Annotated in this window: 58 protein-coding genes (1 of these 58 cut by a window edge); 16 read left to right on the plus strand and 42 right to left on the minus strand. The window is 62.2% G+C overall.

All coding sequences use genetic code 11. From position 1 onward, the window contains the following. Positions 1-171: 171 nt before the first annotated feature. Together BLL38_RS20740 and BLL38_RS20745 are read right to left on the minus strand one after the other, a co-directional pair. The gene (locus BLL38_RS20740; protein WP_076964132.1) at positions 172-1,101 is read right to left on the minus strand and encodes an electron transfer flavoprotein subunit alpha/FixB family protein; all 930 of its coding nucleotides are present in this window, start codon (positions 1,099-1,101) and stop codon (positions 172-174) included. Positions 1,102-1,103: 2 nt separating this feature from the next. Next, entirely contained in the window at positions 1,104-1,853 is a 750-nt protein-coding gene (locus tag BLL38_RS20745; RefSeq protein ID WP_076964133.1) for an electron transfer flavoprotein subunit beta/FixA family protein, read from the minus strand. 557 nt (positions 1,854-2,410) lie between these two features. On the opposite strand from BLL38_RS20745, the gene BLL38_RS20750 reads away from it, so the two are divergent. After that, on the plus strand, positions 2,411-4,075 hold the full coding sequence (locus BLL38_RS20750; RefSeq protein ID WP_076964134.1) for an electron transfer flavoprotein-ubiquinone oxidoreductase: 1,665 nt from the start codon (positions 2,411-2,413) through the stop codon (positions 4,073-4,075). Positions 4,076-4,219: 144 nt separating this feature from the next. Here BLL38_RS20750 and BLL38_RS20755 read toward each other — a convergent pair whose 3' ends face one another. Continuing rightward, positions 4,220-5,113 (minus strand): AraC family transcriptional regulator, encoded by an 894-nt coding sequence (locus tag BLL38_RS20755; RefSeq protein ID WP_076964135.1) that lies wholly within the window; start codon positions 5,111-5,113, stop codon positions 4,220-4,222. 181 nt (positions 5,114-5,294) lie between these two features. Between BLL38_RS20755 and BLL38_RS20760 the strand changes: the two genes are divergently transcribed. Continuing rightward, positions 5,295-6,347, plus strand: coding sequence for an NAD(P)-dependent alcohol dehydrogenase (locus tag BLL38_RS20760; protein WP_076964136.1), 1,053 nt, complete (start codon positions 5,295-5,297; stop codon positions 6,345-6,347). Here BLL38_RS20760 and BLL38_RS20765 read toward each other — a convergent pair whose 3' ends face one another. Both BLL38_RS20765 and BLL38_RS20770 read right to left on the minus strand, forming a co-directional pair. Continuing rightward, a complete protein-coding gene (locus BLL38_RS20765) occupies positions 6,348-7,151 on the minus strand; it encodes an IclR family transcriptional regulator (protein WP_076964137.1) in 804 nt (267 codons plus the stop codon). A gap of 71 nt (positions 7,152-7,222) precedes the next feature. After that, the gene (locus BLL38_RS20770; protein WP_076964138.1) at positions 7,223-7,702 is read right to left on the minus strand and encodes a GNAT family N-acetyltransferase; all 480 of its coding nucleotides are present in this window, start codon (positions 7,700-7,702) and stop codon (positions 7,223-7,225) included. A gap of 187 nt (positions 7,703-7,889) precedes the next feature. Between BLL38_RS20770 and BLL38_RS20775 the strand changes: the two genes are divergently transcribed. After that, the gene (locus BLL38_RS20775) at positions 7,890-8,228 is read left to right on the plus strand and encodes a hypothetical protein (protein ID WP_076964139.1); all 339 of its coding nucleotides are present in this window, start codon (positions 7,890-7,892) and stop codon (positions 8,226-8,228) included. A gap of 43 nt (positions 8,229-8,271) precedes the next feature. Here BLL38_RS20775 and BLL38_RS20780 read toward each other — a convergent pair whose 3' ends face one another. From BLL38_RS20780 to BLL38_RS20855, 16 genes are all read right to left on the minus strand, one after another. Continuing rightward, entirely contained in the window at positions 8,272-8,838 is a 567-nt protein-coding gene (locus tag BLL38_RS20780) for a DUF1285 domain-containing protein (RefSeq protein ID WP_076964140.1), read from the minus strand. A gap of 16 nt (positions 8,839-8,854) precedes the next feature. Beyond that, positions 8,855-9,460, minus strand: coding sequence for a DUF4823 domain-containing protein (locus BLL38_RS20785; protein WP_038442470.1), 606 nt, complete (start codon positions 9,458-9,460; stop codon positions 8,855-8,857). Positions 9,461-9,534: 74 nt separating this feature from the next. Further along, positions 9,535-10,503, minus strand: a complete 969-nt coding sequence (locus tag BLL38_RS20790) for a GTP 3',8-cyclase MoaA (RefSeq protein ID WP_076964141.1) — start codon at positions 10,501-10,503, stop codon at positions 9,535-9,537. Between the two features lie 139 nt (positions 10,504-10,642). Next, complete coding sequence (locus tag BLL38_RS20795) at positions 10,643-11,296, minus strand: TetR/AcrR family transcriptional regulator (protein WP_076964142.1); 654 nt, start codon at positions 11,294-11,296, stop codon at positions 10,643-10,645. Positions 11,297-11,741: 445 nt separating this feature from the next. Beyond that, positions 11,742-12,524, minus strand: coding sequence for a TatD family hydrolase (locus BLL38_RS20800; RefSeq protein WP_076964143.1), 783 nt, complete (start codon positions 12,522-12,524; stop codon positions 11,742-11,744). A gap of 65 nt (positions 12,525-12,589) precedes the next feature. Further along, positions 12,590-13,576, minus strand: coding sequence for a DNA polymerase III subunit delta' (locus tag BLL38_RS20805; RefSeq protein WP_076964144.1), 987 nt, complete (start codon positions 13,574-13,576; stop codon positions 12,590-12,592). Continuing rightward, positions 13,569-14,201: a dTMP kinase gene (gene tmk, locus BLL38_RS20810; RefSeq protein WP_076964145.1), complete on the minus strand. Its 633-nt coding sequence runs from the start codon at positions 14,199-14,201 to the stop codon at positions 13,569-13,571. The genes BLL38_RS20805 and tmk overlap by 8 nt, the downstream gene beginning before the upstream one ends. 19 nt (positions 14,202-14,220) lie before the next feature. Beyond that, positions 14,221-15,315, minus strand: coding sequence for an endolytic transglycosylase MltG (gene mltG, locus BLL38_RS20815; RefSeq protein ID WP_076964186.1), 1,095 nt, complete (start codon positions 15,313-15,315; stop codon positions 14,221-14,223). Position 15,316: 1 nt separating this feature from the next. Further along, positions 15,317-16,132: an aminodeoxychorismate lyase gene (gene pabC / locus BLL38_RS20820; protein ID WP_076964146.1), complete on the minus strand. Its 816-nt coding sequence runs from the start codon at positions 16,130-16,132 to the stop codon at positions 15,317-15,319. After that, complete coding sequence (gene fabF / locus BLL38_RS20825; protein ID WP_076964147.1) at positions 16,132-17,376, minus strand: beta-ketoacyl-ACP synthase II; 1,245 nt, start codon at positions 17,374-17,376, stop codon at positions 16,132-16,134. The genes pabC and fabF overlap by 1 nt, the downstream gene beginning before the upstream one ends. Before the next feature lie 127 nt (positions 17,377-17,503). After that, a complete protein-coding gene (acpP, locus tag BLL38_RS20830) occupies positions 17,504-17,740 on the minus strand; it encodes an acyl carrier protein (RefSeq protein ID WP_076964148.1) in 237 nt (78 codons plus the stop codon). 192 nt (positions 17,741-17,932) lie between these two features. Continuing rightward, positions 17,933-18,676, minus strand: a complete 744-nt coding sequence (fabG, locus tag BLL38_RS20835) for a 3-oxoacyl-ACP reductase FabG (protein ID WP_029299688.1) — start codon at positions 18,674-18,676, stop codon at positions 17,933-17,935. Between the two features lie 18 nt (positions 18,677-18,694). After that, positions 18,695-19,633, minus strand: a complete 939-nt coding sequence (fabD, locus tag BLL38_RS20840; protein ID WP_076964149.1) for an ACP S-malonyltransferase — start codon at positions 19,631-19,633, stop codon at positions 18,695-18,697. Between the two features lie 127 nt (positions 19,634-19,760). Next, entirely contained in the window at positions 19,761-20,771 is a 1,011-nt protein-coding gene (plsX, locus tag BLL38_RS20845; RefSeq protein ID WP_076964150.1) for a phosphate acyltransferase PlsX, read from the minus strand. Between the two features lie 4 nt (positions 20,772-20,775). Then, on the minus strand, positions 20,776-20,958 hold the full coding sequence (rpmF, locus tag BLL38_RS20850; RefSeq protein ID WP_008152339.1) for a 50S ribosomal protein L32: 183 nt from the start codon (positions 20,956-20,958) through the stop codon (positions 20,776-20,778). A 13-nt stretch (positions 20,959-20,971) separates the two neighbouring features. Next, complete coding sequence (locus tag BLL38_RS20855; protein ID WP_057960396.1) at positions 20,972-21,502, minus strand: YceD family protein; 531 nt, start codon at positions 21,500-21,502, stop codon at positions 20,972-20,974. Positions 21,503-21,607: 105 nt separating this feature from the next. Here BLL38_RS20855 and BLL38_RS20860 point away from each other — a divergent pair, with 105 nt between their 5' ends. Further along, positions 21,608-22,186: a Maf family protein gene (locus tag BLL38_RS20860; protein ID WP_076964151.1), complete on the plus strand. Its 579-nt coding sequence runs from the start codon at positions 21,608-21,610 to the stop codon at positions 22,184-22,186. Positions 22,187-22,317: 131 nt separating this feature from the next. On the opposite strand, the gene BLL38_RS20865 is transcribed toward BLL38_RS20860, so the two are convergent. Genes BLL38_RS20865 through rluC form a run of 3 tightly spaced genes read right to left on the minus strand, consistent with a single transcriptional unit; the run spans position 22,318 to position 24,937 of the window. Then, positions 22,318-23,307 (minus strand): S49 family peptidase, encoded by a 990-nt coding sequence (locus BLL38_RS20865; RefSeq protein WP_076964152.1) that lies wholly within the window; start codon positions 23,305-23,307, stop codon positions 22,318-22,320. A 21-nt stretch (positions 23,308-23,328) separates the two neighbouring features. Beyond that, on the minus strand, positions 23,329-23,991 hold the full coding sequence (locus tag BLL38_RS20870; protein WP_076964153.1) for an HAD-IA family hydrolase: 663 nt from the start codon (positions 23,989-23,991) through the stop codon (positions 23,329-23,331). Further along, positions 23,978-24,937 carry a 23S rRNA pseudouridine(955/2504/2580) synthase RluC gene (gene rluC, locus BLL38_RS20875; RefSeq protein WP_005790558.1) on the minus strand — a complete coding sequence of 320 codons (960 nt, stop codon included), beginning with the start codon at positions 24,935-24,937 and terminating at the stop codon, positions 23,978-23,980. The genes BLL38_RS20870 and rluC overlap by 14 nt, the downstream gene beginning before the upstream one ends. A 701-nt stretch (positions 24,938-25,638) precedes the next feature. Between rluC and rne the strand changes: the two genes are divergently transcribed. Beyond that, entirely contained in the window at positions 25,639-28,887 is a 3,249-nt protein-coding gene (gene rne / locus BLL38_RS20880) for a ribonuclease E (protein ID WP_083743090.1), read from the plus strand. Between the two features lie 159 nt (positions 28,888-29,046). Here the strand turns inward: rne and BLL38_RS20885 are convergent, their stop codons facing one another. The 12 genes from BLL38_RS20885 to BLL38_RS20940 all read right to left on the minus strand — a co-directional run bounded on the left by BLL38_RS20885 (position 29,047) and on the right by BLL38_RS20940 (position 40,493). After that, a complete protein-coding gene (locus BLL38_RS20885; protein ID WP_154220601.1) occupies positions 29,047-29,625 on the minus strand; it encodes a nucleotidyltransferase family protein in 579 nt (192 codons plus the stop codon). After that, positions 29,622-30,608, minus strand: a complete 987-nt coding sequence (locus tag BLL38_RS20890; RefSeq protein WP_076964155.1) for an XdhC family protein — start codon at positions 30,606-30,608, stop codon at positions 29,622-29,624. Before BLL38_RS20890 ends, BLL38_RS20885 begins: the two co-directional genes overlap by 4 nt. Next, positions 30,608-32,929: a xanthine dehydrogenase family protein molybdopterin-binding subunit gene (locus BLL38_RS20895; RefSeq protein ID WP_076964156.1), complete on the minus strand. Its 2,322-nt coding sequence runs from the start codon at positions 32,927-32,929 to the stop codon at positions 30,608-30,610. The genes BLL38_RS20890 and BLL38_RS20895 overlap by 1 nt, the downstream gene beginning before the upstream one ends. After that, positions 32,926-33,396, minus strand: coding sequence for a (2Fe-2S)-binding protein (locus BLL38_RS20900; protein ID WP_076964157.1), 471 nt, complete (start codon positions 33,394-33,396; stop codon positions 32,926-32,928). Before BLL38_RS20900 ends, BLL38_RS20895 begins: the two co-directional genes overlap by 4 nt. 244 nt (positions 33,397-33,640) lie before the next feature. Continuing rightward, positions 33,641-34,660: a UDP-N-acetylmuramate dehydrogenase gene (gene murB, locus BLL38_RS20905; RefSeq protein ID WP_076964158.1), complete on the minus strand. Its 1,020-nt coding sequence runs from the start codon at positions 34,658-34,660 to the stop codon at positions 33,641-33,643. Continuing rightward, entirely contained in the window at positions 34,657-35,121 is a 465-nt protein-coding gene (locus BLL38_RS20910; RefSeq protein WP_076964159.1) for a low molecular weight protein-tyrosine-phosphatase, read from the minus strand. Before BLL38_RS20910 ends, murB begins: the two co-directional genes overlap by 4 nt. Next, a complete protein-coding gene (kdsB, locus tag BLL38_RS20915; RefSeq protein WP_076964160.1) occupies positions 35,121-35,885 on the minus strand; it encodes a 3-deoxy-manno-octulosonate cytidylyltransferase in 765 nt (254 codons plus the stop codon). Before kdsB ends, BLL38_RS20910 begins: the two co-directional genes overlap by 1 nt. Continuing rightward, a complete protein-coding gene (locus BLL38_RS20920) occupies positions 35,882-36,067 on the minus strand; it encodes a Trm112 family protein (RefSeq protein ID WP_003174668.1) in 186 nt (61 codons plus the stop codon). Before BLL38_RS20920 ends, kdsB begins: the two co-directional genes overlap by 4 nt. 24 nt (positions 36,068-36,091) lie before the next feature. Then, positions 36,092-37,102, minus strand: coding sequence for a tetraacyldisaccharide 4'-kinase (gene lpxK / locus BLL38_RS20925; RefSeq protein ID WP_076964161.1), 1,011 nt, complete (start codon positions 37,100-37,102; stop codon positions 36,092-36,094). Beyond that, the gene (locus tag BLL38_RS20930) at positions 37,102-37,530 is read right to left on the minus strand and encodes an ExbD/TolR family protein (RefSeq protein ID WP_076964162.1); all 429 of its coding nucleotides are present in this window, start codon (positions 37,528-37,530) and stop codon (positions 37,102-37,104) included. Before BLL38_RS20930 ends, lpxK begins: the two co-directional genes overlap by 1 nt. Then, positions 37,527-38,162 (minus strand): MotA/TolQ/ExbB proton channel family protein, encoded by a 636-nt coding sequence (locus tag BLL38_RS20935; protein ID WP_029299724.1) that lies wholly within the window; start codon positions 38,160-38,162, stop codon positions 37,527-37,529. Before BLL38_RS20935 ends, BLL38_RS20930 begins: the two co-directional genes overlap by 4 nt. A 75-nt stretch (positions 38,163-38,237) precedes the next feature. Continuing rightward, the gene (locus BLL38_RS20940) at positions 38,238-40,493 is read right to left on the minus strand and encodes a DNA internalization-related competence protein ComEC/Rec2 (protein ID WP_242627626.1); all 2,256 of its coding nucleotides are present in this window, start codon (positions 40,491-40,493) and stop codon (positions 38,238-38,240) included. A 136-nt stretch (positions 40,494-40,629) separates the two neighbouring features. Here BLL38_RS20940 and BLL38_RS20945 point away from each other — a divergent pair, with 136 nt between their 5' ends. From BLL38_RS20945 to BLL38_RS20965, 5 genes are all read left to right on the plus strand, one after another. Then, positions 40,630-41,145 (plus strand): DUF2062 domain-containing protein, encoded by a 516-nt coding sequence (locus BLL38_RS20945; RefSeq protein ID WP_076964164.1) that lies wholly within the window; start codon positions 40,630-40,632, stop codon positions 41,143-41,145. Positions 41,146-41,342: 197 nt separating this feature from the next. Continuing rightward, positions 41,343-44,096 (plus strand): response regulator, encoded by a 2,754-nt coding sequence (locus BLL38_RS20950; RefSeq protein WP_076964165.1) that lies wholly within the window; start codon positions 41,343-41,345, stop codon positions 44,094-44,096. A gap of 111 nt (positions 44,097-44,207) precedes the next feature. Further along, positions 44,208-45,197 (plus strand): 2-hydroxyacid dehydrogenase, encoded by a 990-nt coding sequence (locus BLL38_RS20955; RefSeq protein ID WP_076964166.1) that lies wholly within the window; start codon positions 44,208-44,210, stop codon positions 45,195-45,197. Positions 45,198-45,268: 71 nt separating this feature from the next. Beyond that, complete coding sequence (locus tag BLL38_RS20960) at positions 45,269-45,709, plus strand: hypothetical protein (protein ID WP_076964167.1); 441 nt, start codon at positions 45,269-45,271, stop codon at positions 45,707-45,709. Then, entirely contained in the window at positions 45,706-46,110 is a 405-nt protein-coding gene (locus tag BLL38_RS20965) for an META domain-containing protein (RefSeq protein WP_076964168.1), read from the plus strand. Before BLL38_RS20960 ends, BLL38_RS20965 begins: the two co-directional genes overlap by 4 nt. 51 nt (positions 46,111-46,161) lie before the next feature. On the opposite strand, the gene BLL38_RS20970 is transcribed toward BLL38_RS20965, so the two are convergent. Next, a complete protein-coding gene (locus tag BLL38_RS20970) occupies positions 46,162-46,623 on the minus strand; it encodes a TlpA disulfide reductase family protein (RefSeq protein WP_076964169.1) in 462 nt (153 codons plus the stop codon). Positions 46,624-46,738: 115 nt separating this feature from the next. Here BLL38_RS20970 and arsC point away from each other — a divergent pair, with 115 nt between their 5' ends. Genes arsC through BLL38_RS20985 form a run of 3 tightly spaced genes read left to right on the plus strand, consistent with a single transcriptional unit; the run spans position 46,739 to position 48,106 of the window. Beyond that, complete coding sequence (gene arsC, locus BLL38_RS20975) at positions 46,739-47,092, plus strand: arsenate reductase (glutaredoxin) (RefSeq protein ID WP_076964170.1); 354 nt, start codon at positions 46,739-46,741, stop codon at positions 47,090-47,092. After that, on the plus strand, positions 47,089-47,703 hold the full coding sequence (wrbA, locus tag BLL38_RS20980) for an NAD(P)H:quinone oxidoreductase (protein WP_076964171.1): 615 nt from the start codon (positions 47,089-47,091) through the stop codon (positions 47,701-47,703). Before arsC ends, wrbA begins: the two co-directional genes overlap by 4 nt. Beyond that, entirely contained in the window at positions 47,687-48,106 is a 420-nt protein-coding gene (locus tag BLL38_RS20985; protein ID WP_076964172.1) for a DUF2069 domain-containing protein, read from the plus strand. Before wrbA ends, BLL38_RS20985 begins: the two co-directional genes overlap by 17 nt. 106 nt (positions 48,107-48,212) lie before the next feature. Here the strand turns inward: BLL38_RS20985 and BLL38_RS20990 are convergent, their stop codons facing one another. Continuing rightward, the gene (locus tag BLL38_RS20990; protein ID WP_076964173.1) at positions 48,213-48,884 is read right to left on the minus strand and encodes a DNA-3-methyladenine glycosylase I; all 672 of its coding nucleotides are present in this window, start codon (positions 48,882-48,884) and stop codon (positions 48,213-48,215) included. A gap of 67 nt (positions 48,885-48,951) precedes the next feature. Continuing rightward, positions 48,952-49,776, minus strand: a complete 825-nt coding sequence (gene ttcA / locus BLL38_RS20995; RefSeq protein ID WP_076964174.1) for a tRNA 2-thiocytidine(32) synthetase TtcA — start codon at positions 49,774-49,776, stop codon at positions 48,952-48,954. A gap of 379 nt (positions 49,777-50,155) precedes the next feature. Here ttcA and BLL38_RS21000 point away from each other — a divergent pair, with 379 nt between their 5' ends. Together BLL38_RS21000 and BLL38_RS21005 are read left to right on the plus strand one after the other, a co-directional pair. Continuing rightward, positions 50,156-50,758, plus strand: a complete 603-nt coding sequence (locus BLL38_RS21000; protein WP_076964175.1) for a Yip1 family protein — start codon at positions 50,156-50,158, stop codon at positions 50,756-50,758. Between the two features lie 129 nt (positions 50,759-50,887). Beyond that, complete coding sequence (locus BLL38_RS21005; RefSeq protein ID WP_076964188.1) at positions 50,888-51,382, plus strand: SprT family zinc-dependent metalloprotease; 495 nt, start codon at positions 50,888-50,890, stop codon at positions 51,380-51,382. Between the two features lie 114 nt (positions 51,383-51,496). Here BLL38_RS21005 and BLL38_RS21010 read toward each other — a convergent pair whose 3' ends face one another. Further along, positions 51,497-52,678, minus strand: a complete 1,182-nt coding sequence (locus BLL38_RS21010; protein WP_076964176.1) for a CaiB/BaiF CoA transferase family protein — start codon at positions 52,676-52,678, stop codon at positions 51,497-51,499. 151 nt (positions 52,679-52,829) lie between these two features. Continuing rightward, positions 52,830-54,161: a dicarboxylate/amino acid:cation symporter gene (locus BLL38_RS21015; RefSeq protein ID WP_076964177.1), complete on the minus strand. Its 1,332-nt coding sequence runs from the start codon at positions 54,159-54,161 to the stop codon at positions 52,830-52,832. A gap of 334 nt (positions 54,162-54,495) precedes the next feature. On the opposite strand from BLL38_RS21015, the gene BLL38_RS21020 reads away from it, so the two are divergent. Continuing rightward, the gene (locus tag BLL38_RS21020) at positions 54,496-55,494 is read left to right on the plus strand and encodes an AraC family transcriptional regulator (protein WP_076964178.1); all 999 of its coding nucleotides are present in this window, start codon (positions 54,496-54,498) and stop codon (positions 55,492-55,494) included. Between the two features lie 119 nt (positions 55,495-55,613). Here the strand turns inward: BLL38_RS21020 and BLL38_RS21025 are convergent, their stop codons facing one another. Continuing rightward, positions 55,614-56,353, minus strand: the 3' portion of a protein-coding gene (locus BLL38_RS21025) for an ATP-binding protein (RefSeq protein WP_076964179.1). It continues 607 nt past the right edge of the window; the window shows 740 of its 1,347 coding nt (coding positions 608-1,347); the start codon falls outside the window, past its right edge; its stop codon occupies positions 55,614-55,616.

A 56,353-nucleotide genomic window follows, 5' to 3' on the forward strand; every position in this document is an offset into this window, starting at 1 on the left:
GCCTCTGGCTAACACTTCCCCTTGCCGGGTGTGTAGAGGACTTTCACCTCCCAGTCACCAGCGTGGCCACCACAGCCAAGCTGGTTGCGCTTGCGCGCAACGCGCCATGCCTGGCGCACCAAAAAAAAGCCCGGTCATAAGACCGGGCTCTTTATAAGTGAAGCCGCTGGTTTAGACCAGCTTCGAAAGCTCCGGTACGGCTTCAAACAAGTCCGCCACCAGGCCGTAATCGGCCACCTGGAAGATCGGCGCTTCTTCGTCCTTGTTGATCGCAACGATCACCTTGGAGTCTTTCATACCGGCCAAGTGCTGGATCGCGCCGGAGATACCGACGGCGATGTACAGCTGTGGCGCAACGATCTTGCCGGTCTGGCCGACCTGCATATCGTTGGGTACGAAACCTGCGTCGACCGCCGCGCGCGAAGCGCCGACCGCCGCGCCCAGCTTGTCGGCCAGGGCGTACAGGTGCTTGAAGTTGTCACCGTTCTGCATGCCACGCCCGCCGGAAACGACGATCTTGGCCGCGGTCAGCTCTGGACGGTCCGACTTGGCCAGCTCTTCGCCAACAAAGCTGGAAGTGCCAGGATTGTGCACAGCTGCAACGGCTTCAACCGCAGCCGAACCACCCTCGGCGGCAACCGGGTCGAAACCGGTGGCACGCACGGTGATCACTTTGACCGCGGCAGTGGATTGCACGGTAGCAATGGCGTTACCAGCGTAGATCGGGCGCTTGAAGGTGTCGGCGCTTTCCACCGAAACGATCTCGGAGATCTGGTCAACGTCCAACTGCGCAGCAACGCGCGGCAGGATGTTTTTGCCGTTGGAGGTGGCAGCAGCCAGGATATGGCTGTAGCCAGCGCCAAGCTCTGCAACCAGCGGCGCTACGTTTTCCGGCAGTTGATGCGCGTAGGCAGCGTTGTCGGCGGCCAGTACTTTGCTCACGCCAGCGATTTTCGCGGCGGCTTCAGCCACGGCGCCAGCGCCCTGACCTGCTACCAGTACGTGGATATCACCACCGATTTTCGCAGCAGCAGCAACGGTGTTCAGTGTGGCCGGGGCCAGCACCTTGTTATCGTGTTCGGCGATTACGAGGATAGTCATGATCAGATCACCTTCGCTTCGTTTTTCAGTTTCTCGACCAGTTCAGCCACCGACTTGACCTTGATCCCCGCGCTGCGTGCAGCTGGCGCTTCGACTTTGACAGTCTTGTTGGTGGAGGCGGTGGAAACGCCCAAAGCTTCTGGAGTCAGCACTTCAAGCGGCTTCTTCTTGGCTTTCATGATGTTTGGCAGGGACGCATAACGCGGCTCGTTCAAACGCAGGTCGGTGGTGACAATGGCCGGCAGTTTCAGGGAAACGGTCTGCGCGCCGCCATCGATTTCGCGGGTCACGGCAACGCTGTCGCCAGACACTTCGACTTTCGAGGCAAAGGTGCCCTGGCCGTAACCGGTCAGTGCAGCCAGCATCTGGCCAGTCTGGTTGTTGTCGCTGTCGATCGCCTGTTTACCGAGGATCACCAGTTGTGGCTGCTCCTTGTCGACAACGGCCTTGAGCAGCTTGGCCACGGCCAGCGAGGTCAGTTCTTCAGCGGATTCGACGAGCACGGCGCGGTCGGCACCCAGCGCCAGGGCGGTACGCAGCTGCTCTTGAGCAGTGGATGGCCCTACGGAAACGACGACGATTTCAGTCACGATGCCCTTTTCTTTCAGGCGTACGGCTTCTTCCACGGCGATTTCGCAGAAGGGGTTCATCGACATTTTGACGTTAGCCAGATCGACGCCGGAATTGTCCGCCTTGACGCGAACTTTCACGTTGTAATCGACAACGCGTTTGACAGCTACAAGAACCTTCATGGATTCCTCGTTACTCTCCGGTGAAAAGAAAGCCGCCCGGATAAACCTGGCGGTAGATGCTCAACGGCGCACAAGGGCACCTCTAAAAACGCAGGCCGTCATGACAGATAACGTTGCACGTACTCAATAATAAAGACCGTTCGTCAGGGGTGACCGACAAGTCATTCATCGTCGCAACGTGTAAACTGCGCGCCAGCATTACGTGCGCGTCAACCTGTATTGAGCAGTGCCTTGTCTTTGGACGTGGCCTTGAAACCGGCAGTACGCCTACGGGAAGCGCAAAACCGACCGTATATTGACCGGAACGCCTTTTCCGGTCAATACAGCAAAATAGTCAGATATAAGCCGCGTTGCTTTGATTTATCTAGCTTGCGGGCAATTCAAACAAACGTTTGTATTGGACGCTGAGAGTGGTGTAGATATAATGCGCCACCTAGAGAGAAAGGTGGGTTGTCCCCTGCCCTTTTGTAAGAAATTAGCGCAGAAGACGACAGATAAAACACCGAACCTCCACCCATTAGAAAAAAAACTGTTGAGCCTTGAGTAGGAGATAGCCTGTGGAACGCGAATACATGGAATTCGACGTGGTCATCGTCGGCGCAGGGCCGTCGGGCCTGTCTGCCGCCTGCCGACTGAAGCAGAAGGCCGCCGAAGCCGGTAAGGAAATCAGCGTCTGCGTGGTCGAAAAAGGCTCGGAAGTCGGTGCACACATCCTGTCCGGTGCGGTGTTTGAACCACGCGCCCTGAACGAATTGTTCCCGGACTGGAAGGAACTGGGTGCCCCACTCAACACCCCGGTGGTGCGCGACGACATCTATGTACTGCGCAGCAGCGACACCTCCACCAAGGTGCCTGATTTCTTTGTGCCCAAAACCATGCACAACGAAGGCAACTACATCATCTCCCTGGGTAACCTGTGCCGCTGGCTGGCCCAGCAGGCCGAGAACCTGGGCGTGGAAATCTACCCAGGCTTCGCGGCCCAGGAAGTACTGTTCGACGAAAACGGCGTAGTGCGCGGGATCATCACCGGCGACCTCGGCGTCGACCGTGAAGGCCACCCCAAGGAAGGCCTGTACACCCCCGGCATGGAACTGCGCGGCAAGTACACGCTGTTCGCCGAAGGCTGCCGTGGGCACCTGGGCAAGCAACTGATCCAGCGCTTCAACCTGGACAGCGACGCCGACGTGCAGCACTACGGCATCGGCCTCAAGGAAATCTGGGAAATCGACCCGGCCAAGCACCAGCCAGGCCTGGTGGTCCACACCGCCGGCTGGCCGCTGGACATAATGCGCAACGAGAACACCGGTGGCTCGTTCCTCTATCACCTGGAAAACAACCAGGTGGTCGTCGGCCTGATCGTCGACCTGTCCTACAGCAACACCTTCCTGTCGCCGTTCGATGAGTTCCAGCGTCTCAAGCATCACCCGGTGCTGGCCCAGTACCTGGAAGGCGGCAAGCGCATCAGCTACGGCGCCCGCGCCCTGGCCAAGGGCGGCATCAACTCGCTGCCGAAGATGGTCTTCAAGGGCGGCGCCCTGATCGGTTGCGACCTGGGCACCATGAACGTGGCCAAGATCAAGGGCAGCCACACCGCCATGAAGTCCGGCATGCTCGCTGCAGATGCGGTGGCTGATCGCCTGTTCGCCGAGTCCGAAGGCGGCGATGAACTGACGGCCTACGTCGACAGCTTCAAAGCCAGCTGGCTCTACGAAGAACTGTTTGCCACCCGTAACTTCGGCCCGGCGATGCACAAGTTCGGCCCGATCATCGGTGCCGGCTTCAACTGGTTCGACCAGAACATCCTCGGCGGCAAAATGCCGTTTACCCTGCACGACACCAAGCCGGACTACGCCTGCCTCAAGCTGGCCAAGGACAGCCAGAAGATCGACTACCCCAAACCCGATGGCAAGCTGAGCTTCGACAAGTTGAGCTCGGTGTTCCTCTCCAGCACCAACCATGAAGAAGAACAGCCGTGCCACCTGAAGCTCAAGGACCCGAGCATCCCGATCAGCACCAACCTGCCGCTCTACGATGAACCGGCGCAACGCTACTGCCCGGCGGGCGTGTATGAAGTGATCACCCAGGAAGACGGCGAGAAACGCTTCCAGATCAACGCCCAGAACTGTGTGCACTGCAAGACCTGTGACATTAAGGACCCTGCGCAGAACATCACCTGGGTGACGCCGGAAGGCGCGGGTGGGCCGACTTACCCGAATATGTAAGCTAATCGAGGCTCCCAAATGGGGGCCTTGATCGTTCCCACGCTCTGCGTGGGAATGCATCCAATGACGCTCTGCGTCACCAGCTCAAGAGCGGACGCAGAGCGTCCAGGGCGGCGTTCCCACGCAGAGCGTGGGAACGATCATCTAGGCCGCTCGTTCTTCACCCGGGTTGCGCAGGAAATAGCGCTTATATTCCCGACTGAACTGCGACGTACTCTGATACCCCACGCTATGCGCCGCCTGCGCCACCCCCATGCCTTCGACCAACAACAACTGCTGGGCCTTGAGCAGACGCAAGCGCTTGAGGTACTGCACCGGCGACAGCAAGGTGCAGCGCTTGAAGTGTTCATGGAATGTCGACGCACTCATATGCGCATAACCGGCAAGGGTCTCGATGTTCAGGGGGTCGGCGTAATGGGCATGCAGGTGGTTCAATGAGGTGGCAATCCGCGAGAACTGCCCCTGCTGTTCCACCAGGGCGCGCAGCACATCGGCCTGTGGCCCGCGCAAAGCGGTGAACAACAGTTCCCGCACCCGCGCCGGCCCCATGATCCGGGCTTCCAGTGGATCGTGCAGACACTGCAACAGTCGCTCGACGCAACCACGCATCGCGTCATCGAGCACCACCGAGCTCATCGACTCCAGGGTCTGCGCCGCCGGCGGCGGGCCGACCTGCATGCCCATGGCCATCACCAATTCACCCAGCACCACCCGATCAATACCTACGGTAACGCCATACAGCGGGGCATCGGCGGCCATGGCAAACGTCTCGCACTCGAATGGCACCGGCATCGCCTGGATCAGGTAATGCCCGGCGCCGTATTCCAGGGTACGCGGCCCCAGGTAGGCCACCTTGCTGCCCTGGGCCACGAACATCAGGCTCGGCTCATAGATCTGCGGCCCGCGCGCCACGTCGCAACTGGCGCGCAGCACCTGCACGCCCGCCAGGTGGGTCGGGGAAAAACCGTCGCAGGGCGTAAGCCCCTCAATCAAGGAAACCAGCGCAGCGTTGGCATCGAGATGGCGGGTCAACAACATGGCAAAAAACTTCGCGAAAAAGGGATAGAAACATCATCGCAGGTCTAGCGACCTATGAATCCAATCCACGAGCACTCCCGGACGAATAGGCATAAGACTCGGAGCATTTGCCATGTTCGCCCGCAGGGTCGACGCGCAGAATTCGCCACCTCTCCCGTCCACGCTTTGCGAGGTTTTTACCATGTACACCGCCATCGGTTACGCCGCCCAGTCGGCCACCAGCCCCCTCGCCCCCATGTCCTTCGAGCGCCGTAGCCCGCGAGCCGATGACGTGGCGATCGAAATCCTGTACTGCGGCGTCTGCCACTCCGACATCCACCAGGCGCGCAACGAATGGGGCATCGCCGTATACCCGCTGATGCCAGGCCACGAGATTGTCGGCAAGGTCACCGCCGTCGGCGCCAGCGTCACCGCCCATAAGGTGGGCGACCTGGTCGGTGTGGGCTGCATGGTGGATTCGTGCCGCCACTGCCAAGCATGCACATCGGACCTGGAGCAATACTGCCTCGAAGGCCCGACCATGACCTACGCCACCCCGGATCGCGTGGACGGCAGCAACACCATGGGCGGCTACTCCGACAGTATCGTGGTCAGCGAACACTTCGTGATGAGGATTCCGGCCAGGCTCGACCTGGCCAGCGCCGCACCGCTCCTCTGCGCGGGCATCACTACCTACTCGCCGCTCAAGCACTACGGGGTCAAGGCCGGCGACAAGGTGGGGGTTCTCGGCATGGGCGGGCTGGGCCATATGGGCATCAAGTTCGCCAAGGCCATGGGTGCCGAAGTGACGCTGTTTACCCGCTCGGCGAGCAAGGCAGAAGAAGGCCGACGCCAGGGTGCCAACCATGTGATCGTGTCCACCGATGCCGAGCAGATGCAGGCCGCCGCCGGCAGTTTCGACTTCCTGCTGGACACCATCCCGGTGCAGCACGACCTGAACCCCTACCTCGATGTCCTGCGCTTTGATGGCGTGCACATCCTGGTGGGTTTGATCGAGCCGGTCGACCCGCCGGTCAATGCCGCCAAGCTGGTACTGGGTCGTAAAGTCCTGGCCGGCTCGCTGATCGGCGGTATTGCCGAAACCCAGGAAGTCCTGGATTTCTGCGCCGAGCACGGCATCACCTGCGACATTGAAATGCTCGATATCCGCCAGATCAACGAAGCCTATGCGCGCATGATTGCCGGCGACGTGAAGTACCGCTTCGTGATCGACATGGCCACCTTGAAGGCCTGATCAGGCCTTGGCACCCAACTCCGCGGACAGCCGTGCTGCGACCTGCTTGACCAGGGGGATCAGCTCGGCCATTTTTTCCAGCGGCATGTAGGGCACCGTACTGGCGATGCTGATGCCGGCGACAATCCGCCGGCTGGCATCGCGCACCGGTGCGGCCACACAGCGGATCGACGGTTCGTTGTCTTCCAGGTCGAAGGCATAGCCGCCCGCCACATACTCTTTCATACGCTGCTCGAACTGCTCCCAGGATTGTTCCGGGTGCTGCGGCCAGTGCAGGTTTTTCCCGCCTACCGGCAAGCTGGCCTGGTACAGGCGCTGCCATTCCTCGCGCGTGTCATCGAGCAACAAGGCCTTGCCGATCCCGGTGCGCGCCAGGGGCATGCGGTGACCGACCCGCGAGCGCATTTCCGGGCCATTGCGCCCAGGGTTCTTGTGCAGGTACAGCACCTCATCATATTCGCGGATCGCCAGGTGGATGGTGTCGCCGGTCTGCGCCGACAGCTCATCCAGATAGGGCGTCGCCAGCGTCACCAGCGGCAGTTCTTCCCGGGCCTGGAAACCCAGCTCGATCAACTTGGGGCCCAACAGGTAGCCGACTTGCGGCACCACCCGCAGGTAGCGCTCCTCCACCAGGCAACTGGCCAGGCGGTGCGTGGTGCTGCGGGTGGTGCCGATGCGCCGGGCAATCTCCTTGAGGTCCCGCGCGCCGGCCGCCACCGCCTGCACCACGCCCAGGCCGCGCAGCAGGGTCTGGGTGCCCGTGGGTGCGGGATCTTTGGCGATGACTGCTGGGTTTTCCTGCATGTAGGACCTATCTAGAAATACGAAAGCGGCGGCCATTATGGCAAATGCCGGGCCTCAAGGCAGGACCGATCTCAACCCTGGGCGAAGTCGCGCAACGCGTCGCCTTCCATGCGATAGCGCACCCATTCTTCCTGGGGCTGGGCACCGATGGATTTGTAGAAGGCAATAGCCGGTTCGTTCCAGTCCAGCACGCTCCATTCAAAGCGCCCACAGCCATTGTCGCAGGCGATCTTCGCCAGGTGGCGCAGCAACTTCTTGCCCGCCCCGCCGCCGCGCTGCTGCGGGTTGATATACAAGTCTTCCAGGTACAGGCAGTTGCTGCCCAGCCAAGTGGAATAGCTGAAGAAGAACACCGCAAAACCGATCGGCAAGCCGTCGCGCAGGCAGATCAGGCCATGGGCGGTAGCGCCCTCGCTGAACAGGCTGCGTTCGATGTCCACCACGCTGGCGATCACTTCGTGGCGGGCTTTTTCGTACTCGGCCAGCTCAGTGATAAAGGTCAGGATCTGCGCAGCATCGCTGGGCACGGCGGGACGGATCTCGATGGTCATCAACAGGCCTGCGGCTAAAAAAGAAAGGACACATACTAAGGCCCTTTGATGATCGCTTGCAGGGTTTTATGCAGGCGCATCACTGCGCTGTACACCTGTTTAAACCGTTCGTCGCGATCAAGGCACCAACCACAAACCGGGGCTGACCAACATAAGGTACGGACATTATTCCTATGGAGGCTCCACCATGAACACGTCCAAAGTGACTGCCCTCGCCCTCGCCGGCCTGCTGTCTGCGGTTTCCCTGGCCAGCGTCGCCGCGTCCGACCACTCCACCGGCAAGACCGACCCGATTGGCAGCCCACCCAACCCTGCGACCGAAGAAACCAGGAACTCCATGGGCACCGGGCTGGATACCAATGGCGGAGCCATCATCCAGGACGGCGCCGACCCACGCACCCAAGGCAATGACGGCAACCGCCAGGGCCTGGGCACCGATGTCGAGAACGGCAAGATCGGCCCGGGCAAGAACGCCACCCCAAGCAACATCGATGACAACCTGCCCGGCGCGCCGAAACAACCTTGAGCCACGGCCCCTGAAGAGGTATGCCGCACCGATATAGCCGGGCTCAGTCCACAGGTTCCAGGCCAATCGGGAAAAATACCCCGCCACTCCACACCCCCAGCCAGCGCTGGCCATCGATCAGGCGTGTCACCGCCAGCTCCACCAACTGGTAGAACACGTTGCGATGGACCAGCGCCTCCAGGTTGTGGCGCACCAGCACGTAGGGCGAAGGTTCCTGGGTGTGCGGATCAATCAGCACCCGCAGCGGGTGTGCCGGGCCGGCTTCGATCAGGTCTTCGACATTGGAGGTAAACCGCAGGAGCTGGCTTTCGCCCTGCCCCTCGACCTCCAGCGACACGACCACAAAGGGCGCGTCATCCACCTTGATCCCGACCTTTTCCACCGGCGTGATCAGAAAGTAATCCTCGCCATCGCGGCGGATGATAGTGGAGAACAGCTTGACCATCGGTTTGCGCCCGATGGGGGTGCCCAGGTAATACCAGGTGCCATCCCGGGCGATACGCATGTCGATATCGCCACAGAAATCCGGGTTCCACAGGTGAACCGGTGCCGGTCCCTTGCCCTTGGGCAATTGTGCCAACAAATCATTGGCCTTGGCCGAACCCGTCATGCTGTTCTCCTTTGAATTACTGGTCGCTCATGCCCAACAGACTGCGGGCGTACTGGCGCAGCGGTGGGCCAAGCAGGTCTTCAGGCTTGTTGTCGTGGAACGTCAGTAAACCGCCACGGCTGCGAATGCGTGCAGTATCGATCAAATACTGGGTGCTGGTCTCGATCAACATGATTTGGATCACCCCGCTGTCGACACCCAGCCGGTCGAGGGCTTCCTGGTCGGCCCACTCGTCCGCATTGCCGATGCGATCATCCGCCTTGGCAAACCGTGTATACAACAGGTAATGGGCGCCTACCTCGCGGGCCTCGGCCATGGCCTGCTCCAAACCTTCCGGGGCGCGGGCGCGGCGCACCATGGGGAAGTATTCGATAAAACCGTTGAAGGCTTCTTCGGCCACCACATTGGGCCGCGGGTAGGCACTGCCCGGCGGCGTGAACGCGCCCTGGGCGATAAACACAAAGGAGTCGGGCTGAATGCGAACCGAGTTGGAACGGCGGGTGTCGCTGTGGTCCAGCAAACCGGCATCGCTCATCTGATAGCGAGTGCCTTCGGCCATATCGCTGACTGTCATGCAGCCACCCAGCGCAAACGACGCCAGCAACAAAACCAGACTACGCATCCTATCCTCCAGAGGCCGGTGACGGAAAACCGGCGAATGGGCACGAGATGCAGATTTTGCGCCAGCTTGCCTGGCTAGCCACCAATGATCTTCATCACCGTCGCCCCGCCCGAAAACGCCACTTCCTGCTTGTCACCCAAGGCCTTGACCAGCAAGCCCTGTAACGCCGGCAGGGCCTGGTGTCGCGGCTTGTCCAACAGGTCGCCGACATAGTGGCGGTTGCTCGAAGACAGGCAGCCGTGCAGCCAACCCGTGGACGACAGGCGCAAGCGCGAGCAGGTTCGGCAAAACGGCACGCTTTCATTGGCGATCACGCCGAAGAAGCCCTGGCCGGGAATTTCATAACGCACGGCCGTGGCATCCACCGGGGCGTCGGCCTGCAAGTATTCGTGATGCTCGCCAATCAGGCTCAACAGTTGTTGAAGGCTGACAAATTGCTGCAGGAAGGCGTTGGAGTCGCTGGCCAGGTGGCCCATGCGCATCAACTCGATAAAACGCAATTCATAGCCACGCGCCAGGCAATACTCCAGCAGCGGCATCACCTGGTCGAGGTTCTGCCCGCGCAACGGCACCATATTGACCTTGATCCTGATCCCCGCCGCACGCGCCTGGTCCATGCCATCGAGGACCGTGGCCAGGTCGCCGCCCCGGGCAATCCCGCGAAAGGCGTCGGCATCCAGGGTGTCGAGAGACACATTGATCCGGCGAATGCCGGCATCGACCAGCAATGGCAACTTGCGCGCCAGTAACTGGCCATTGGTGGTCAGGCTGATATCGCTCAAGCCCATCTGCCCGACGGCCTGCATAAAGGTTTCGAGCTTGGGGCTGACCAGTGGCTCGCCGCCGGTAATGCGCAGGCGATCGATACCCGCCGCCTCGATCAGGTAGGCCACGCCACGGGCCATGGCCTCGGCCGAGAGCTCGTCCTGCGCAGCCACCAGCCGCTTGCCATTGGGCACGCAGTAGGTACAGGCGTAATTGCAGGCTGAGGTCAGGCTGATCCGCAAATTGCGAAAACGCCTGCCTTGACGATCAACGATCATGGATCACTCCGGCAGCGGATAATTCGGGCGCGCTAAAACCTGACTTATAAATCAGATTTTAGCAAGGTCCTTGCCTGAGTATATTCCTGGGTTGGCACACACGGCAGTAAATCAGCCGGCCATTGTCCGGGTGAATGCCTTAGGTGGCAGGCGTCTCGGGGTTCGGCAGGTCGGAGCTGTGCTTGCGCTTGTTGCCCATACGCACGCCGATGTCCATCAGGAACTGGAAGAAGCCTTCCTGATCTTCCAGCACGTTGCTCCAAAATGGCGAGTGGTACAGCGCCACGGCGCCATGGACCAACGCCCACGCGGCGCAGTAATGAAAATAAGGTGGCACGTCTTCCAGCTTGCCTTCGCTGATCCGGCCCTTGATCAGCAGGGTCAGGCGCTCGAAGTTCGAGGCACGGATCTTGTGCAGTTCCTCGACCATTTCCGGCACCTGGTGGCCCTTGACCACTTTTTCTTCGAGGCGGTCGAACAGGCGATAGCGCTGCGGGTCACGCATGCGGAACTCGAAGTAGGCGCGGGACAGCGCTTCCTTGTCCTTGTCGACGTCGGCCGAGTGCAGCAACTCGTTCAAATCGCGCTCGTAGTCGAGCATCAGGCGCAGATAGATCTCGGCCTTGGATTTGAAGTGTTTATAGATCGTGCCTTTGCCGATACCCACGGCATCCGCAATCATCTCGACGGTGACGCTGTCTTCACCCTGTTCGAGGAACAATTTGAGCGCGGTGTCGAGAATTTCCTGCTCACGGCGGCGAAACTCACGGACCTTACGGGGTTCTTTGTGCATAGAAAGAGGTCTGCAGAGGTCAGGATTGGGAGGGCTTGGCGCCATAGGGCTCACAGGGTGAACCGATGATGGAACGTTTTACCCGGTGCGCGGGATTATCCCGACTGGACGGTCGTTGGGCAACGTCTATATGAACAACCCATACACTAAACTTACAGTGCGCCAACGAATCAGGCGATATGGGTCAGAAATAAAACACCGGCCCGCGCAATGTATTGCTGTTCAATGAGAACTCAAGCGAAGCGGACGTATTCCAAATCTGTTTAAAAAACGACCAAAAGCGACTGGACTGCACGCAATACTGATCAATACTTCATCTGTCGGTGTGACATCTCCCCCAAGTGAAGCACCGATATGGGTACCAACGGACCGTGTATCCTTGTTTACTCCTAATGGTCTTAGCCCGGATTCACCCCCCAGAACCCGGGTTTTTTTTGCCTTGAATTCAGCGAACGTGCGCCAGGGGGAACAGACGCTTGAAGTTCTCGGTGGTCTGCTCGGCAAACCCCTCGACCGACTCGCCGCGCAGCATCGCCAGGTAATCGGCCACATCCCGCACATATTCCGGCAGGTTCGGCTTGCCACGGTGGGGGATCGGCGCCAGGTATGGCGAGTCGGTCTCCACCAGCAAGCGGTCGGCCGGCACCTGGCGCGCCACATCCCGCAGGGCCTCGGCGTTGCGGAAGGTGACGATGCCCGACAGGGAAATATAGAACCCCAGGTCGAGAGCCGCCTTGGCCATTTCCCAGTCTTCGGTAAAACAGTGCAACACACCCGCCTGGGGCAGCGCCGCTTCGCGCAGCAAGGCCAGGGTGTCGGCACGGGCGCCGCGGGTATGCACGATCACGGGCTTGCCGGTCTGCTGCGCCGCTTGCAGGTGCAGGCGGAACGAGGCCTGCTGCAGTTCGGCAGCTTCCGGCTCGTAGTGGTAATCCAGGCCTGTCTCGCCAATGGCCACTACGCGCGGGTGATTGAGTTCACCCAGCAACCAGTCAAGGGCCGGGGCTTCGCCAGGCTTGAGGTCCAGGGGGTGGATGCCCACCGAGCAATCCACATCGGCATAGCGTTCGGCCAGGGCCTTGACGTGGGCGGCATTCTCGGCGCTGACGCCAATGCACAGGAAGTGCCCCACACCCCGCTGGCGCGCAGCATCGAGGGCGGCATCCAGGGAGCCGTTGTGGGCGGCGAGGTCGAGGCGATCAAGGTGGCAATGGGAATCTACGAGCATAAGAAGTTACAACTTGCGTCACAGGAAGTGTCCGGCCCACGCAACCTGCGTCGGCCCCGAAAATATCAACGTCGGCCGAGCAGCCCGACCCACTGCACCAGCAGCGCCTCAAGCAACAGCACCCGGTTCAGGTTGGCCTTGCCCAACACCTTCTGGCGCTGGGCGAGGATCCAGTCCTGGATGTTCAATACCTTGTCCTGGGCGCTCTTTTGCGCCAGGTATTGCACGACCTTGCGCATGTCCATCAATCCCAGGCCGTTTTCGTCCTGGGTCAGTTGGTAGCGCAGGATCAGGCTGGACCAGTCGCAGAACCAGTCAAACAGCAGCAACAGCGGCACGTCTTTCCAGCCCTCGGCCAACTGCGTGGCTGACTGCTCCTGCTTGAGCAGCTTCTTCACCCCGTCGACCACCAGCGCGCGCTGCTCGCGCACGCCCTGGGCCTGTAGGCTGACTGCGGCCAAGGGCGAGCCGGCCGCCAGGGTCAGCAACTCGACCCGCTCCTGCTCACTGCACGCCGGCAGGGCCTGACCCAGCCACTGCAGGCTCATGGCCTCGCTCGGCAGTGGGCAGGCCTGTTGCACACAGCGGCTGCGGATAGTCGGCAGCAGGCGGCTGGACTGGTGACTGACCAGCAACAGCACCGTATCGCCGGAGGGCTCCTCAAGGCTCTTGAGCAAGGCGTTGGCGGCGTTGATGTTCATCGACTCCACCGGCTCGATCAACACCACCTTGCGCCCGCCCATCTGCGCGGTCTGCACCACGAAGCTCACCAGGTCGCGCACCTGGTCGACCTTGATCGCCTTGTCGGCCTCTTCCGGCTCCAGCACATAATTGTCGGGATGGCTGCCGGCCTTGAGCAGCAGGCACGACTTGCAGTGCCCGCAGGCCTCCAGCCCCGCCGGTTGCTGGCACAGCAGGCGCGCCATCAAGCGTTCGGCCAGGGCACGCTTGCCAATGCCCACCGGCCCATGGAGCAGGTAGGCATGGGCGTGCTGGGCACGCCCGGCCAATTGCTGCCACAGGCTGTCCTGCCACGGATAGGCTTCAGCCACGGTAAAGCTCCAACAGCTTGGGCAGCAGTGCATCGATGGCCTGCTGTACCTGTTCCAGCGGCTGCGCGGCATCCAGCAGGCAGTAGCGCGACGGTGCGGCCTGGGCACGCTGGAGATAAGCGGCGCGCACCGCTTCAAAAAAGGCCCGGCCTTCCAGCTCGAAGCGGTCCAGGCGGCCACGGGCGCTGGCCCGGGCCAGGCCGACCTCTACCGGCAGGTCGAAGACCAGGGTCAGGTGCGGGCGCAGTTCGCCCTGGACAAAGCTCTCCAGGGTCGCGATGCGCGCCAGGGACAAACCACGGCCAGCCCCTTGGTAGGCGTAGGTGGAATCGGTGAAGCGGTCGCAGATCACCACCGCGCCACGGGCCAGCGCCGGGCGTATCACCCCGGCCAGGTGCTGGGCACGGGCGGCAAACACCAGCAACAGCTCGGTGTCCGGGTGCATGACCTCATCGCCAGTGGCCAGCAGTACCTCGCGGATCTTCTCGGCCAGGGGCGTACCGCCAGGCTCCCGGGTCAGCAGCACCTCGATCCCTTCAGCACGCAAGCGTTCGGCCAGGTATTCGCGGTTGGTACTCTTGCCGGCGCCTTCCGGGCCTTCCAGGGTAATAAACAAGCCAGTCACAGGCAGTCCTTAGTCAGAGTCATTGCGGGCCTTGCGCGGGCGCAGCGTCGGGCGCGACCGGCTCAACGGTCGCGGGCGCAGCCGGCGCGGGGCTGGAGCGATAGTCGGCGCGGCGCTTGAGCTGGTACTCGCGCACGGCGGCATTATGGGCCTCCAGGCTATCGGAGAAAATATGGCTGCCATCGCCCCGGGCCACGAAATACAGGCTGCTGCCCGGCACCGGGTTCAACGCGGCATGGATCGCCTCGCGGCCGACCATGGCAATCGGCGTCGGCGGCAAGCCGCTGATCATGTAGGTGTTATAGGGCGTGGCTTCCTTGAGGTGCGCGCGCGTCAACTTGCCGTTGTAGCGCTCGCCCATGCCGTAGATCACGGTGGGATCGGTTTGCAGCAGCATGCCGATCTTCAGGCGCCGCACAAACACCCCGGCAATCTGCCCACGCTCTTCAGGCACGCCGGTTTCCTTCTCCACCAGCGACGCCATGATCAGCGCCTGGTAGGCATCGGTATAGGGCGCCTCCGGGGCGCGTCGGCTCCACTCCTGGGCCAGTACATCGTCCAGGCGGTTGTAGGCTTTCTTCAGGAACTCGACATCGGTCATGCCGCGCACAAAACGGTAGGTGTCGGGGAAGAACCGCCCTTCGGGGAACACGTCAGGATGGCCGATTTTTGCCATCACCTCGGGATCACTCAAGCCCGCCAGGGTCTGCTCGATCTTTTCATGCTTGGCCAAGGCGCTGCGGACCTGGCGAAAGTTCCAGCCCTCTACCAGGGTCAGGCTGTACTGCACCACGTCGCCGCGCTGCCACAGGCCGATCAGGCCCTGGGCCGTCAGGCCTGGCGTCATGCGGTATTCGCCACTGTGCAGCGGTTGGCCTTCAAGGTTGAAGCGCCAGTAGAGGCGCAACCAGAAAGCATCTTCAAGCACGCCGTCAGCTTCCAGGCGATTGAAGGTGCCTGTCGGGGTCGCGCCGGCCGCTACATCGAGCAATTGCTCCTGGGCCAGGTTCAGCGGCTGCTTCAAGGCCGAGTCCAGCTTCCAGGCCGAAAAGCCCAGCAGCAAACCCGCCAGGACCAGACCGGTCGCCAGCAGCAATAAAATTTTACGTCTCAAATCAAACACCCAATAGCGCGCGAACAATGCCTTGCAGTTTACGGGTGAGCGGCCCGGCCGACCAGCTCATTGGCCCACATCCAAGCACCGGCCAAATGCCATATACGCTATTGCAGACAAACACCTCGTCAGCCTGTTGCAACTGCGCCAGGCTGATATCGCCGACAACCGTGACAATGCCCAACGCCTCGGCCCTGGCCAACAGCTCGGCCCGCATGACGCCGGCCACGCCACAGCGGCCCAGGTCAGCCGTCAGCAGTTGGCCGTCATGCACCAGGAACAGGTTGCTGAACACGCCTTCGATGACACGCCCGGACATATCCAGCATCAATCCTTCGGCGTGATCGGCATCTTGCCACTCGGCGCGGGCGATGACTTGCTCAAGGCGGTTGAGGTGCTTGAGACCGGCGAGCACCGGTTGCTCGGACAAACGCGTGGCACAGGGAAACAGGCGTACACCTGATAAACCATGGGCCTGGGGATAGGTGGCAGGCGAGCTGCCTTGCAGAATACGCCGCACGGGGCTGCCGGCCTGGGCGCCATAACCGCGCAGGCTGTCGCCACGGGTGAGGATCAACTTGAGAACACCGTCACCGAGGGCAGCGGCATAGGCCAGCAACTCGCTGCGGATCAGTGCCGGGTCCACGGTAAGCGCCAGGCGCCTGCAACCCTGGTCGAGGCGTTGCAGGTGGCGGTCAAGCAGCACGGGCTGCCCGGCCCTGACCGCGATGGTTTCAAACAAACCATCGCCGTAGGCCAGGCCGCGATCTTTCAGCGGCACGGCGTCCGCTGGCAAACCGTCGACCCAGCTGTGCATCACTCGGCGAACCGGCGGAACACCAGGGAACCGTTGGTACCACCAAAGCCGAACGAGTTGGACAGCACCACGTCGATCGGCATCTTCTGCGGCTCGTGAGGCACGAAGTTCAGGTCACAGCCTTCATCCGGCTCATCCAGGTTGATGGTCGGCGGCGCGACCTGGTCCTTGATCGCCAGCACGCTGAAAATCGCTTCGACCGCACCGGCTGCACCCAGCAGGTGACCGGTCATGGACTTGGTGGAGCTGACCGCCAGCTTGTAGGCGTGCTCGCCGAATACCGACTTGATGGCCTGGGCTTCCGCCAGGTCGCCAGTCGGCGTCGAGGTGCCGTGGGCGTTGATGTACTGCACCTGGTCGACATTGATCTTCGCATCGCGCAGGGCATTGCTGATGCATCGCGCAGCGCCCGCGCCGTCGGCGGGGGGCGAGGTCATGTGGTAGGCATCGCCACTCATGCCAAAGCCGATCAGCTCGGCATAGATCGTCGCGCCACGGGCCTTGGCGTGTTCCAGCTCTTCGAGAACCAGGGCACCGGCACCGTCGGACAATACAAAGCCATCACGGCCCTTGTCCCACGGACGGCTGGCACGAGTCGGCTCGTCATTGCGCGTGGACAGCGCACGGGACGCGCCGAAGCCGCCCATGCCCAGGCCGCAGGCAGCCATTTCGGCGCCACCGGCAATCATCACGTCCGCCTCGTCATAGGCGATATTGCGCGCCGCCATGCCGATGCAGTGAGTGCCCGTGGTGCACGCCGTGGAAATGGCGTAGTTAGGCCCCTGGGCACCCAGGTGGATGGACAGGAAACCGGAAATCATATTGATGATCGAGCCCGGGACGAAGAACGGTGAAATTCGACGGGGGCCGGATTCGTGCAGCGTGCGGCTGGTTTCTTCGATATTGGTCAAACCGCCAATACCCGAGCCCATGGCCACGCCGATGCGATCACGGTTGGCATCGGTGACTTCCAGGCCGGCATTACGCACTGCCTGAAAACCGGCTGCCAGGCCGTATTGAATGAACAGGTCGAGTTTGCGGGATTCCTTGATCGAGAGATATTCCTCGACATTGAAGCCCTTTACCGAGCCGCCAAAACGGGTGGAATAGGCAGAAAGGTCCGTATGCTCAATCAGACCAATACCACTGTGGCCAGCCAGAATGCCCTGCCAACTGCTCGGCACATCCGTACCCAGTGGCGACAACATACCCATACCGGTGACTACGACGCGTCTACGCGACACAGCACTCTCCTTTTTCTAATGACGACACTTTGCTTCAGAGCTCATTTTTCATCAGAGCTAAAGAAAAAACCGCACGCCGTAATAGCAGTGCGGTTTTTCCATAACAGCAAGCGACGATTACAAACTATTACGCCTGGTGGCTAGTAACGTAGTCGATAGCAGCTTGAACAGTAGTGATTTTTTCAGCTTCTTCGTCCGGGATTTCGGTCTCGAATTCCTCTTCCAGAGCCATCACCAGCTCAACGGTGTCAAGGGAGTCGGCACCCAGGTCTTCAACGAAGGAAGAAGTGTTTTTCACTTCGTCTTCTTTAACGCCCAGTTGCTCGGCAACGATTTTCTTGACGCGCTCTTCGATGGTGCTCATACCTTGTTTTCACTCCTAATGGACAAATTCAGGCAGCTGGCCAGTGGGTAAGTGTATAGAAAGGCTTTTCAGCTTTTCAACTGAAAGCTTCACCCGCGTACCCTACCAACCACCTGTCTATAAATAGATTGCAGCTTTATAACGGATTTTAGACCGCTCGTATGACATTTTTTTGAAGCGATCCGTCACAATTTAACTCATGTACATCCCGCCGTTGACCGGGATTGTAGCCCCAGTCACGTATGCCGCACCGTCAGACGCCAGGAAAGAGACCACATTGGCGATCTCTTGGGCCTGGCCCAGACGGCCCAGCGGAATTTGCGTCAGCAACGCTTCACGTTGCGCTTCGGGCAATTCGCGAGTCATATCGGTATCGATAAACCCTGGAGCCACCGAGTTGACCGTAATCGACCGCGAGCCGACTTCACGCGCCAGGGCACGGCTGAAACCTTCCAGGCCGGCCTTGGCAGAGGCGTAGTTTACTTGGCCTGCGTTGCCCATGGCACCCACTACGGAGCCAATATTGATAATTCGGCCCCAACGCGCCTTGGTCATGCCGCGCAAAACCCCCTTGGACAGGCGAAACAGACTGTTCAAGTTGGTATCGACCACGTCGTACCACTCGTCGTCTTTCATGCGCATCATCAGGTTGTCGCGGGTAATACCGGCGTTGTTCACCAGAATGGCCGGGGTGCCAAACTGTGCGGTGATCTGGGCCAGTACGGCCGCCACGGACTCATCGCTGGTCACGTTGAGCTCCAGGCCGGTGCCCTGCACGCCGTTTTCCTTGAGGGTCGCAGCAATGCGCTCGGCGCCCGAGGCAGAGGTGGCAGTACCGATCACTACCGCGCCCTGACGACCCAGTTCCAGGGCAATCGCCTGGCCAATGCCACGGCTTGCGCCAGTGACCAGTGCAACTTTACCTTGCAGACTCATGCAGGCTTCTCCTTAAGTTCAGGCCAGTGCGGCGCGGGCGGCGGTGAAGCCATCCGGGGTATTGAGATTGGACGTCGACACGCCTTCGGCGCAGCGTTTGTTGAGACCGGCCAGGACTTTACCCGGACCACACTCAACCAGCTGGGTAGCGCCCTTGGCGGCCAGGGTCTGGACTGATTCAACCCAGCGCACCGGCTTGTACAGTTGCTCCAGCAGGTCGCGCTTGAGGGTTTCCAGGTCCGGCGCCACGTCGGCGCTGACATTTTGCACCAACGGGATCTGCGGTACCTGCCAGTTGACGGCGGCGATGGACTCGGCAAAACGCTCGGCCGCCGGGCGCATCAACTCGCAATGGGACGGCACGCTGACCGGCAACGGCAAGGCACGCTTGGCACCACGGGCCTTGCAGCCTTCGATGGCACGCTCCACTGCGGCCTTGGCACCGGCGATGACCACCTGGCCAGGGGAGTTGAAGTTCACGGCGCTGACCACTTCGCCCTGGGCCGCTTCGGCACAGGCCTGGATCACCACGGCGTCGTCCAGGCCCAGGATAGCGGCCATGCCGCCCTGCCCAGCGGGAACAGCCTCTTGCATCAATTGGCCACGACGCTCTACCAGCTTGACGGCCTCGGCGAGTGTCAGGCTGCCTGCCGCGACCAGGGCGCTGTACTCGCCCAGGCTGTGACCGGCGACAAACGCCGGGCGTGCGCCGCCTTCGGCCAGCCAGACGCGCCACAGCGCGATCGAAGCGGTCAGGATGGCCGGCTGGGTTTTATCGGTTTGGTTGAGCAGTTCTTCCGGCCCGTCCTGGGTCAATGCCCAGAGATCGTAGCCCAAGGCCGCGGACGCTTCCTTGAATGTTTCCAAAACCTGTGGGTATTGCGCGCCCAGCTCGGCCAACATGCCGAGGGACTGCGAACCCTGCCCTGGAAAGACGAATGCGAGGGATGTAGACATGTAACAAGCCCCTAATGATCTGGTCGTCGGTGAATTGACGCCCCACAGCTGGGAGCGCAAGAAACTGACAGATTGGATGGTCAATTGAACTGACCGGTCACATTTAAGCATTCCCGGCCCGATTCGCCTAAGGCAACAGATCCTCAAGACGGCCATGCAAGCGTTGCGGCAGGTTCTCCTGGATCTCGATCATTGCGCGCGCAATGGCACTCTGAAAGCCCTGGACACCCGCCGAACCGTGGCTTTTTACCACAATGCCCTGCAAACCGAGAAAGCTGGCGCCGTTATGCCGCGCCGGAGCCAGGTCCGCCTGCAGCCGCCGCATCAGCGGCAGCGCCAGGGCCCCCACCAGCCGTGAAGCCAGGTTGCGCCTGAACAACGCCTCGATCCGCGCAGAAATCATTGTGGCCAGGCCTTCGCTGGATTTAAGCAGGATATTTCCGACAAAACCGTCACAAACCACCACATCGGCCTCGCCGCGATACAGCCCATCGCCTTCCACAAACCCGATGTAGTTCAAGCCCCGCGCCTGCTGCAACAGGCTGGCGGCCAGCTTGACCTGCTGGTTGCCCTTGATGTCCTCGGTACCGATGTTCAGCAACGCCACCCGCGGGCGCACCACGCCCAGCGCCTCGGCCGCGACCGAGCCCATCAGGGCAAAGTGCAACAGGTGCTCGGCACTGCAATCGACATTCGCCCCCAGGTCCAGCAACTGGCAGTAGCCACGCTGCGTCGGAATCGCCGCGACCATTGCCGGCCGATCAATGCCCGGCAGGGTTTTCAGCACATGACGGGACAACGCCATCAAGGCCCCGGTATTGCCGGCACTGACACAGGCCTGGACCTTGCCATCACGCAGCAGCTCAAGGGCCACGCGCATGGAGGAGTCAGGCTTGCCACGCAGGGCCTGGGCCGGCTTCTCATCCATGCCGATGGTTTCGCTGGCCGGCATTATCGTCAGGCGCGCGCGATCCACAGCCGGATGACTGGCAATCAGTTCTTCAAGTAGGGAAGGTTGACCGACGAGGGTCAGGTGCAACGAGGGCGTAGCAGACAGGCTGGCAATGCATGCCTGGACAATGCTGCGGGGACCGAAGTCCCCGCCCATTGCGTCAATCGCGATGACTTGAGCAGACAAGTGATTACTCGTCAGCGCCCTTGTCGATCACTTTACGGCCACGGTATACGCCTTCTGGCGATACGTGGTGACGCAGGTGAATTTCACCGGTGGTTTTTTCTACAGACAGAGTGCTTGCCGTCAGGGCATCGTGCGAACGACGCATGTCACGGGCAGAGCGGGATTTTTTGTTCTGCTGAACAGCCATAATTGATTAACTCCTAAACGTTTGGGTCACGCTTTAACTGCGCCAATACACTGAACGGGTTGGACCGCGTTACCTCGTCCTCGCTCGGTTCGGACTCGTCATCGAGCCCCGCCGGCTGCTGGCATTCTTCCGGATGATGAGCAGGCACAATGGGCAAGGCGAGCAGAAGCTCCTCCTCGATCAGTGCATGCAGATCCAAAGGATCTTCGCCCAGTTCCAGCACGTCATAACCTTTCGGCAACGACTGGGTATTCGCACCCTCTTTCACCACAGCATAACTGCATTCGCTGTGGATCGGCAGGGTGACCAGCTCAAGACAACGCTGGCAAACCATTTTGACCTCGGTGTCAATAAAGCTGTGGATCACCACAGATTTACGTTCATCTCGTTCAAAAACGAATTTAGCCTGCACCGTACCGACAGTGTCGGAAAGCGGGTCGCAGAGTCTCTCCAAATCGGCCAGCAACACTTCACCTTGGAGGGTGGTGCCACGATCAGCCAATTTGCGCGGGTCAACGTGAGGTGGAATCGGGTCATTCAACATAGGCGCAGCATTATAGGGATGCACCCGCCCATGTCAAAGGAAATTCAGCCCTGTGCGCCAGACTGTCCGCTCGCTAGAATCCGCGACTGCCTTGAGGAGAGCCCCATGTTGCCTTTATTACTCGCATCCAGCTCGGTTTATCGCCGGGAACTGCTGAGTCGCCTGCACCTGCCGTTCATCTGCAGCTCTCCGGATATCGACGAAAGCCATCGCATAAATGAGTCCGCAGTCAACCTGGTCAAGCGCCTGGCCGAAGAGAAGGCACGCGCCCTGGCCGGCAGCCATTCAGGGCACCTGATCATCGGTTCGGACCAGGTGGCGACGCTCGACGGCCAGATCATCGGCAAACCCCACACCTTTGAAAAGGCCCGCGAGCAATTGCTCGCGGCCAGCGGCCGACAGGTCAGCTTCCTCACCGGCCTGGCCCTGCTCAATAGCGACACCGGGCATTGCCAAGTGGACTGCGTGCCCTTCACGGTCACGATGCGCCAACTGGAGCCGGCACAGATCGAGCGCTACCTGCGGATCGAGCAGCCCTACGACTGCGCTGGCAGCTTCAAGGCCGAGGGCCTGGGGGTAAGCTTGTTTCAGAGCACCGCAGGCCCGGACGCCACCAGCCTCGTCGGCCTACCGCTGATCCGACTGGTGGATATGTTGCTGGCCGAAGGCGTGCAAATCCCCTAAGAACCCCAAAAACCCAATGTGGGAGCGGGCTTGCCCGCGATGGCAGCCTATCAGTAACCCATTGGCTGGCTGACCCACCGCAATCGCGGGCAAGCCCGCTCCCACATTTTTTAGTTATGCCGATCGCGAGATCAGCGCAAGGCCGGCCCCTGGAAGCCCATATACAGCGCCAATTTCTCCGCAACACTGGCCCCCAGCTTCTTGGAGAAGCGATCGAACGGCGACTCCTGGACGGTAAAGTCCACCAGCTCCTTCTCGCCGACCACATCCCGCGCCACCGAGCTGGCACTGCCCAGGCCATCGATCAAGCCCAGCGGCAGCGCCTGCTCGCCGGACCAGATCAGGCCAGAGAACAGCTCTGGGTGTTCCTTGTCCTTGAGCCGCTCACCACGCCCCTGCTTGACGCTGGCAATGAACTGGCGATGGGTGGTGTCGAGCACGCCCTGCCAGAACTGGGTTTCATCCGCCTTTTGCGGCTGGAACGGATCGAGGAATGACTTGTGCTCGCCCGAGGTGTAGGTACGCCGCTCAACCCCCAGCTTCTCCATGGCCCCGACAAACCCATAGCCGGCCGCCGTCACGCCAATGGAACCCACCAGGCTGGCCTTGTCGGCGTAGATCTGGTCGGCGGCACTGGCGATGTAATAGGCGCCCGAAGCACCCAGGTCAGAAATCACCGCATATACCTTGGTTTGCGGATACAGGGCGCGCAGGCGGCGGATTTCGTCATAGACATAACCCGACTGTACCGGGCTGCCGCCAGGGCTGTTGATGCGCAGCACCACACCCTTGACCTTGGGGTCCTCGAAGGCGGTGCGCAGGCTGCTGACGATATTGTCGGCACTGGCAGACTCCTTGTCGGCAATCACCCCACGCACCTCGATCAGCGCGGTGTAGTTGGCACTGCGCACAGCACTCTTCTCCATATCCACCAACGGACTGAACAGCACCAGCATGCCAATCAGGTAGGTAAAGGTCAGGAGCTTGAAGAAAATCCCCCAACGCCGGGCGCGACGCTGTTCCTGGACACCCGCCAGCAGGGTCTTTTCCAGCAATTTCCAGCTTTTATCATCGCCATTGTCGGCACCGGCCTTGGTCGGTGCTTTCCACTCATCGGTCATGCCATCTACCCCAGCAAAAACTTAATGGGCCTGGTTGAGCCAGGCGTGCAATTGCGAAAACCGGTCAATCGTCAAGCGCGGCTCGTAGGCCTGCAAGGCTTCGGGGGACTGGGCGCCATAGCTGACAGCCACACTGTCCATACCAGCATTGCGCGCCATCAGCAGATCGAACGAAGCATCCCCGACCATCAACGACTCACGGGTCGACACGCCGCAATGGGCCATGATCTGCTCCAGCATCAATGGATGGGGCTTGCTCGCGGTTTCATCAGCGGCGCGGGTGATATCGAAATAGTCTTCCCAGCCATTGGCCTTGAGCACCCGGTCCAGGCCGCGCCGCGCCTTGCCGGTCGCCACGGCCAGGTAATAGCCCTGCTCGCGCAAGGCCGCCAGGGACGGCACCACCCCCTCGAACAAGGGGGACGGTTCGGACTCCAGGGCAATGTAGTGCTCGGCGTAATGTTCGCGAAACGCCACTAGCTCGTTGTCAGCAATCTGCGGGTACAGGGTGCGGATAGCCTCGGGCAACCCCAGGCCAATGATGCCCTTGACCGCCAGGTCACTGCACAGCTCGAAGCCGGAGCGGGTCGAGGCCACGTGCATCGACTCGACAATCCGACCAATGGAATCGCACAGGGTGCCATCCCAGTCAAAGATCAGCAGCTTGTAGTCAGGGCGCGACACTCAGGCGCTCCACGGTCTTGGCCCACATCTCATCCACAGGGGCCTGCAATTTCAATTCGCCACCATCGGGCAACGGCACCGTCAGCATATAGGCATGCAGGAACAGGCGTTTGCCGCCAAGGTCACGAATTTCCTTGGAAAACCCCTCGTCGCCGTACTTGGTATCGCCCGCAATACAATGGCCGGCATGCAGGGTATGCACGCGAATCTGGTGAGTACGCCCGGTCACCGGCTTGGCCTCGACCATGGTCGCGAAGTCACCGAAGCGCCGCAGCACCTTGAACAGGGTCAGCGCCTCCTTGCCCTCCTCGTCCACCTCGACCATACGCTCGCCGGAGCGCAGGTTGCTCTTCTGCAACGGCGCCCGCACGCTCTTGATCGAGGACGCCCAATTGCCACGCACCAGGGCCATATAGCGCTTGTCCACGCCATCGCCGCGCAGGGCGGTATGCAGGTGGCGCAACATGCTGCGCTTCTTGGCGATCATCAACAGCCCGGAAGTGTCGCGGTCCAGGCGATGGACCAGCTCCAGCTCCTTGGCATCTGGACGCAACTGACGAAAGGCTTCGATCACCCCGAAATTCAGACCACTGCCACCGTGCACCGCAATGCCGCACGGTTTGTTGATCACGATCAGCTTGTTGTCTTCAAAGACAATCGAGGCTTCAAGGCGCTGCAACAGGCCCTGGGCCAGCGGCACGGGCTCGTCACGCTCGGGCACGCGCACAGGCGGCACGCGGACGATATCGCCCGCCTGCAGCTTGTACTCAGGCTTGATCCGGCCCTTGTTCACCCGCACTTCGCCTTTACGCAAAATGCGATAAATCAAGGTCTTGGGCACGCCCTTGAGCCTGGCCAGAAGAAAATTGTCGATGCGTTGGCCGGCATATTCCGGCGAGACCTCAAGCAGCTGGACGCTGGGGGTCGGGGGGGTGGTAGTCGTCATGCCGGGAATGATAACAATTTTTTATGGAATTGAAGCACTTAATCATTGCTGCTATAGTCGCGAACGCCGCCAAAAGCGGCCTGGACAGAGGACTCGCGGCAAACTGCCGCCCCTGACCATCGCAATTCATCAGGACGCGAGGCCGTCCTACGGGGCTCTTGCCACACTGGAAGGCTCAAGATTGTAACAAGCGCAGGTGACATGAGGCCTGAAGCGAGTGCAAGAAGCAGCGTGATTATTCGCCTCTTGCGCCGATATTTATGGCCAGTTCACAAAGTGCAGTCAGTCTTGTACCAGACCACGGCGAATGCTTCGGAAACAACGCCTGTTATTAGCCATGAGCGTGAACTCCCCATTGGAGAACACGGTAAATGCCAACCCGCTGCGGATTCTGCGCGCGGCAGCACCCGAATTATCAGGGATACGTGTAGGGTGGAGATGCACAACCGTCGGACTGTGTAGCACTAGGCTTATATTTAGACGCTTCATCTCGTCCACAGTCGCCGGTTGATTCCTCCTCCTGACTGAGTGCTTATTAAGTCACCACAGCAAGCAGGACGCGTAAGTCGCGATACCAGCCCAATTGGCCGGTATTGCTGGACACTGGAGTGGCCAACCACTCTTGACGCACCTGACACCGACCGTGAGAAGTCGTGTGTGCCGAACGCCGTTTCCGGCAGCCCGGAAACCGACGGTACAACATGAAAAGAATGCTGATTAACGCAACTCAACCCGAAGAGTTGCGTGTTGCACTGGTAGATGGCCAACGCCTCTACGACCTGGACATCGAGTCCGGTGCACGCGAGCAGAAGAAGGCCAACATCTATAAAGGCCGGATTACTCGCATCGAGCCAAGCCTTGAGGCTGCCTTTGTCGATTTTGGCTCTGAGCGCCACGGCTTCCTGCCCCTCAAAGAAATCTCCCGCGAATACTTCAAGAAAGCCCCTGAAGGCCGCGTGAACATCAAGGACGTCCTGAGCGAAGGCCAGGAAGTCATCGTCCAGGTCGAAAAAGAAGAACGTGGCAACAAGGGCGCCGCCCTGACCACCTTCATCAGCCTGGCTGGCCGTTACCTGGTCCTGATGCCGAACAACCCGCGTGCCGGCGGCATTTCCCGTCGTATCGAAGGTGAAGAACGCAACGAACTGCGTGAAGCGCTCAACGGCCTGATCGCCCCGGCCGACATGGGCCTGATCGTGCGCACTGCCGGCCTTGGCCGCAGCAGCGAAGAAATGCAGTGGGACCTCGACTACCTGCTGCAACTGTGGACCGCTATTAAAGAAGCGTCCCTGGACCGCTCCGCGCCATTCCTGATCTATCAGGAAAGCAACGTGATCATCCGCGCCATCCGCGACTACCTGCGCCAGGACATCGGCGAAGTGCTGATCGACAGCGTCGAAGCCCAGGACGAAGCCCTGACCTTCATCCGCCAGGTGATGCCGCAGTACGCCAGCAAGATCAAGCTGTACGAAGACAGCGTGCCGCTGTTCAACCGTTTCCAGATCGAAAGCCAGATCGAAACCGCCTTCCAGCGCGTGGTCGAACTGCCTTCCGGTGGCTCCATCGTGATCGATCCGACCGAAGCCCTGGTGTCCATCGACATCAACTCGGCGCGCGCCACCAAAGGCAGCGACATCGAAGAAACCGCCCTGCAGACCAACCTGGAAGCGGCCGAAGAAATCGCTCGCCAACTGCGCCTGCGTGATATCGGCGGCCTGATCGTGATCGACTTCATCGACATGACCCCCGCCAAGAACCAGCGCGCCGTGGAAGAAAAAGTCCGCGAATGCCTGGAAGCCGACCGTGCCCGCGTGCAGGTTGGCCGCATCTCGCGCTTCGGCCTGCTGGAAATGTCCCGTCAGCGCCTGCGTCCGTCCCTGGGCGAAAGCAGCGGCATCGTCTGCCCGCGTTGCAACGGCACCGGCATCATCCGTGACGTTGAATCGCTGTCCCTGGCGATCCTGCGCCTGATCGAAGAAGAAGCCCTGAAAGACCGCACCGCCGAAGTCCGCGCGCAAGTGCCGATCCCGGTTGCAGCCTTCCTGCTCAACGAAAAACGCAACTCGATCACCAAGATCGAACTGCGCACCCGTGCCCGTATCGTGATCCTGCCCAACGATCACCTCGAGACGCCGCACTTTGAAGTCCAGCGCCTGCGTGATGACAGCCCGGAAGCCCACAGCGGCCAATCCAGCTACGAAATCGCCGCTGCCGCTGCCGAAGTCGAAGAAGTCCAGCCAGCCGCCGCGACCCGCACCCTGGTGCGCCAGGAAGCCGCCGTCAAGACCGCGCCGGCCCGTGCCAACGCACCGGTGCCGACTGAAGTCGCCGCCCCGGTGGCCGCGCCTGCCGTCCTGCCGGAGCCAAGCCTGTTCAAGGGCCTGGTGAAGTCGCTGGTCAGCCTGTTCGCCACCAAGGAAGAGCCGGTAGCTCCGGCCGTGGTCGAGAAGCCAGCCGCTGAACGCCCTGCACGCAACGAAGAGCGTCGCAACGGTCGCCAGCAGAGCCGTAACCGCAACGGTCGCCGTGACGAAGAGCGCAAGCCTCGCGAAGAACGTGCACCGCGTGAAGAACGTGCGCCCCGCGAAGAGCGCCAGCCACGCGAAGCCCGTGAAGAAACCCCGGCCGTAGCCCGCGAAGAACGCGCCCCGCGTGAAGAGCGTGCGCCACGTGAAGAACGCGCACCCCGCACCCCTCGCGCCCCGCGTGAAGATCGCAAGCCACGTGGCGAGCGTGAAGAACGTGTACGTGAACTGCGCGAACCACTGGACGCCGCTCCAGCCGTGGCAGCCGTTGCAGTGGAAGCCGCGACTGAAGAACGCCCGGCCCGCCAGCCCCGTGAAGAGCGCGCCCCACGCCCACCGCGTGAAGAGCGTCAACCACGCGCCGAGCAGGCTGCCGCCGCCAGCGAAGAAGAACTGCTGAACAACGACGAGCAGCCACAGGAAGATGGCCAGGACAACGCCGAAGGCGATCGTCCACGCCGCCGCTCCCGTGGCCAGCGTCGTCGCAGCAACCGTCGTGAGCGTCAACGTGACGCCAACGGCAATGTGATCGAAGGCTCGGAAGAGACCGGCGAAGCCACCGAAGAAACCGCTAGCAACGAACCCACCAGCACCGAACTGGCCGCTGGCCTGGCCGTTACCGCTGCGGTTGCCAGCGTGGTCATCAGTGCGCCCGCCGAAGCCGAAGCCAACCAGCAGGCCGAACGTGCCACCGCCGCCGTGCAGGAAACTGCCGTCGTCGAAGCGCCGGTTGTCGAAGCGACCAGCGTGATCGAAGCACCTACCGCTCCAGCAGTGGAAGTTGCACCGGTTCGCGAAGCCCAGCCTGAAGCCGAAGCAGTAGCAGCACCTGCGGCCGTGGTTGAACCACAGCCAGTGGTTGAAGCGGTTGTCGAAGCGCCAGTTGCCGAGCCAACCCCGCCAGTGCGTGAAGTTCGCGAAGAACAGACCGCCTTCCAGTGGACTGCCGAGCCAGCCGTCGTCGCCGAAGCCCCTGCCCCGGCGCCGGTAGAAGAAGCGCCGGCCCCGGTTGCTGAAGTGGTTATCGCCGAACCTGCGGTAGTTGCAGAACCGGTCGTGGTTGCCGAGCCTGCTCCGGTGGTTGTGCAAACCCCAGTGGTTGCCGAAGTGGCCGCCCCAGTGGTTGAAGCCCCTGCCAGCGCCCTGACCGAAAACGGCCGTGCGCCTAACGACCCGCGTGAAGTGCGTCGTCGCAAGCGTGAAGCCGAGCGTCTGCAGAAAGAAGCCGAAGCAGCAGCGGCAGCAGCCCCGGCCGTCGTCGAAGCGGCACCGGTTGTTGCTGAAGTGGTCGAGGCGCCTGCCGTCGAAGCCGCAGTTGAGCACACTGCCCCAGCCATCGACGAGAACCTGCGTTCCGTTGATGAAGTGGTAGAGCACAACCCAAAAGCCCTGGAAGAAGAGCACGAGCCTAAACCCCTCGCTTAACGCCTACGGCAACTAAAAAGCCCCGCCTGATCACTCAGGCGGGGCTTTTTTATGGGCTCTGTTCAACGACAAAGATCAAATGTGGGAGCGGGCTTGCCCGCGATGGCGGTAGAGAGAGGCACGGTGAGCTTAAGGCCGCCATCGCCGCCAAGCAAACCCCTACCTGAACTCCAGTGATTGCGGCACATCCACATCCCACAATACCCCGGGATCATCCACCGGCACTTCCCGCACCTCCGCCTGGGCAAACAGAGCCTTGGCCCCACGGTCCCCAGTCAACCCCATCAACACCGGCCCCAGTGCCGGGCCAAACGCAACAGGATGGCCCCGCCGGCCGGCATGCACCGGCACACTGACCCCCTCCACCCGCTCTATCACCCGCTCAATACTCGCCGCCTGGATAAACGGCATATCCCCCAACACCACCAACCAACCCGCTGCCGAGCTACTGGCCGCCACCGCTGCCGCAATGCTGTCGCCCATGCCCGCCGAATCCAGGAGCAGCACTTCGCACCCATAGCTCCCAGCCAGACGCACAACCTCGCTGCGCTCCGGCGATGTGACCACCCAACGTCGGGTGACACTGGCGGGCAAATTGACCAGCACCTGCTCCAAGACCGGCCGCGTCACCCCATCACGCCCCACACAAGGCGCCAGCAGTTTGTCCTGACCGCTTAACGCGCGGAACCGGCTGCCCTGCCCCGCCGCCAGGACAATGGCGGTGATGGCGCTCGTCAATTGACGGTTTCCAGCAAGGGCTTACGCTGCGAAACTTCCACACCGTTCTTGATTGCAACGATCTGCGCCATCAACGACAAGGCAATCTCCGCCGGCGTATGACTGCCAATCGGCAGCCCAATCGGGCCGTGCAACCGTGCAATGGCCTCGGCGCTCAATCCCAGCGCCGCCAAGTCTTCGCGGCGCTTGCGGCTATTGACCCGCGAACCCAGGGCGCCAACGTAGAACGCCCTGGAATTCAAGGCGGTCAACAGCGCCATATCGTCCAGGCGTGGATCGTGGGTCAGGGCGACAATGGCCGTGCGCTCGTCCGTCTGGATATTGAGCACGGCTTCATCGGGCATTCCCGGCACAAAGCGCCCGTGCTGTTCTTCCCAGCCATGCACAAACTCCGTACGCGGGTCGCAGATCAGCACTTCAAAATCCAACAGGCGCGCCATTTCGGCCACATAGCGCGACAACTGGCCAGCACCGATCAGCAGCAGGCGCCAGCGCGGGCCGTAGATGGCCCGCAAGCGCTCACCATCAAAACTGACAAGGTCGGACTTGCTCGCCGCGCTTAAGCGCACAGTGCCCGTCGCCACATCCAACTCCCGTGCCACCATTTCATGGGCCTCGCAACGCGCCAGCAACTCGGCGACCCACGCAGGATCGCCCACCCGCTCCTCCGTCAGGCGCAAGGTGCCGCCGCAAGGCAATCCAAAGCGCGCCGCTTCATCCCGGGTGACGCCATAGGTCACCAGTTGCACCGGCGGCCCGTCATCAGGCAAGCGGCCATCGTGGAGCCGGGCGATCAGATCATCTTCGATGCAGCCCCCGGAGACCGAGCCGATCACCACCCCATCGCCGCGCAGGGCCAGCATCGCCCCTGGCGGTCGTGGCGCGCTGCCCCAGGTCTGGACCACGCTGTACAGCACCACCCGCTGCCCTGCGCGGCGCCATTGCAGCACGCTGCGCAGGACATTCAGATCCACGCTGTCCATCAGGCCTTCGCCTCCTGCTGCCAGCCCTGCAACTGATAGCGCACCGGCAGGTTGCGGATGCGCTTGCCGGTGGCGGCAAATATTGCATTGCACAGCGCCGGTGCAATCGGCGGCACGCCCGGCTCCCCCACACCGCCCAGGGGCACCTCACCTTGGGGGGTGACTAAATGGATGGCGATTTCCTTGGGCGCCAGGGACATACGCGCCACTTCATACATATGGAAGTTGTCCTGCTGGACCTTGCCCTCCTTGAAGCTGATTTCCCCCAGGACCGCGTTGCCCAAGCCCATGACGCAGGCGCCCTCGAACTGCGAGCGGATGCGCTCCGGGTTGATCTGCGGGCCGCAGTCCACGGCAATATCGGCCTTGTGCACAATCAAGGTGCCATCGTCCTTGACCTCCACCTCGATCACCGCCGCCACATAAGTCACAAAGCTGTAGTGCACCGCCAGCCCCAGGCCACGCCCCTTGGCCAGTGCACGGCCCCAGCCGGCAGCCTTGGCGGCGGTTTCCAGTACGCCACGCATGCGCGCGGTATCGATCGGGTAACGCTCGGGTGACTCACCGTAGTTCCACTCTTCGCTCAAGGTGCGTGGATCGATCTGGCGATCCGGGCCCAGCAGCTTGAGTTGATATTTCAGCGGATCCTGGCCGGCCTTGTGCGCCAGTTCATCGACAAAGCTCTGAATGGCAAAACCATGGGGGATATTCGACACCGAACGGTACCAACCCACACGGGTATGGGCGGCCGCTTCAGGGTTCTCCAGGCGCACATTGGGAATGGCGTAGGCCATGTTAGTAAAGCCCATGCCCAGCTCAAACGCGGCCTCATGGTTCATGCCCGGCGCAAACAGCGCGGTGATGCTGGGTGCCACGGTGCGGTGCAGCCAGCCGGAGGGCATGCCGTCTTTGTTCAGGCCGGCCTTGAGGTACTCGGCGGAGACGGTATGGAAGTAGGAATTATGGATATCGTCTTCACGGGTCCATTGCACGCGCACGGCCTTGCCGGGGAACTCCTTGGCCAGCAGCGCAGCCTCGATGATGAAGTCCGGCTTGGACTTGCGCCCGAAACCGCCGCCCAGCAAGGTGACATGGATCGTGACATTATCGAACGGCAGGCCCAGGCGCTCGGCCACCCGTTCGCGCGTGACCTGCGGCGCCTGGCTCGGGGCCCAGGCCTCGCATTGCCCGTCGTGATAACGGGCCACGGCCACCATCGGCTCCATCGGCGACTGCGCCAGGTGTGGCAAGTAATACGCGGCTTCGAGGGTGCTGTCGGCATCGCTCAGGGCCTGGTCGATGCTGCCAGTATTGCGCACGACCTTGCCGGGCTGGAGGGCCGCGGCTTCCAGGGTCTTGCGATAGTCGATGGAGTTGTAGCCGGCATTGGCGCCGTCCTCCCAGACGATCTGCAATGCCTCACGGCCCTTGATCGCCGCCCAGGTGTTGCTGGCCACCACCGCCACCCCGCCCAAGGGGTGGAACTCCGAGGGTATGGGACGGCTCTCGATTTGCAGGACCTTGATCACACCCGGCACTTTCAACGCCGCGCTGGCATCGAACGACTTGACCTGGCCGCCATACACCTTGGGCCGGGCAATGGTCGCAAACAGCATGCCGTCGAAATGCACATCGGCGCCGTACACCGCGCGGCCATTGACGATATCGGCACCGTCGATGGCCTTGGTGGCGTCCTTGCCGATATAGCGAAATTGTGCCGGTTGCTTGAGCCGCAGGCTGTCGCGCGCCGGCACCGCCAGCGCACCGGCGGCTGCGGCCAGGGCGCCATAGCCCAGTTCGCGGCCGCTGGGCTGGTGAATCACTTTATGCAACTGTGCCCGGCATTCGCCCAGCGGGACTTGCCACTGCTCGGCAGCGGCCTGTTCCAGCATGGTTCGCACGGCGGCGCCGCACCGGCGCATCGGCTCGAACCAATGGCGCATGCTGCGCGAACCGTCGGTATCCTGGTTGCCAAAACGCGCTTCATCGCCCGGCGCCTGCGCAACCTTCACCAGCGCCCAATCGGCCTCCAGTTCATCGGCCACCACCATGGTCAGGCTGGTGCGCACGCCCTGGCCCATTTCCGAGCGGTTGCAAATCACGGTGACGGTGCCGTCGGTGGCGATGCTGACATAGACCTTGGGATCATCGACCACCCCATGGGGCATCGCGGCCCCGCCGTATTGCTTGGCCTCGGCGGCAAAGGCCTGGGGCAAGCCCCAACTGGCAGCCACCACCAGCGCACCGGTGGCGCCGACCCCCTTGAGGAACCCACGGCGACTGAGGTTGTTCAGGGCGAAATTGCTCGGCAACTGGCTCATGCCTTGGCCTCCTGCAAGTGGGTCGCGGCCTGGCGGATCGCCGTCTTGATGCGGTTATAGGTGCCGCAACGGCAGATATTGCCGACCATCGCCTCTTCAATCTGCGCATCGCTGGGGTTGGGGTTGGTTTTGAGCAAGGCCGTGGCCGACATGATCTGCCCGCCCTGGCAGTAACCGCATTGCGCCACTGCGGTGTCCAGCCACGCCTGCTGCACCACCTGGCCAATCGGGTCGTTATGCAGGTTGTCGATAGTGCTGACGTTCTGCCCTTTGACCGAGCCGATGGGCGTGATGCAACTGCGCGCCGGCGAGCCGTCGATATGAATGGTGCAGGCACCGCACAGGCCCATGCCGCAACCGAACTTGGTGCCGTTGTAACCCGCCACGTCGCGGATCGCCCACAGTAGGGGCATGTCCTCGGTGACATCCAGTGGATGATCTTGACCGTTGAGTTTCAGAGTAATCATGGGCACGCCCGCATAGTGATTGGATTATGGGGTCGAGCTATCTGCCGCTTTCAAGGGAGCGGAGTCGGTTCACGCAGATGGCTCAGGCTAATCGGGCTCTCTTGTGAAGACAGGTCTTCTCCGGGCCCTTGATAAACAGCATCTATCGAACAATAAACAGGCAGCGTTAGCCTGCTAAGTTAACCCAGCATTAACAAAAAAGCCCTGCAGTGCAGGGCTTGGTTCAACACACGGAAAGCGTAGCTCAATAACGATTGGGTTCCATTTCCAGGTCGACCTGGAAGCGCTCGGCGATATCGCGCTGGATGCGCTGGGCCAGGCTGGAAATATCCAGGCCGGTGGCCGCGCCATAGTTGACCAGCACCAGCGCCTGCAAGCGATGCACACCGGCATCACCGTCGCGAAAGCCCTTCCAGCCGGCCTTTTCAATCAACCAGCCGGCCGCCAGTTTCACTTGGCCATCGACCTGGGGGTAGGCCACCAGATCGGGATATTGCAGCTGCAACTGCGCCGCCAGCCCCTGGGAGACCAGCGGGTTCTTGAAGAAACTGCCAGCGTTGCCCAATACCGCGGGGTCGGGTAGTTTTTCACTGCGGATGCTGCATATGGCGCGGCTGACGTCGCTCGGTGTGGCCTGGGTAATGCCCTGCTCGGCCAGGCGTTGTTGCACTGGGCCATAGCCGAGCTTCAACTGCGCGACGCGGCTCAAGGCAAAGCGCACCCGCAGGATCAGCCAGCGCCCTACTTCGTGCTTGAACAGGCTGTCGCGGTAGGCGAAATTGCATTCTGCCAGGCTGAAATCGCGCAACTCGCCCGTCTGGCGGTCGAGGGCGGTCAGGCCGGCAAACACATCCTTGATCTCGACCCCGTAGGCACCAATGTTCTGCATCGGCGCCGCACCGACAGTGCCGGGGATCAGGCTGAGGTTTTCCAGGCCAGAGAATCCTTGCTCAAGGGTCCACAGCACAAAAGGATGCCAGGCCTCACCCGCCTCGGCTTCCACCACCACCTGCTGCGCGTCCTCGTGCAGGACGCGAATACCCCGGGTCGCCATGCGCAATACCAGCGCCGGGATATCCTGGGTCAGCAGCAGGTTGCTGCCGCCACCGATCACCAGCAATGGCAACGGTTGTGCGGCCGCATAGGCCAGGGCCTCGCGCACATCGGCGTCGCTATGGGCCTCGGCGAACAACTGCGCACGCACATCGATGCCAAAACTGTTGAAGGCCTTCAGGGACACTTGGGGCTGCACATCCAGACTCATAAACGCCCCTTCAATTCGATCACCAACAAATCACAGGCGGACTCGATCAGGTCCAGGACCTGCTCGAAACCCTGTTCGCCGTCGTAATACGGATCCGGCACTTCATCCACCGCCAAGTCGTAGCGGCGCAGGAACAGGTCCAGCTCGGCCTTGCCCTGGGCCGGCTGCATGGCCTTGAGATTACGCAGGTTGCTCTGGTCCATGGCCAGGATCAGGTCGTAGCGCGCAAAATCGGCGCGCGACACCTGCTGGGCACGCTGGGCCGACAAGTCGTAGCCACGGCGCAGCGCCGCTTGCTGGCTGCGTTTGTCCGGCGCCTTGCCGATATGCCATTCACCGGTCCCGGCAGACGCCACCTCGACCCGGTCCGCCAGCCCGGCGGCCCGCAGTTTGTGGCGCAGCACGCCCTCGGCGGTGGGCGAGCGGCAGATATTGCCCAGGCACACAAACAGGACTTCCATCAAGCCCCCAGCAACCGACGTACGCGCTCAAGGTCTTCCTGGGTATCGACCCCCGGCGGCGGGGCTTCAATCGCATCCCCCACATGAATGCGCACACCGTGCCACAGGGCCCGCAGTTGCTCCAGGGCCTCGGTGTTTTCCAACCAGCATGGGCCCCAGCTGACGAAGTCATGCAGGAAGCCGGCGCGGTAGGCATAAATGCCGATATGACGGCGATACGGCACGCCCGCCGGCAACACGTCAGGCTGCCGGGCAAATTCGTCGCGCGCCCAGGGCAGGGTCGAACGGCTGAAGGTCAGGGCCAGGCCATTGAGGTCGCTGACCACCTTGACCACGTTCGGGTTGAACAGGGTCTGGATGTCTTCGATGGGCTCGGCCAGGGTCGCCATGCGGGCTTCGGCATGGGCGGCCAGGTTGGCGGCGACCTGGTCGATGACACACGGCGGGATCAGCGGCTCGTCGCCTTGCACGTTGACCACGATGGCGTCCGGCGCCAGGCCCAGGTGCGTGGCGACTTCGGCCAGGCGGTCGGTGCCGGAGTTGTGGTCTTCACGGGTCAACACCGCTTCGGCACCAAACCCCTTGCAGGCCTCGATGATCCGCAGGTCATCCGTGGCCACCACCACGCGCTGGGCGCTGCTCTTGCAGGCCTGCTCCCAGACCAGCTGGATCATCGGCTTGGCGCCGATCATCTGCAGCGGCTTGCCGGGCAGGCGGGTGGAGGCGTAGCGCGAGGGGATGACAACAGTGAAGGCAGTGGTCATTTATCCAGGCGCTCGTCGGTCGTCAGGGTACGGGCTTCGCTTTCCAGCATCACCGGGATGCCGTCGCGGATCGGGTAGGCCAGGCCGGCGCCCTTGCTGATCAGCTCGGTCTTGTCGGCACTGAGCTTGAGCGGGCCTTTGCAGATCGGGCAAGCGAGGATATCGAGCAGTTTGGTGTCCATGGGGGTTTCCTGGATAAAAGCGTTTCAAGGCAAAAGTCGAGCCGGCAGCAGACGCATCAGTTGCGTGTCGAACCAGGCGATAAACGCCGGTGACGGTGCTGCATCGACTGCAAGGTACCACCAGTGTGCCTGGGCAAAGGCGCGGCACTTCACCGCGTCCTTTTCGGTCATGACCAACGGCAGTGACGGCGTAAAATTCAGGACCTCGGCGCTGTAGGGCGCATGGTCGGCAAATGCATGGGGTATCGGCAGCCAGTGTAGCGTTTCGAGGGTGTTGAAGAAACGTTGCGGGTTGCCGATGCCGGCGACCGCGTGCACCCGCTGCCCCACGGGGAAATGGTCCAGCGGCTGGTGCTCTCCGGTCAGCAGATTGACCAGGGTCGTGGGCAACAGACGGAAGGCAAAGCCATCTTCGCGATCAGCCGCCGCGCCGTTATAGAGCAGGGCATCGACGCTGTGCAGGCGCTCGACCGGCTCGCGCAGCGGCCCGGCAGGCAGGCAGCGGCGATTACCCAGGCCACGGGCATTGTCGATCAGCACCAGTTCCAGGTCGCGGGCCAGGCGGTAATGTTGCAGGCCATCGTCGGAGAGGATCAGGTCCAGGGTGTCGCTGGCCAGCAGGGCCTGCACCGCACGGCTGCGATCGGGGTCGATCATCAGTGCCACGCCGCTGCGCTGCACGATCAACAAGGGCTCGTCGCCGGCCACTTGCGCGCTGTCGCTAGCCTGCACCCGCCATGGCAACTGCGCAGGCTTGGCCCCATAGCCACGGCTGACCACGCCGACCCGCAGGCCACTGCGCTGGCAATGCTCGATCAACCACAGGATCAACGGCGTCTTGCCCGTGCCGCCCACGGTGATATTGCCGACCACGACAATGGGCACCGGTGATTGGTAGATCGTGCCCTCACCCGCCAGGAACCGGTCGCGCTTGCGCTTGACCACCTGGCGATAGAGCGCCTCCAGCGGCTGCAGGAGCTTGAGCGCCGGGTGGCCGTCGTACCAGGCCTTGAGCAAACGATCGGACCAGGCCATCAGGGCTGCCCCGCCGCCTCGACGGTGGTCATGCGCAAATGGCTGAAGCCGAGCTTGCCGGCAGCATCCATCGCGGTGATCACGGCCTGGTGCGGGGTCTTGCCATCGGCGCTGATGGATAGCGGCAGTTGCGTATCACCGCCGGATTCCCTCTGCAGCGCATCCATCACGCTGGCCACGTCGTTTTTTTCGAGCAACTGATTATTCAGCGAAAACACCCCTTCGGCGCTGATGGTGATCTCCAGTTGCTTGAGCTGCTGGTCTTCAGCCGGCGAGCCGCTGACGGCTTCCGGCAGTTCGACCCGCAGCTGGGTTTCCCGGGTAAAGGTGGTGGTGACGACAAAAAACAGCAGCAGGATAAACACCACATCGATCAACGAGGCCAGGTTGATATCGACGGTTTCCCGGGGCTTGCGGCGAAATTTCACGCTTTGCCCTCGACCAGGTCGACATCGCGGTCGCCCTGGACCACTTCCACCAGCTTGATCGCTTCCTGCTCCATGCCCACCACCAGCTCATCAATGCGCCGTTGCAGGAAACGGTGGAAAAACACCGCCGGAATCCCCACCATCAGGCCCGCCGCCGTGGTGATCAAGGCCTTGGAAATGCCCCCGGCCAATACCGAGGCATTGGTGGTCATGCCCGAACCGGTGAAAGCACTGAAGATATCGATCATGCCCAGTACCGTGCCGAGCAAGCCCAGCAATGGCGCCATCGCCGCGATGGTGCCCAGGGCATTGATGTAGCGCTCCAGCTCGTGGATCACCCGGGCCGCGGCTTCTTCAATGCACTCCTTCATGATCTCGCGACCGTGCTTGGAGTTGGCCAGGCCCGCAGCCAGGATCTCGCCCAGGGGGGAATTGGCTCGCAGTTCCTTGAGCTTTTCCTTGTCCAGTTGCTTGTCCTTGATCCAGCGCCAGACCTGCCCCAGCAGATGATCAGGGGTCACACGGCTGGCGCGCAGGGTCCACAGGCGTTCGGCAACGATGCCGAGTGCGGCGATGGAGCTCAGAATGATCGGCAACATCATCCAGCCGCCGGATTTGACCAATTCCCACACAGTGAATGTCCCCTCGAAAAAGTGCGCCACTTTAGCATATAGGCTGGCGAGGAAGAGCCTGCCCGCCGACGGCCATCATGTCGCAGGCCCCGCTCTTTGGTAACTGTCAATTGCAGGCGTGCGCCAGAAACGGCGCTGGCTGCGCGCCGTGACCGGAGCCTGGAAAGCCCCCAGGCGCAGGCGCACGGCGCCCTGTTCGGCGCTGTCATAAAGGGCGCTGCGCAGATGCTGGTAACGCGCAACTACCTGCGGGTGCGGATGGCCAAAGCCATTGCCTCGCCCACGGGAGATCAGCACCGCCTTGGGGGCCAGTTGCTGGACAAACGGCCAGGATGAGGAACTGCGGCTGCCATGGTGAGGGGCTTGCAGCCAATCCGTGGGCACCGCCAGGGGCGTGGCCAACAAGGCCCGTTCGGCCTCACGGTCGATATCGCCGGTCAGCAGCAGCCGCTCGCCACTGGCCTGGACCTGCAGCACGCACGACTTCGCGTTGCCGTTGCGGGCATCGGCCCATTGCCACAGCTGGAATGCCACGCCGTCCCATTCCCATTGTTCACCGCTGGCACAGGCCTGGGCGCCGAGAAACGCCGGCAGCCCCTGGGTTTCCCCGCCCACCACGCGCTTGACCGGCAACCCGCGCGCCACCGCCGCCGCGCCTCCGGCATGATCGGCGTCGGCATGGCTGAGCAGCATCAAGTCCACCTGGCCAACCCCCAGCTTACGCAGAGCCGGCAGAACCACGCGCTCACCGAGATCGAAGTCCCCCACCCGTGGCCCGGCGTCATACAACAGCACGTGGTTGCGGGTGCGCAACACAATCGCCAGGCCCTGGCCGACATCCAGTTGCTCTACCGCCACCTGGCCCAATGGGATCGATTCACGGGGCGGGAATACCGCCAGCAACAATAGGGGCCAGCCCAGCAGGCGCACAGGAATGCCCTTGGGCATCAATAACAGCACGGCCCCCAGCAGACTGAGCAGCCAGTAGCCCACAGGCACCTCGGCCGGCATCCAGGCCGGTACATACACGGCCAGCCAGGCCAGGGCCTGGAACAGCCCATCCAGCGCGCCACCTGCCAGCCATAGCAGACCACCGCCCAACCCAGGCACCGCCAACAACAGCGTGCCCGACAACGCCAGCGGCAGCACCACCAGGCTGATCCATGGCACGGCCAACAGATTGGCCAGTGGGGCGCTCAAACTGATGGGCAAACCCAGTATTAATAGCAACGGGAACAGCCCGATAGCGATCAGCCATTGGGCACGGGTCCAGACCTGCCACGCACGCCAGGCCCCCAAACGGCCGCTGAAGGCCAGCAGCAACACGGCCACGGCGGCAAATGACAACCAGAAACCCGGTTGCAGGCTGGCCAGGGGTTCAAGGATCAATACCGCATTGAGGGCCAGCAGCAGGGGCCAGCCGATCCCCAGATGGCGAAACCGCAGGCGCCACAGCAACACCAGCCCCACCATCACACAGGCGCGCTGCACCGGCACGGCAAAACCGGCGAGCACGCCATAGGCCAGCGCCGCGGAAAATGCCAGGCCGCAGGCCCAGGGCAGCCAGGGCAAGCGCCTGGGCCAGCAGCCATAGCGGGCCAGCCCGGCCACCAGGGCATAGATCAACCCTGACAACAGGCCGATATGTTGGCCGGAGATGACCAACAGATGCACGGTGCCGGTGTCCTGCAAAATGCGCCAATCCTCGGCGGCCAAGCCGGAGCCGTCGCCCAGCACCAATGCGGCCAGCCCGGCTTCGCGCCCCCGGGCATCGACCGCCAGTAGCTGCTGGCGCAGCCCGTCGCGCCAGGCATGCCGGGCGGGTGCCAGGCGCTGGCCGTCCTTGACCGACCCCGTTGCCCCCACGCGCTGGGCCAGCAGCCAGGCTTCCTGGTCGAAGCCCTGGAAATTCAGCAGGCCGGAGGGCCGTTTGAGGGTGACAGCCAAACGCCAGCGCTCGCCGCTGCGCACTGGCGGGCCGCCCTGCCAGGTCACACGGATACGCTGGGGCAGCCGGCCCTGGCGTGACCGGCTGTCGCTCAGCTCGAAGCGCACCAGCCCATTGCCCTGCTGCGGCAGCCCGCTGACCCGCCCCTCCAACCAACGGGTCTGGCCGTCCAGGGCGGGAGCGAGCCGGTCGTCCAGTGCCCGCTGCGCGCTGAAACAGGCCCAGGCCAGGCCCAACAGGAAAAACGCCAGCGGATAAGTACGAAACGGCAGCAGCATCAACGCCACCACCGGCAACACCAGCAACCAACCGACCGGCGGCAAGACGGGCAGCAGGCGCAACGCCAGCAGCCCCAATGCCAATGCAAACATCCCTGTACGCATGGATCATTCCTTGAACGTGATCCATTGAGTGTTAGCCGAGCGGTTCAGGGCGAACTATGATTTTTTGTCACAAAGTCTGAATTTCCCGTTCGTAGAATACGGGCATACTTGCCCCTCGAACTGACCTGGACCCCTTATGCCACGGCACTTATTCAAACGGTACATGCCCGATCCGACCAGCATCAGGGAACATAAGTCCTTACGCTTTCTCGGCACGCTGCTCCATGACCCCAACCTCTGGCACCTCAACCGGCACTCGGTTGCCCGGGCCATGGCTGTCGGCTTGTTTGCCGCCTTCATTCCCATGCCCTTGCAGATGCTGCTGGCGGCCATCCTCGCCATCTCCGTGCGTGGCAATATGCCCATCGCCGTGAGCCTGGTATGGCTGACCAACCCGATTACCATGCCCGTGGTGTTCTTCTGCACCTACATGACGGGCACCTGGCTGATGAACATCCCGGCCCGCACCCTGCCCGACGAACTGACCTGGGAGTGGATCAGCGGGCAACTGTCGACCATGTGGCAGCCCTTCCTGCTGGGCTCGGTGGTGCTGGGCCTGGTCCTGGGCGCGCTGGCGTACTGCCTGACCATGGTGTACTGGCGATGGTGGGTTGGGCATCAGTGGAAAAAGCGCCAGCAGCGTAATCGGTAGCGACCGGCATGCAGGTGCTGGCGCTTCGGTGTACCTATCCGTTAGCGCAGCAATGGAGAGGTACTCAATAAGCCCGCCCTCCCCCCTCAATCATCTTTTGCAAGATTCCACCCCCCGCATATGGCTACACTGCGCAGGTGGCGCAGGCCGGATGCCTGCGTAGAATGTCGACATCAGTGTGGTAGCAGGAGAGTGGCGTGCTAAGAAGAATGGGGATAAAAGGCCGCGTACTGTTGCTGACCTTGTTGCCTACCAGCCTGATGGCCTTGCTGCTGGGCGGTTATTTCACCTGGATGCAGCTCTCGGACCTGCAAACCCAACTGCTCAATCGCGGCGAGATGATCGCCGAACAGCTGGCGCCGCTGGTGGCTCCGGCCCTGGGCAACAAGAACACCGACCTGCTGGAACGCATCGCTACCCAGTCCCTGGAGCAAGTCGACGTCCGCGCCGTGTCCTTCCTGGCGCCCGACCGCTCGCCCCTGGCCCATGCCGGCCCGACGATGCTCAACCAGCCGCCGATCGGCAACAGCTCGCACCTGTTGCAGCACACCGGCAATGACGCCACCCGCTACCTGCTGCCCGTGTTCGGCCGCCATCGCAACCTCGCCGGCGACTTGATTCCCGACGAAGCCGACCGCCTGCTGGGCTGGGTCGAGCTGGAGCTGACCCACAATGGCATGCTGCTGCGCGGCTATCGCAGCCTGTTCGCCAGCCTGCTGTTGATCGCCATCGGGCTGATCTGCACGACCGCCCTGGCCTTACGTATCAGTCGCACGATCAACTCGCCCATCGGCCAGATCAAGCAAGCGGTGGCGCAGCTCAAGGACGGCAACCTGGAAACCCGCTTGCCGCCCCTGGGCAGCCAGGAACTGGATCAATTGGCGTCCGGTATCAATCGCATGGCCGATACCCTGCAAAACGCCCAGGAAGAACTGCAACACAGCATCGACCAGGCCACCGAAGATGTGCGCCAGAACCTGGAGACCATCGAGATCCAGAACATCGAGCTGGACCTGGCCCGCAAGGAAGCCCTGGAAGCCAGCCGCATCAAGTCCGAGTTCCTGGCCAATATGAGCCATGAAATCCGCACGCCGCTCAACGGCATCCTCGGTTTCACCCACCTGTTGCAGAAAAGCGAGCTGTCACCCCGCCAGTTGGATTACCTGGGCACCATCGAAAAGTCCGCCGACAACCTGCTGGGCATCATCAACGAAATCCTCGACTTCTCGAAAATCGAAGCCGGCAAGCTGGTGCTCGACAATATCCCGTTCAACCTGCGCGACCTGCTGCAAGACACCCTGACCATCCTTGCCCCGGCCGCCCACGCCAAACAGCTGGAGCTGGTGAGCCTGGTCTACCGCGATACGCCGCTATCCCTGGTGGGCGACCCGCTGCGCCTCAAGCAGATCCTCACCAACCTGGTCAGCAATGCCATCAAGTTCACCCGCGAAGGCACCATCGTCGCCCGGGCCATGCTTGAAGACGAGCAGGAAGACAGCGTGCAACTGCGCATCAGCGTGCAAGACACCGGCATCGGCCTGTCCAACCAGGATGTGCGCGCCCTGTTCCAGGCCTTCAGCCAGGCGGATAACTCGTTGTCCCGCCAGCCCGGTGGGACGGGCCTGGGGCTGGTGATTTCCAAACGCCTGATCGAGCAGATGGGCGGCGAAATCGGCGTCGACAGCACGCCGGGCCAGGGGTCGGAGTTCTGGATCAGCCTCAACCTGCCCAAGACCCGCGACGATATCGAAGACCTGCCGGCCCCGCCGCTGCTGGGCCGGCGCGTGGCCGTGCTGGAGAATCACGAACTGGCGCGCCAGGCCCTGCAACACCAGTTGGAAGACTGCGGCCTGGAAGTCACGCCGTTCACCAGCCTGGAAAACCTGACCAACGGTATTACCAGCGCGCACCAGACCGAGCAGGCGATCGACCTGGCGGTGTTGGGCATCACCGCCAACGATATTCCACCCGAGCGCCTCAACCAGCATCTCTGGGACCTTGAACACCTGGGCTGCAAAGTCCTGGTGCTGTGCCCGACCACCGAACAGATGCTGTTCAACCTGTCGGTGCCCAACCCCAATAGCCAGTTGCAGGCCAAGCCGGCCTGTACCCGCAAATTGCGCCGGGCGCTGTCCGACCTGATCAGCCCGCGCCCCTCGCGCAGTGAACCGGGCGAGCCGTTGTCCAGCCGTGCGCCACGGGTGTTGTGTGTCGACGACAACCCGGCCAACCTGCTGCTGGTGCAAACCCTGCTCGAAGACATGGGCGCCAAAGTGCAGGCCGTGGAAAGCGGCTATACCGCCATCGAAGCGGTGAAAAAGGAAGCCTTCGACCTGGTGCTGATGGACGTGCAGATGCCCGGCATGGACGGGCGCCAGAGCACCGAGGCGATTCGCCAGTGGGAAAGCGAGCGCCACGGCACGCCGCTGCCTATCGTCGCGCTGACGGCCCACGCCATGGCCAATGAAAAACGCGCCCTGCTGCAAAGCGGCATGGATGACTACCTGACCAAGCCCATCAGCGAGCGGCAACTGGCCCAGGTGGTGCTGAAATGGACCGGCCTGGCCTTGCGCAACCAGGGCCCGGAACGCGCCGTCGAAGGCCACGGCCCCGCCGCCCAACTGCCGGTACTCGACCATGAGGAAGGCCTGCGCCTGGCGGCCGGCAAGGCTGACTTGGCCGCCGATATGCTGGCCATGTTGCTGGCGTCCCTGGAAGCCGATCGCGAAGCGGTCTGCATCGCCCGCGAAGCCAACGACAACAATGCCCTGATCGAACGGGTCCACCGTCTGCACGGCGCCACCCGCTACTGCGGCGTGCCACAACTGCGCGCGGCCTGCCAGCGCGCCGAAACCCTGCTCAAGCAGGATGACGCCAAGGCCATGACCGCCCTGGATGAGCTGGACATGGCCATCACCCGCCTGGCCAACGAAGCCCGGGTCAATGCCTGATACAGAGCAACACGCCCAACGCCAATGACGGGCAACCTATCTTGTCGGTGCCGGTAAGCTGGCGCCGACAGGATTTGTGTCACCACACGCTATTTTGCAGGGAGCCCCTTGATGCGCATCATCCTCTTCAGCAGCCAGACCTATGACCGTGACAGCTTTCTTGCCGAACCCTTGCCCACCAGCCTGGAGCTGCAGTTCCAGCCGGCACGCCTGAACCTCGACACCGTGGCCCTGGCCGACAAACATGAAGTGGTCTGTGCCTTTATCAACGACGACCTCAGCGCCCCAGTGCTCGAACACCTGGCCGCCGGCGGCACACAGCTGATCGCCCTGCGCTCGGCCGGCTACAACCATGTGGACCTGGCCGCCGCCAAGCGCCTGGGCCTGACCATCGTGCGGGTGCCGGCGTACTCGCCCCACGCGGTGGCCGAACATGCGGTCGCGCTGGTGCTGGCCCTTAACCGTCGCCTGCACCGCGCCTATAACCGCACCCGCGACGGCGACTTCAGCCTGCACGGCCTGACCGGCTTCGACCTGGTGGGCAAGACCGTGGGCGTAGTGGGTACCGGGCAGATCGGCGCGACCTTTGCCAAGATCATGGCCGGTTTTGGCTGCACCTTGCTGGCGTACGATCCCTATCCCAATCCGCAGGTCGAAGCCCTTGGCGCGCACTATGTCAGCCTGCCCCAACTGCTGGCCGAGGCGCAGATCATCAGCCTGCACTGCCCGCTGACCGCCGACAGCAAGCACCTGATCAATGCGCAATCCCTGGCCCATATGCAGCCGGGGGCGATGCTGATCAATACCGGGCGCGGTGGCCTGGTGGACACCCCCGCGCTGATCGAAGCGCTCAAGGACGGGCAACTGGGCTACCTGGGCCTGGATGTGTACGAGGAAGAGGCCCAGCTGTTTTTTGAAGACCGCTCGGACCTGCCCTTGCAGGACGATGTACTGGCACGCCTGCTGACCTTCCCCAACGTAATCATCACCGCGCACCAGGCCTTCCTCACCCGCGAGGCCCTGGCGGCGATTGCCGGGACCACCCTGGCCAATATCCAGGCCTGGGCCGGCGGCCAGCCACAAAACCTGGTGCACGGATGATCAACGGTCACATACCGCGCGCATGGTAAACAGACGAGCATGATAGGATGCCGCGCCTATTTGGAGGATCCATGGCCGAACACGATTTCCGCTTCAGTTTGCTGAGCCCACAACACACCCTGATCGAATGCCGCGCCCTGGTGCCGGGGCGTTATCAAGTCACCGGCAATGGTGGTTCGATCAAGCATGGCGATGTGCTGATCGTCACCTTGCGCGGCAGCAAGAGCCTGTCGATGCGCCTGACCGTCGAAGGCGATGCGCGCTACTCCATCCGCCCGGCCGGGCAATGGGTAGCCATGGCGCAAGGGCCGAAGTTCGGCGAGCTGGAAATTCACACCTGGAAGGCCAATTGCGACAGTTGCGAGGCCGTGCTGGAGTTTGAGTTCGCGGTAGAAACCAAGCTGACCAAGGAGCCGCTGCAACCGGCCGCCACGGCGCGCATTGCCGAGTTGGGCTGGGCCACGGTCGGCGACAAGCACCGTTGCCCGAAATGCCAGCAGGCCGCGCCATGAAGAGCCTGCTGGTGCTCGCAGCGCTGGGTGCAGGCCTTGCCGGCTGCGCCAGCGATGAAGTCAAGCTCAAGCAGGATCACAGCTATATCGTGGAGTGGATCGGCGAACGGCCCCTGATGGACTACGCCCACCTGACCGTGACCCTTGGCGCCGATGGCCGGGCCTATGGCAATGGCGGCTGCAACCATTGGTTCGCGCCGTACAGCCTGGACGGTGACACACTCAGCTTCGGCAAGATCGGCAGCACCCGCAAGTTGTGTGCCGAAGCCCTGATGGAGCAGGAACAGCGCTTCTTCAAGGCCCTGCAAACCGTGCAGCGCTGGGACATCTCGCCCATCGAACAGACCCGTTTCTGGCCTGCCGAGGGCAAGCCACTGCGTTTGTGGCTGGAAGAAGGTTGATCCAGCCCTTGTAGGAGCGAGCAAGCTCGCTCCTACAGAGATCGCAAGGGGTCAGCCGCGCAACGCTTTGAGCTTGGCCAGTACCCCCGCCGCCGTCTGCTCGCCCAGCATCTGCGCCCGCACCTTGCCCTTGTCATCGATGATGTAGGTCACCGGCAAGACTTCGCTGCGCGGAATCTCGAAAATGGCCTCGGGGTTCTGCGCCAATACGGTGAACTTGATGCCCAGCTTCTCGCTGGCGCTCTTGAGCTCTTCGCCCTGCACATTGTCGAAGTTGACGCCAAACACACTCACCGGCTGGCCCTTGAGCTGCTCGGCCAGGGCGTTGAGCTCGGGGATCTCGATGCGGCACGGGCCACACCATTCGGCCCAGTAATTGATCACCAGCCATTGCTTGTCGATGCGCTCGGCCGCGACTTTCTGGCCGTATTGGTCAACGCCATAATCATTGCCGCAACCGCTGAGCAGGAGTGTGGTGATAACTGCCAGTGCGCCTATCAGTCGCCGTGTCATGGGGTATTCCTTAGCAAAAATGAACGTAGGCTGCGGCCGATCGCCTCTTACGGTTTAAGGACAGCCCGCAGCGCAGGTAGAATACCCGCCACCTTACGCAAGATGCGACCCGCACATGACCGATCTGACGCTTTATCACAACCCGCGCTGCTCGAAATCCCGCGGTGCGCTCGAACTGCTCGAGGCCCGAGGCCTCACGCCGAACGTCGTGCGCTACCTGGAAACCCCGCTGGACGCCGCGCAGCTTGAAGCCCTGCTCGCCAAGCTGGGAGTCGGCGCCCGACAACTGCTGCGCAGCGGCGAAGACGAATACAAGACCCTCAACCTGGACGACGCCAGCCTCAGCGAGGCGCAATTGATTGCCGCCATCGCCGCCCATCCCAAACTGATGGAACGGCCGATCCTGGCCACCGCCGACAAAGCCGTGATTGGCCGGCCACCGGAAAATATCCTGGAACTGCTGCCGTGAGCGTGCCTTACGTTCTGGTGTTGTATTACAGCCGCAACGGCTCGGTCAGCGAAATGGCCCGGCAGATTGCCCGGGGCATCGAGCAAGGCGGCCTGGAAGCGCGCCTGCGCACCGTGCCGGCGATCTCCAGCGAGTGCGAGGCCGTCGCGCCGAGCATCCCGGCCGAAGGCGCGCTGTATGCCAGCCTCGACGACCTGAAGCACTGCGCGGGCCTGGCCCTGGGCAGTCCGACGCGCTTTGGCAACATGGCCGCGCCGTTGAAGTACTTTCTCGACGGCACCAGCAACCTGTGGCTGACTGGCGCCCTCGTCGGCAAGCCGGCTGGGGTCTTCACCTCAACCGCCAGCCTGCACGGCGGCCAGGAAACCACCCTGATGTCGATGCTGCTGCCGTTGCTACACCACGGCATGCTGATCACCGGCCTGCCCTACAGCGAACAGGCGTTGCTCGACACCCAGGGCGGCGGTACGCCCTACGGCGCCAGCCACCATTCCGGCGCCGACGGTAAACGCGCCCTGGACGCTCATGAAATCGCCCTATGCCGTGCCCTGGGCCTGCGCCTGGCGAAGACCGCGGCAAAACTGGAGAGTGGCCGTGGCCAAGAAGCCTAAAGTCCTGCCGGCCCAGGCCTGGCTGGAACCCCGGGTCAAGCTGGCACGGGCCTTGAGCCTGCTGGCGTTCCTGGGCCTGGTGGGGCTGCTCTGCGTTTACTACCTGCTGGTCGCCGACCTGCATGGCGCACGCCCCTGGGTGATCTTGCTGATCGAACTGGTGCCGTTGCTGATCCTCGCGCCGGGCATGCTCATGGGCAGCGCGCGCGGGCATTCGTGGATGTGCTTTGTGGTGAACCTGTACTTCATCAAGGGCGCCCTGGCGGCCTATGACCCGAACCGCCAGTGGTTTGGCGTGCTGGAGATGCTGGCGAGCCTGGCGGTGTTCTGCACGGCGCTGCTATATGTACGCTGGCGGTTCCAGCTGAATCGGCGGTTGGCGGGGGAAGGTCAGCCAGCCTGAGGGTTTTGTGGGGCCGATCAGGTCCCATCGCAGGCAAGCCAGCTTCCACATTTGGAATGCATCCCCCTGTGGGAGCTGGCTTGCCTGCGATGGCAGCACCTCGATCTCAATGATTGACCGTATAAGCCAACATCATCGACAACTGACACATCGGCCGCCCGCTCTCGGCGTGCCATTGGTTGAACGCCGCCTGCACCGTCGCCAGGTCCCGCAGGCTGGTGGGGGCCTTGTCGACAATCTCCTGCGCATTCAGCGCCGCAACCACGTCATAACTCGGCACAAACGTGTCCTTGCCCACCATGCGCAAAAAGCGCGGTGCCGACAGCCCGCCCAGTTGATGGCCGTGCTTGCTCAGGTATTTCCACAAGCCGACGATCTCGGTCACCGGCCAGTCGGCAATCAGCGCCGCGAAGCTGCCCTTCTCCTGCTCGACATCGAGGATCATCTGCGCATTGCGCGGCACGCTCTTGAGCTTGCCCAGGTGGCGGATGATCCGTGTGTCCTGCATCAGCCGCTCAAGGTGCTCGGCGCCCATCAGCACGACTTTTTCGGGATCGAAGCCGAAAAACACCTCCTCGAACGCCGGCCATTTGGCGTCCACCACACTGTGCTTGAGCCCGGCACGAAACACCCGCAGCGACAGGGTCGACAGGTAGCGGTCATCGCTGATCTGGCGCAATTGCGCCGGCGTCTTGGGCACGGGCAGGTGGGCTTCCAGCTCGGCCGCCGAACCAAAGCGGTTCAGACAGTATTCGTGCAGCCATTTGTAATCGCGCATGCCCTCTCCTACGGGTTGAAATGAAAACGGCGCCCATAAGCGCCGTCTGTCAGAGCCTGGAAAAGGCTCAGAGGTTCACAACGTTGACGAAGCGCGACGCCGCGGTTTCGTCGATGCGCAGGCTGGTGAAGTCAAACAGGTTACGGTCGGCCAGCTGCGAGGGGATCACGTTCTGCAAGCTGCGAAAGATGCTCTCGGTGCGCCCCGGCGTCTTGCGCTCCCACTCCTGGAGCATGTCCTTGACCACCTGGCGCTGCAGGTTCTCCTGGGAACCGCAGAGGTTGCAGGGGATGATCGGGAATTGCTTGAAGTCGGAGTAGGCCTGGATGTCCTTCTCGTTGCAATACGCCAGCGGGCGGATCACCACGTTGCGCCCGTCGTCGGCACGCAGCTTGGGCGGCATGGCCTTGAGCGAGCCGTTGAAGAACATGTTGAGAAAGAAGGTCTCGACGATGTCATCGCGGTGATGCCCCAGGGCCATCTTGGTCGCGCCGATTTCATCGGCAAAGGTGTACAGCGTGCCACGGCGCAGGCGCGAGCACAGCGAGCAGGTGGTCTTGCCTTCCGGGATCAGTTCCTTGACCACTGAATAGGTGTCTTTCTCGACGATGTGGTACTCGATGCCCAAGGCCTTGAGGTAGGCCGGCAGCACGTCCTCGGGGAACCCGGGCTGCTTCTGGTCCATGTTGACGGCAACAATGTCGAACTTGATCGGCGCGACCTTTTGCAGGTGCAGCAGCACATCCAGCAGGGTGTAGCTGTCTTTGCCGCCGGACAGGCAGACCATGACCTTGTCGCCCTCTTCGATCATGTTGAAGTCAGCGACAGCCTCACCGGCCAGGCGCCGCAGGCGTTTTTGCAGTTTGTTCTGATTGACGGTAAGGGTGCCCATGGCGCTTGGATCCGCGAAAAAGGTTGTGACGAAAAGCCGGGTATTTTAGCGGTATGGCGCACCGAGTTCCAATGTGGGAGGGGCTTGCCCGCGATAGCGGCAGTCCAGCCACTGTTTCTGGCAACTGACCCACCGCCATCGCAGCGATGCGGCGACCCGACAAGCCAGCTCCCACAGGGGACTGCATTCCACGTCACAGACCCAGGCGCGATTAAGCCCCGTGTTTACAGCGCGATTTGCTCTAAAGCCCCCCACTTTTCCTGGCTATCACTTCCTATACTGCGACATAAGGTCGCACACATATCCAGACCTTTCAGGCCACTTGGCCGGCGGGCGCTCCGCTTGGGGGGCGATGGCAATAACGACAGGAGTGACTGGCATGATCCATCACGTCGTGGGGCTTTTCACCCATCCCGACCAGGAATGGCGGGAAATTCGTGGCGATAAAGAGGAAAGCATCGGCCACATGTACCTGACTCACACGCTGATTCTCGCGGCGATCCCCGCCGTGTCGGCGTTTATCGGCACCACCCAGGTCGGCTGGGTCATCGGCAATCGCGCCCCGGTCATGCTGACCCAGGAAAGCGCGTTGTGGATGACCATCATGTCGTACCTGGCGATGCTCGGCGGCGTTGCGGTGATGGGCGCCTTCATTCACTGGATGGCGCGCACCTATGACGCCAATCCGAGCATGGCACGCTGCGTGGCATTTGCCACCTACACCGCCACCCCCCTGTTTATCGGCGGGCTGGCCGCGCTGTATCCGCATATGTGGCTGGGCATGGTCGTGGGCACGGCCGCCATCTGCTACACGGTGTACCTGCTGTATGTGGGGCTGCCAACCTTCATGAGCATCGACCCGGACGAAGGCTTCCTGTTTTCCAGCTCGGTACTGGCCGTCGGCCTGGTGGTCCTGGTGGCGATCATGGCGTTTACCGTGATTGTCTGGGGCCTGGGCGTGGGGCCGATCTACACCAACTAGCCGTTTTTTAACCGCAGGAACAGCCACCGCAAGGTGGCTTTGTGCGTGATGCATGACCATTCGGCGCCTGGCAGATTCGGAAACCCCCTTGGATGCGGCATACTGGGGGTCTCTGGAGATATGTACAGCATGCCCGAGCAACTCAATACCCGCGTCGAAGATTGTTTCCTGCAAGCCGAATCCTTTTTCAAACGAAGTTTCAAACGCCCCCAGGTCAGCCTCAAGCTGCGTGGGCAGAAAGCCGGTGTCGCGCATTTGCACGAGAACCTGCTGCGCTTCAACCCCCAGTTGTACCGGGAAAACAGCCAACACTTCCTCAAACAGACGGTGGCCCACGAAGTGGCGCACCTGATCGCCCACCAATTGTTCGGCGAGCGCATCCAGCCCCATGGCGAGGAATGGCAATTGATTATGCGCGGGGTCTACGAACTGCCCCCCGACCGTTGCCATACCTATGAGATCCAGCGCCGACGGGTGACCCGTTATATCTACCGGTGCCCGTGTGCCGACAGTGACTTTCCGTTCTCGGCCCAGCGCCATGGGTTGGTGAACCAGGGGCGACGGTATGTGTGCCGCAGGTGCCGGGGGACGTTGGTGTTTACTGGGGAGACGCGGGTGGAGTGAGGTTTTGGGGGGACTTCACCGGCCCCATCGCGGGCAAGCCCGCTCCCACATTTGAATGTATTCACAAATCAGAATGTGGGAGCTGGCTTGCCTGCGATGGAGCCAAAACAGCCACTACCCCACCACCTTGGCCCCCCGCAGCTCAGCGATCCGCTGGGTACTGAAACCCAACTCCCCCAACACTTCATCACTGTGCGCCCCCACCGCCGCCCCGATATGCCTCGGTGCCGGCACCCCCTCGGAAAACTTCAGCGGGCACGCCATCTGCGCCTGGAACGAGCCATCCCCACGGGGCACCTGGCTCACCAGCTCCCGGGCCTTTAATTGCGGATGCTCCAGGGCTTCCCCAAGGCTGAGCACCGGCTCCACGCAAGCATCGACCCCGGCAAACAGCGCACACAGCTCCTCAAAACTGTGTCGCTCAAACTCCATCTGCAATGCCTGCTTGAGGGCCTTTTGCTGTTCGGGCTTGGGTGACAGGCCCTGGGCCGCCAATTCCGGGCGCCCCAGCGCGCCACACAGTTGCTGCATAAACCCCGGCTCCAGGCTGCCCACGGATAACCAGCGCCCGTCCCGCGAACGGTAGTAGTCGTAGAAACTGCCGCCATTGAGCACCTGGTCTTCACGCCCGGGCTCCATGCCACAGGCCAGGTAGGCCGCGCCAGCCATGGCGTTGAGGCTGAAGGCGCAGTCGGTCATGCTCACATCCAGGTACTGGCCCAGCCCACTGTGCTGGCGCGCAATCACTGCCGCGAGCAGGCCGACCACCCCATGCAACGAGCCACCGCCCACATCCGCCACTTGCACGCCCAGGGGCAGCGGGCCGCTGTCCTGGCGCCCGGTATAGCTGGCGACGCCGGACAGGGCCAGGTAGTTGATGTCATGCCCGGCGCGGTCCTTGTAGGGGCCGGTCTGGCCGTAGCCGGTGATGGACACATAGATCAGCTTCGGGTTGATCGCCTTCAACGCTTCATACCCCAACCCCAGGCGCTCCATGACTCCGGGGCGGAACTGCTCCAGCACAATGTCGTAGTCGGCCACCAATTGCCGCACGATCTCCAACGCCTCGGGCTGCTTGAGGTCCAGGGCCAGGCTGCGCTTGTTGCGGTTGAGGTAGGCATGGCTGGCCGACACCCCTCGATCGTGGGGCGGCAACACCCGCAGCAGGTCCAGGCGCGTGGGGGATTCGATGCGCAGCACCTCGGCGCCCATGTCTGCCAACAGCAGCGAAGCAAAAGGCCCCGGCAGCAGGGTCGAGAAATCCAGCACTTTAAGGGACGCCAAGGGGCCTGACATGGGAGCTCCGATTCCAGTTCGATGGGGCACAGAGTAGTCAGCCTTGGGCAACAGCGGCAATTACCGTAAGCATCATCGACAGTGACCGTTGTGCTCGTGCGCCCATAAAAAAACCCATCCGAAGATGGGTTTTTCAGGGCTGCGCCAGCGTTTACTTGATGGCCGGGGCCGGGCCTTCGGCCACGCCCAGGTCATCCAGTTCGCGGGTTTCGGAGATACCGGTACCGCCGGACGCCAGCTCGCTTTGCAGCTTGTCAGTGTCCAGTTCCTTGACCCACTTGGCGACGACGATGGTCGCTACGGCGTTACCGACCAGGTTGGTCAGGGCGCGGGCTTCGGACATGAAGCGGTCGATACCGAGGATCAGCGCCAGGCCGGCAACCGGCAGGTGGCCAACCGCCGACAGGGTTGCGGCCAGGACGATAAAGCCACTCCCAGTCACGCCCGCAGCACCTTTGGAGGACAGCAACAGCACCAGCAGCAGGGTGATCTGGTGGGTGATGTCCATGTGGGTGTCCGTCGCCTGGGCGATGAACACGGCAGCCATGGTCAGGTAGATCGAAGTACCGTCAAGGTTGAAGGAGTAGCCCGTCGGGATCACCAGACCTACCACCGACTTCTTCGCGCCCAGGCGCTCCATCTTGATCAGCATGCGCGGCAGTGCGGACTCGGAGGAGGAAGTCCCCAGGACGATCAGCAGTTCTTCACGGATGTAGCGCACCAGTTTCAGGACGCTGAAGCCGTGGGCGCGGCAGATGCCACCCAGGACCACCAGCACGAACAGCACGCAGGTGATGTAGAAGCAGATCATCAACTGGCCCAGTTGCACCAGCGAGCCGACACCGTAGGCCCCGATGGTGAACGCCATGGCGCCCAGGGCACCGATTGGCGCGAGCTTCATGATCATGTTGATGATGTTGAACATCACGTGGGCGAAACGATCGATGAAGTCCAGCACCGGCTTGCCATAGGCACCCAGGCGATGCAGGGCAAAACCGAAGATCACCGAGAACATCAGCACTTGCAGGATATCGCCGTTGGCAAAGGCGCCGACGATGGTGTTGGGGATCACGTTGAGGATAAAGCCAACGATGCTCTGGTCTTTACCGGCAGTGACGTAGGCCGCGACTTTCGAGGCATCCAGGGTCGCAACGTCGATGTGCATGCCAGCGCCTGGCTGCACCACGTTGACCACGACCAGGCCGATCAGCAGGGCGATGGTGGACACGATTTCAAAGTACAGCAGCGCGTAGCCGCCGGTCTTGCCCACCGACTTCATGTTCTGCATGCCGGCGATGCCGCTGACCACGGTGCAGAAGATGATCGGGGCGATGACCATTTTGATCAGCTTGATAAAGCCGTCACCCAATGGCTTGAGGGCCACACCGGTCTGTGGGTAGAAGTGACCGAGCAGGATACCGATAACGATGGCAACGATTACCTGGAAGTACAGGGTTTTGTAGAACGGCTGACGAGTCGTCATTGCAAAGTTTCCTCAAGAGTCCCGTGGGGCAAATATCCGCCATGGCCCACGACACTTGAATTGCGAACCCTCCTGCACTGGAGGGATTTGTTTTGGCGAACTGCGGGCTGGCAGGTCTGTACTCCTTATCGCAAACGGCGTGCCACTTTCCTGAAAAGCCCTGGAGCCCTTAAACCACGGGGGTCGATGGCTAGCAACGGCGGTTTCCCGGAGGCACACAGGTGGCGGATATCCGCCCAGCGCCCCGATCTCGTCCTACAATTTGGCGGATATCCGCCTTGTCCCCCCAAGGCATGATGGCTACCATCGGCCACTCAATGGACGAGGCCCCCGCATGCGCGAACGCACCATCGCCAGTCATTACGCCCGTGCGGCCCTGGGCGGCGCGCGCCGGGCCGGCTACGACTGCTCGACGCTGTTGCAGCAACTGGGCATTACCCCGGAACTGCTGGCAGAGCCCCGCGCGCGTATCGCCCCGGAGCAGTTCACGCGGCTGTTGCAGATGTTGTGGCGGGCCCTGGATGACGAGTACCTGGGCTTCGCCGACGCACCGAGCAAGCGCGGCACCTTTGCCATGATGTGCCACGCGCTGATCCATTGCCGGACCCTGGAAAAGGCACTGGAACGCGGGTTGTTGTTCTACAGCCTGTTCCCCCAGGGGCCGCGCTGGCGCCTGAGCCGTGAGGGCGACATGGCGCGCCTGAGCCTGGATGACTCGCAACTGTGGGACCCGGATCATTTTTTGAGCGAAAGCCTGCTGGTGATCTGGCATCGCCTCGGCAGTTGGCTGATCGGCCAGCGTATCCGCCTGGAGCAAGCGAGCTTCCGCTACCCGATGCCGGCCCATGCCAGCGAATATGACCTGCTGTTCCCCTGCCCCCTGGTGTTCAGCGCGGCCAGCAGCAGCCTGGTGTTCCACAGCCGCTACCTGAGCCTGCCGCTGCTCCAGGATGAGCGCACCCTCAAGCACTTCCTTGAACGCTCCCCCGCCGACCTGCTGTCCCGGCCCGACGAAGGCGACAGCCTGAGCAGTCAGATACGCCGCCTGCTCAGCCGCGACCGCACGCCGTGGCCAGACCTGGAGGCCGTGGCGCAGCACCTGCATATCAGCCCGCAGACCCTGCGCCGGCATTTGCGCGAGGAAGGCACCAGTTTCCAGGCACTCAAGGATGAATTGCGCCGGGATATTGCGATTTTTCACCTGGGGCGGGCGGATTTGTCGTTGCAGGAGATTGCCGAGCAGTTGGGGTTTTCCGAGCCTTCGGCGTTTCACCGGGCATTCAAGAAGTGGACAGGGGTGACGCCGGGGGCTTATCGGGCGCAGGAGAGTTGAGGGAGGTGGTGTTTGGGCGGGCGCCATCGCAGGCAAGCCAGCTCCCACATTAACGGTGTTCACAAATCAAAATGTGGGAGCTGGCTTGCCGGCGATGCGGCCGGCAAATCCAACAAGGATCACACGGCCGGAAAATGAATCCTGAACGCCGCCCCCCCTAAAGGCGAATCCCCCAGGGTCAACCGCGCGCCATAGCTTTCAATAATGTCCTTGACCACCGCCAGCCCAATCCCCTGCCCCGGATGCTGGCGGTCCAGGCGCTCGCCGCGCTGCAGGATCCGCGCGCGCTGGTCGGGGGGCACGCCGGGGCCATCGTCTTCGATGCACAGGCGCACCCCATCGGCCCCTTCATCCAGGGTCACGCGCACTTCGCCCAGGCACAGGCGGTAGGCGTTTTCCAGCAGGTTGCCAAGCAACTCCAGCAACGCGCCCTGTTCGATGGGCACGTCGCATTGCTCCGGCAGCGCAAAAGATACGCGCACACGCTTGTCGCGGTAGACCTTGTCCAGGGTGTCGCACAGGCTTTGCAGCACCGGGCGCAGGCGCACCTGGTGACGCACCAGGCCACTTTTACGCAGGCTGGCGCGCTGCAACTGGTAGCTGATCTGCTGGCTCATGCGCTCGATCTGCGACTGCAGGACCCGCGCCTGCCCAAGGTCCCGGGGGCGCTGGGCCATGTCTTCACTCACGCCCTGCAGCACTGCCAGGGGGGTTTTCAGGCTGTGGGCCAGGTCGTCCAGGGAATCGCGGTAGCGGGTGCGCTGCTCGCGCTCGCTGTGCAGCAGGCGGTTGAGGGAACCGGTCAGGCGCAGCAACTCCCGTGGGTGTTGCTCGCTGAGGCTTTCGCGGGTGCCGCCTT

It is taken from the genome of Pseudomonas gessardii (genome assembly GCF_001983165.1).
GTDB lineage: Bacteria > Pseudomonadota > Gammaproteobacteria > Pseudomonadales > Pseudomonadaceae > Aquipseudomonas > Aquipseudomonas gessardii.

Excerpts from the sequence above, each read along its gene's own strand:
- BLL38_RS20740 (WP_076964132.1), bottom strand. The coding sequence starts at position 1,101 with ATGACTATCCTCGTAATCGCCGAACACGATAACAAGGTGCTGGCCCCG.
- BLL38_RS20745 (WP_076964133.1), bottom strand. The coding sequence starts at position 1,853 with ATGAAGGTTCTTGTAGCTGTCAAACGCGTTGTCGATTACAACGTGAAA.
- BLL38_RS20755 (WP_076964135.1), bottom strand. The coding sequence starts at position 5,113 with ATGTTGTTGACCCGCCATCTCGATGCCAACGCTGCGCTGGTTTCCTTG.
- BLL38_RS20760 (WP_076964136.1), top strand. The coding sequence starts at position 5,295 with ATGTACACCGCCATCGGTTACGCCGCCCAGTCGGCCACCAGCCCCCTC.
- BLL38_RS20765 (WP_076964137.1), bottom strand. The coding sequence starts at position 7,151 with ATGCAGGAAAACCCAGCAGTCATCGCCAAAGATCCCGCACCCACGGGC.
- BLL38_RS20770 (WP_076964138.1), bottom strand. The coding sequence starts at position 7,702 with ATGACCATCGAGATCCGTCCCGCCGTGCCCAGCGATGCTGCGCAGATC.
- BLL38_RS20775 (WP_076964139.1), top strand. The coding sequence starts at position 7,890 with ATGAACACGTCCAAAGTGACTGCCCTCGCCCTCGCCGGCCTGCTGTCT.
- BLL38_RS20780 (WP_076964140.1), bottom strand. The coding sequence starts at position 8,838 with ATGACGGGTTCGGCCAAGGCCAATGATTTGTTGGCACAATTGCCCAAG.
- BLL38_RS20785 (WP_038442470.1), bottom strand. The coding sequence starts at position 9,460 with ATGCGTAGTCTGGTTTTGTTGCTGGCGTCGTTTGCGCTGGGTGGCTGC.
- BLL38_RS20790 (WP_076964141.1), bottom strand. The coding sequence starts at position 10,503 with ATGATCGTTGATCGTCAAGGCAGGCGTTTTCGCAATTTGCGGATCAGC.
- BLL38_RS20795 (WP_076964142.1), bottom strand. The coding sequence starts at position 11,296 with ATGCACAAAGAACCCCGTAAGGTCCGTGAGTTTCGCCGCCGTGAGCAG.
- BLL38_RS20800 (WP_076964143.1), bottom strand. The coding sequence starts at position 12,524 with ATGCTCGTAGATTCCCATTGCCACCTTGATCGCCTCGACCTCGCCGCC.
- pabC (WP_076964146.1), bottom strand. The coding sequence starts at position 16,132 with ATGCACAGCTGGGTCGACGGTTTGCCAGCGGACGCCGTGCCGCTGAAA.
- acpP (WP_076964148.1), bottom strand. The coding sequence starts at position 17,740 with ATGAGCACCATCGAAGAGCGCGTCAAGAAAATCGTTGCCGAGCAACTG.
- fabG (WP_029299688.1), bottom strand. The coding sequence starts at position 18,676 with ATGAGTCTGCAAGGTAAAGTTGCACTGGTCACTGGCGCAAGCCGTGGC.
- fabD (WP_076964149.1), bottom strand. The coding sequence starts at position 19,633 with ATGTCTACATCCCTCGCATTCGTCTTTCCAGGGCAGGGTTCGCAGTCC.
- rpmF (WP_008152339.1), bottom strand. The coding sequence starts at position 20,958 with ATGGCTGTTCAGCAGAACAAAAAATCCCGCTCTGCCCGTGACATGCGT.
- BLL38_RS20855 (WP_057960396.1), bottom strand. The coding sequence starts at position 21,502 with ATGTTGAATGACCCGATTCCACCTCACGTTGACCCGCGCAAATTGGCT.
- BLL38_RS20860 (WP_076964151.1), top strand. The coding sequence starts at position 21,608 with ATGTTGCCTTTATTACTCGCATCCAGCTCGGTTTATCGCCGGGAACTG.
- BLL38_RS20865 (WP_076964152.1), bottom strand. The coding sequence starts at position 23,307 with ATGACCGATGAGTGGAAAGCACCGACCAAGGCCGGTGCCGACAATGGC.
- rluC (WP_005790558.1), bottom strand. The coding sequence starts at position 24,937 with ATGACGACTACCACCCCCCCGACCCCCAGCGTCCAGCTGCTTGAGGTC.
- rne (WP_083743090.1), top strand. The coding sequence starts at position 25,639 with ATGAAAAGAATGCTGATTAACGCAACTCAACCCGAAGAGTTGCGTGTT.
- BLL38_RS20890 (WP_076964155.1), bottom strand. The coding sequence starts at position 30,608 with ATGGACAGCGTGGATCTGAATGTCCTGCGCAGCGTGCTGCAATGGCGC.
- BLL38_RS20895 (WP_076964156.1), bottom strand. The coding sequence starts at position 32,929 with ATGAGCCAGTTGCCGAGCAATTTCGCCCTGAACAACCTCAGTCGCCGT.
- BLL38_RS20900 (WP_076964157.1), bottom strand. The coding sequence starts at position 33,396 with ATGATTACTCTGAAACTCAACGGTCAAGATCATCCACTGGATGTCACC.
- murB (WP_076964158.1), bottom strand. The coding sequence starts at position 34,660 with ATGAGTCTGGATGTGCAGCCCCAAGTGTCCCTGAAGGCCTTCAACAGT.
- BLL38_RS20910 (WP_076964159.1), bottom strand. The coding sequence starts at position 35,121 with ATGGAAGTCCTGTTTGTGTGCCTGGGCAATATCTGCCGCTCGCCCACC.
- kdsB (WP_076964160.1), bottom strand. The coding sequence starts at position 35,885 with ATGACCACTGCCTTCACTGTTGTCATCCCCTCGCGCTACGCCTCCACC.
- BLL38_RS20920 (WP_003174668.1), bottom strand. The coding sequence starts at position 36,067 with ATGGACACCAAACTGCTCGATATCCTCGCTTGCCCGATCTGCAAAGGC.
- lpxK (WP_076964161.1), bottom strand. The coding sequence starts at position 37,102 with ATGGCCTGGTCCGATCGTTTGCTCAAGGCCTGGTACGACGGCCACCCG.
- BLL38_RS20940 (WP_242627626.1), bottom strand. The coding sequence starts at position 40,493 with ATGCGTACAGGGATGTTTGCATTGGCATTGGGGCTGCTGGCGTTGCGC.
- BLL38_RS20945 (WP_076964164.1), top strand. The coding sequence starts at position 40,630 with ATGCCACGGCACTTATTCAAACGGTACATGCCCGATCCGACCAGCATC.
- BLL38_RS20955 (WP_076964166.1), top strand. The coding sequence starts at position 44,208 with ATGCGCATCATCCTCTTCAGCAGCCAGACCTATGACCGTGACAGCTTT.
- BLL38_RS20960 (WP_076964167.1), top strand. The coding sequence starts at position 45,269 with ATGGCCGAACACGATTTCCGCTTCAGTTTGCTGAGCCCACAACACACC.
- BLL38_RS20965 (WP_076964168.1), top strand. The coding sequence starts at position 45,706 with ATGAAGAGCCTGCTGGTGCTCGCAGCGCTGGGTGCAGGCCTTGCCGGC.
- BLL38_RS20970 (WP_076964169.1), bottom strand. The coding sequence starts at position 46,623 with ATGACACGGCGACTGATAGGCGCACTGGCAGTTATCACCACACTCCTG.
- arsC (WP_076964170.1), top strand. The coding sequence starts at position 46,739 with ATGACCGATCTGACGCTTTATCACAACCCGCGCTGCTCGAAATCCCGC.
- BLL38_RS20990 (WP_076964173.1), bottom strand. The coding sequence starts at position 48,884 with ATGCGCGATTACAAATGGCTGCACGAATACTGTCTGAACCGCTTTGGT.
- ttcA (WP_076964174.1), bottom strand. The coding sequence starts at position 49,776 with ATGGGCACCCTTACCGTCAATCAGAACAAACTGCAAAAACGCCTGCGG.
- BLL38_RS21000 (WP_076964175.1), top strand. The coding sequence starts at position 50,156 with ATGATCCATCACGTCGTGGGGCTTTTCACCCATCCCGACCAGGAATGG.
- BLL38_RS21005 (WP_076964188.1), top strand. The coding sequence starts at position 50,888 with ATGCCCGAGCAACTCAATACCCGCGTCGAAGATTGTTTCCTGCAAGCC.
- BLL38_RS21010 (WP_076964176.1), bottom strand. The coding sequence starts at position 52,678 with ATGTCAGGCCCCTTGGCGTCCCTTAAAGTGCTGGATTTCTCGACCCTG.
- BLL38_RS21015 (WP_076964177.1), bottom strand. The coding sequence starts at position 54,161 with ATGACGACTCGTCAGCCGTTCTACAAAACCCTGTACTTCCAGGTAATC.
- BLL38_RS21020 (WP_076964178.1), top strand. The coding sequence starts at position 54,496 with ATGCGCGAACGCACCATCGCCAGTCATTACGCCCGTGCGGCCCTGGGC.